45 protein-coding genes (1 of these 45 running past the window's edge) are annotated in these 57,671 nt (G+C 43.3%); 30 read left to right on the forward strand and 15 right to left on the reverse strand.

The features are described from left to right. A partial coding sequence (locus FHS24_RS12625; RefSeq protein WP_221185040.1) for an IS3 family transposase occupies positions 1-63 on the forward strand: 63 nt, incomplete at its 5' end. A 78-nt stretch (positions 64-141) separates the two neighbouring features. Here FHS24_RS12625 and FHS24_RS06895 read toward each other — a convergent pair. Beyond that, positions 142-2,841 carry a penicillin-binding protein 1A gene (locus FHS24_RS06895; RefSeq protein ID WP_183620112.1) on the reverse strand — a complete coding sequence of 900 codons (2,700 nt, stop codon included), beginning with the start codon at positions 2,839-2,841 and terminating at the stop codon, positions 142-144. A 192-nt stretch (positions 2,842-3,033) separates the two neighbouring features. Here FHS24_RS06895 and FHS24_RS06900 point away from each other — a divergent pair, with 192 nt between their 5' ends. From FHS24_RS06900 to FHS24_RS06950, 11 genes are all read left to right on the forward strand, one after another. Further along, positions 3,034-4,089: a pilus assembly protein PilM gene (locus FHS24_RS06900; RefSeq protein WP_183620113.1), complete on the forward strand. Its 1,056-nt coding sequence runs from the start codon at positions 3,034-3,036 to the stop codon at positions 4,087-4,089. Next, complete coding sequence (locus tag FHS24_RS06905) at positions 4,089-4,748, forward strand: PilN domain-containing protein (RefSeq protein ID WP_183620115.1); 660 nt, start codon at positions 4,089-4,091, stop codon at positions 4,746-4,748. The genes FHS24_RS06900 and FHS24_RS06905 overlap by 1 nt, the downstream gene beginning before the upstream one ends. Then, entirely contained in the window at positions 4,745-5,476 is a 732-nt protein-coding gene (locus FHS24_RS06910; RefSeq protein WP_183620117.1) for a type IV pilus inner membrane component PilO, read from the forward strand. Before FHS24_RS06905 ends, FHS24_RS06910 begins: the two co-directional genes overlap by 4 nt. Beyond that, positions 5,476-6,009 (forward strand): pilus assembly protein PilP, encoded by a 534-nt coding sequence (locus FHS24_RS06915; RefSeq protein WP_183620119.1) that lies wholly within the window; start codon positions 5,476-5,478, stop codon positions 6,007-6,009. The genes FHS24_RS06910 and FHS24_RS06915 overlap by 1 nt, the downstream gene beginning before the upstream one ends. A gap of 27 nt (positions 6,010-6,036) precedes the next feature. Next, on the forward strand, positions 6,037-8,397 hold the full coding sequence (gene pilQ, locus FHS24_RS06920) for a type IV pilus secretin PilQ (RefSeq protein ID WP_183620121.1): 2,361 nt from the start codon (positions 6,037-6,039) through the stop codon (positions 8,395-8,397). Between the two features lie 164 nt (positions 8,398-8,561). Beyond that, complete coding sequence (gene aroK, locus FHS24_RS06925) at positions 8,562-9,125, forward strand: shikimate kinase AroK (protein WP_183620123.1); 564 nt, start codon at positions 8,562-8,564, stop codon at positions 9,123-9,125. Between the two features lie 86 nt (positions 9,126-9,211). Further along, positions 9,212-10,354, forward strand: a complete 1,143-nt coding sequence (gene aroB / locus FHS24_RS06930) for a 3-dehydroquinate synthase (RefSeq protein ID WP_183620125.1) — start codon at positions 9,212-9,214, stop codon at positions 10,352-10,354. A gap of 171 nt (positions 10,355-10,525) precedes the next feature. Beyond that, complete coding sequence (locus FHS24_RS06935) at positions 10,526-11,638, forward strand: hypothetical protein (protein WP_183620127.1); 1,113 nt, start codon at positions 10,526-10,528, stop codon at positions 11,636-11,638. Positions 11,639-12,629: 991 nt separating this feature from the next. Beyond that, entirely contained in the window at positions 12,630-17,093 is a 4,464-nt protein-coding gene (gene gltB / locus FHS24_RS06940) for a glutamate synthase large subunit (RefSeq protein ID WP_183620129.1), read from the forward strand. Positions 17,094-17,245: 152 nt separating this feature from the next. Beyond that, positions 17,246-18,667 carry an FAD-dependent oxidoreductase gene (locus FHS24_RS06945; protein ID WP_183620131.1) on the forward strand — a complete coding sequence of 474 codons (1,422 nt, stop codon included), beginning with the start codon at positions 17,246-17,248 and terminating at the stop codon, positions 18,665-18,667. A gap of 237 nt (positions 18,668-18,904) precedes the next feature. After that, positions 18,905-20,140 carry an FUSC family protein gene (locus tag FHS24_RS06950; protein ID WP_183620133.1) on the forward strand — a complete coding sequence of 412 codons (1,236 nt, stop codon included), beginning with the start codon at positions 18,905-18,907 and terminating at the stop codon, positions 20,138-20,140. Between the two features lie 127 nt (positions 20,141-20,267). Here FHS24_RS06950 and FHS24_RS06955 read toward each other — a convergent pair whose 3' ends face one another. Continuing rightward, positions 20,268-21,401 (reverse strand): ABC transporter substrate-binding protein, encoded by a 1,134-nt coding sequence (locus FHS24_RS06955; protein WP_183620135.1) that lies wholly within the window; start codon positions 21,399-21,401, stop codon positions 20,268-20,270. A gap of 360 nt (positions 21,402-21,761) precedes the next feature. Between FHS24_RS06955 and FHS24_RS06960 the strand changes: the two genes are divergently transcribed. The 3 genes from FHS24_RS06960 (at position 21,762) to FHS24_RS06970 (ending at position 24,861) form a co-directional block, all read left to right on the forward strand. After that, a complete protein-coding gene (locus FHS24_RS06960) occupies positions 21,762-22,559 on the forward strand; it encodes a 3-oxoacyl-ACP reductase (RefSeq protein WP_183620137.1) in 798 nt (265 codons plus the stop codon). A gap of 112 nt (positions 22,560-22,671) precedes the next feature. Then, entirely contained in the window at positions 22,672-22,935 is a 264-nt protein-coding gene (locus FHS24_RS06965; protein ID WP_183620139.1) for a hypothetical protein, read from the forward strand. A gap of 306 nt (positions 22,936-23,241) precedes the next feature. Further along, positions 23,242-24,861, forward strand: coding sequence for an AbgT family transporter (locus tag FHS24_RS06970; RefSeq protein ID WP_183620141.1), 1,620 nt, complete (start codon positions 23,242-23,244; stop codon positions 24,859-24,861). Between the two features lie 147 nt (positions 24,862-25,008). Here FHS24_RS06970 and FHS24_RS06975 read toward each other — a convergent pair whose 3' ends face one another. Further along, a complete protein-coding gene (locus tag FHS24_RS06975) occupies positions 25,009-25,839 on the reverse strand; it encodes an HAD family hydrolase (RefSeq protein ID WP_227671727.1) in 831 nt (276 codons plus the stop codon). A gap of 374 nt (positions 25,840-26,213) precedes the next feature. Here FHS24_RS06975 and FHS24_RS06980 point away from each other — a divergent pair, with 374 nt between their 5' ends. Then, the gene (locus FHS24_RS06980; RefSeq protein WP_183620143.1) at positions 26,214-26,813 is read left to right on the forward strand and encodes a hemerythrin domain-containing protein; all 600 of its coding nucleotides are present in this window, start codon (positions 26,214-26,216) and stop codon (positions 26,811-26,813) included. A 114-nt stretch (positions 26,814-26,927) separates the two neighbouring features. Then, positions 26,928-28,229 carry an MATE family Na+-driven efflux transporter gene (locus FHS24_RS06985; protein WP_325065901.1) on the forward strand — a complete coding sequence of 434 codons (1,302 nt, stop codon included), beginning with the start codon at positions 26,928-26,930 and terminating at the stop codon, positions 28,227-28,229. A gap of 297 nt (positions 28,230-28,526) precedes the next feature. Here FHS24_RS06985 and FHS24_RS06990 read toward each other — a convergent pair whose 3' ends face one another. Together FHS24_RS06990 and parC are read right to left on the reverse strand one after the other, a co-directional pair. Continuing rightward, on the reverse strand, positions 28,527-29,048 hold the full coding sequence (locus tag FHS24_RS06990) for a hypothetical protein (RefSeq protein WP_183620147.1): 522 nt from the start codon (positions 29,046-29,048) through the stop codon (positions 28,527-28,529). A gap of 84 nt (positions 29,049-29,132) precedes the next feature. Continuing rightward, positions 29,133-31,454, reverse strand: a complete 2,322-nt coding sequence (gene parC / locus FHS24_RS06995; RefSeq protein ID WP_183620149.1) for a DNA topoisomerase IV subunit A — start codon at positions 31,452-31,454, stop codon at positions 29,133-29,135. A 348-nt stretch (positions 31,455-31,802) separates the two neighbouring features. On the opposite strand from parC, the gene FHS24_RS07000 reads away from it, so the two are divergent. The 6 genes from FHS24_RS07000 (at position 31,803) to FHS24_RS07025 (ending at position 40,688) form a co-directional block, all read left to right on the forward strand. Then, on the forward strand, positions 31,803-33,623 hold the full coding sequence (locus tag FHS24_RS07000) for a vWA domain-containing protein (protein ID WP_227671728.1): 1,821 nt from the start codon (positions 31,803-31,805) through the stop codon (positions 33,621-33,623). A 374-nt stretch (positions 33,624-33,997) separates the two neighbouring features. Further along, complete coding sequence (locus FHS24_RS07005) at positions 33,998-35,725, forward strand: AMP-binding protein (protein WP_183620151.1); 1,728 nt, start codon at positions 33,998-34,000, stop codon at positions 35,723-35,725. 552 nt (positions 35,726-36,277) lie between these two features. Further along, a complete protein-coding gene (locus tag FHS24_RS07010) occupies positions 36,278-38,059 on the forward strand; it encodes an AMP-binding protein (RefSeq protein ID WP_227671729.1) in 1,782 nt (593 codons plus the stop codon). 190 nt (positions 38,060-38,249) lie between these two features. Further along, entirely contained in the window at positions 38,250-38,966 is a 717-nt protein-coding gene (gene rph, locus FHS24_RS07015; RefSeq protein WP_183620154.1) for a ribonuclease PH, read from the forward strand. 72 nt (positions 38,967-39,038) lie between these two features. Continuing rightward, complete coding sequence (locus FHS24_RS07020) at positions 39,039-39,530, forward strand: hypothetical protein (RefSeq protein WP_183620156.1); 492 nt, start codon at positions 39,039-39,041, stop codon at positions 39,528-39,530. Between the two features lie 318 nt (positions 39,531-39,848). After that, a complete protein-coding gene (locus tag FHS24_RS07025; protein WP_183620158.1) occupies positions 39,849-40,688 on the forward strand; it encodes a hypothetical protein in 840 nt (279 codons plus the stop codon). A 126-nt stretch (positions 40,689-40,814) separates the two neighbouring features. Here FHS24_RS07025 and hemJ read toward each other — a convergent pair whose 3' ends face one another. The 8 genes from hemJ to FHS24_RS07060 all read right to left on the reverse strand — a co-directional run bounded on the left by hemJ (position 40,815) and on the right by FHS24_RS07060 (position 46,975). Beyond that, on the reverse strand, positions 40,815-41,249 hold the full coding sequence (gene hemJ / locus FHS24_RS07030) for a protoporphyrinogen oxidase HemJ (RefSeq protein WP_183620804.1): 435 nt from the start codon (positions 41,247-41,249) through the stop codon (positions 40,815-40,817). A 104-nt stretch (positions 41,250-41,353) separates the two neighbouring features. Further along, positions 41,354-42,517 (reverse strand): biotin synthase BioB, encoded by a 1,164-nt coding sequence (gene bioB / locus FHS24_RS07035; RefSeq protein WP_183620160.1) that lies wholly within the window; start codon positions 42,515-42,517, stop codon positions 41,354-41,356. Positions 42,518-42,748: 231 nt separating this feature from the next. Beyond that, positions 42,749-43,255, reverse strand: a complete 507-nt coding sequence (locus FHS24_RS07040; RefSeq protein WP_183620162.1) for a hypothetical protein — start codon at positions 43,253-43,255, stop codon at positions 42,749-42,751. A gap of 219 nt (positions 43,256-43,474) precedes the next feature. Beyond that, complete coding sequence (gene aciT, locus FHS24_RS12335; protein WP_227671748.1) at positions 43,475-43,852, reverse strand: AciT family ciprofloxacin tolerance protein; 378 nt, start codon at positions 43,850-43,852, stop codon at positions 43,475-43,477. Next, positions 43,830-43,883 (reverse strand): hypothetical protein, encoded by a 54-nt coding sequence (locus tag FHS24_RS12630; protein WP_367179659.1) that lies wholly within the window; start codon positions 43,881-43,883, stop codon positions 43,830-43,832. Before FHS24_RS12630 ends, aciT begins: the two co-directional genes overlap by 23 nt. Before the next feature lie 233 nt (positions 43,884-44,116). Continuing rightward, positions 44,117-45,127 (reverse strand): DUF368 domain-containing protein, encoded by a 1,011-nt coding sequence (locus FHS24_RS07050; RefSeq protein ID WP_183620164.1) that lies wholly within the window; start codon positions 45,125-45,127, stop codon positions 44,117-44,119. A gap of 136 nt (positions 45,128-45,263) precedes the next feature. Further along, entirely contained in the window at positions 45,264-46,451 is a 1,188-nt protein-coding gene (gene serB / locus FHS24_RS07055; protein WP_183620166.1) for a phosphoserine phosphatase SerB, read from the reverse strand. Positions 46,452-46,828: 377 nt separating this feature from the next. After that, entirely contained in the window at positions 46,829-46,975 is a 147-nt protein-coding gene (locus FHS24_RS07060; RefSeq protein ID WP_183620168.1) for a hypothetical protein, read from the reverse strand. 24 nt (positions 46,976-46,999) lie between these two features. On the opposite strand from FHS24_RS07060, the gene FHS24_RS07065 reads away from it, so the two are divergent. From FHS24_RS07065 to FHS24_RS07090, 6 genes are all read left to right on the forward strand, one after another. Further along, complete coding sequence (locus tag FHS24_RS07065; RefSeq protein WP_183620169.1) at positions 47,000-48,577, forward strand: hypothetical protein; 1,578 nt, start codon at positions 47,000-47,002, stop codon at positions 48,575-48,577. A gap of 188 nt (positions 48,578-48,765) precedes the next feature. After that, positions 48,766-49,002, forward strand: coding sequence for a PA3496 family putative envelope integrity protein (locus FHS24_RS07070; protein ID WP_183620170.1), 237 nt, complete (start codon positions 48,766-48,768; stop codon positions 49,000-49,002). Between the two features lie 370 nt (positions 49,003-49,372). Then, positions 49,373-49,930 (forward strand): UPF0149 family protein, encoded by a 558-nt coding sequence (locus FHS24_RS07075; RefSeq protein ID WP_183620171.1) that lies wholly within the window; start codon positions 49,373-49,375, stop codon positions 49,928-49,930. Positions 49,931-50,116: 186 nt separating this feature from the next. Beyond that, complete coding sequence (locus FHS24_RS07080; RefSeq protein ID WP_320158070.1) at positions 50,117-50,593, forward strand: YbjQ family protein; 477 nt, start codon at positions 50,117-50,119, stop codon at positions 50,591-50,593. Positions 50,594-50,641: 48 nt separating this feature from the next. Beyond that, a complete protein-coding gene (locus FHS24_RS07085) occupies positions 50,642-51,178 on the forward strand; it encodes a YbjQ family protein (protein ID WP_183620173.1) in 537 nt (178 codons plus the stop codon). A 395-nt stretch (positions 51,179-51,573) separates the two neighbouring features. Continuing rightward, positions 51,574-52,497 carry a bile acid:sodium symporter family protein gene (locus tag FHS24_RS07090; RefSeq protein ID WP_183620174.1) on the forward strand — a complete coding sequence of 308 codons (924 nt, stop codon included), beginning with the start codon at positions 51,574-51,576 and terminating at the stop codon, positions 52,495-52,497. Between the two features lie 289 nt (positions 52,498-52,786). On the opposite strand, the gene FHS24_RS07095 is transcribed toward FHS24_RS07090, so the two are convergent. Next, complete coding sequence (locus FHS24_RS07095) at positions 52,787-53,869, reverse strand: formate/nitrite transporter family protein (protein WP_183620176.1); 1,083 nt, start codon at positions 53,867-53,869, stop codon at positions 52,787-52,789. 337 nt (positions 53,870-54,206) lie between these two features. On the opposite strand from FHS24_RS07095, the gene FHS24_RS07100 reads away from it, so the two are divergent. Further along, complete coding sequence (locus tag FHS24_RS07100; protein ID WP_183620183.1) at positions 54,207-57,164, forward strand: valine--tRNA ligase; 2,958 nt, start codon at positions 54,207-54,209, stop codon at positions 57,162-57,164. 134 nt (positions 57,165-57,298) lie between these two features. Here the strand turns inward: FHS24_RS07100 and FHS24_RS07105 are convergent, their stop codons facing one another. Continuing rightward, positions 57,299-57,671 carry the final stretch of a lysozyme inhibitor LprI family protein gene (locus FHS24_RS07105; RefSeq protein ID WP_183620185.1) on the reverse strand. 593 nt of this gene lie beyond the right edge of the window, so only the last 373 of its 966 coding nucleotides appear in the window; the start codon falls outside the window, past its right edge; it ends in the stop codon at positions 57,299-57,301.

Consider the following 57,671-nt stretch of genomic DNA (forward strand, 5'->3'; position numbering starts at 1 on the left):
CGTATTCAACTTAAATTAAAAGGACTGAGTCCTGTGCAATACAGAACTCAGTCCTTGTTATAAACTAAACCGTCCAACATTTGGGGGTCAGTTCAGAGCAAGACCTTTTTTATTAAACTGCTAACCAAAATAATAGTTTATTTATTCTGGCATCGGTGGCATACGCTCAACCGGCGTTACTGATAAAGGTTTGTTTTGAGGATTGCTGTCATCAGTACGACTTGGCTTCGGTTTCTCAGGAGCTGGTCGATTTTGAATTTGCTCTTCAACTGGTTCAGGAGCAGGGGGCTTACGTTGCTGCGTTGTGGTCTTAACGGGTTTTGCTGATTTACCCTCATCGGCAGTATCGTCTTCAAGTTCAGCAGCACCTTCATCCATCATTTCTATAATGCTCTGCTTTTGCTTTTTTGATTTGGCACGGTTATTAATAGAGACCCATTGATGAGGGGTGTCTTTTAATTGGGCTTTCATAAAGTCCATCCATACCGGCAGCGCTGCTACGCCGCCATACTCGCGGCGACCCAGCGTTGATGGCTGATCAAAGCCCATCCATACAACCGTGGCATTGGTAGGATGAAACCCTGCAAACCACGCATCTTTCGCTTCATTTGTGGTTCCAGTTTTACCACCAATATCATCACGTCCTAAGGCTCTTGCCTTCACCGCCGTACCGCGCTGAACAACATCGCGCAAGATATCTGCCATCTCGAAAGCGACTCTAGGTTTTAAGATACGTGGTGCTTGTTCAGCACGTACGTACTGTACTACTGGTGCTTTTAGGCGGTCCGAATATGGGCTTGCATCATAAATATCTAGATCAAGGGCTTTGTCCTCTTTCGTTATCTTGTCATTATTTGCTGCTTTTAGCTCAGAGTCTGATTTTTTATCTGCCGCTGTGTCTTTAGCATTAACGTTCTTATTTTTATCAGCAGCTGCTTTATTCTCTGCTTCTATTTTAGCTTCATAATCTTCAATAAGCTTTTTATTGACAGCGTCAAGCTGTTCATTAAAACATAAGGCGCAAGCTTGCTGCGGATTAGCTTGAAACAGCAATTTGTTATCATAGTTATAAATTTGTTCGATAAAATAAGGCTGAATACGGTGCCCGCCATTGGCAAAGGTGGCATAGGCAGTAGCCATTTGTAATGGCGTTGCCTGACCGGCGCCCAATGCTAATGACAAAGTTGTAGGCAGCTTCTCTTTATCAAGGCCAAATTCGTCTAATAAGTTGCGCGCATCAGAGATGCCAATTGCTTGCAGCAAACGAATAGAGACTAGGTTACGGGATAAATAAAGCCCACGGCGTAAGGTGATATCGCCTAAAAAACGTTGGTCGGAATTTTTAGGTTTCCAGTCACCTACTTGAATCGGGCGATCCGAGACAATACTGTCTGGACGATAGCCTTTTTCTAAAGCAGTGGTGTAAACGAGTGGTTTAATCGTCGAGCCTGGTTGACGCCAGCCTTGCAGCGCACGGTTGAATTTACTATGGTTAAAGTCAAATCCACCCACTAATGCTCTAACGCCACCCGTTTCAGGATTTAATGAAACCAAACTGCCCTGCACCTCAGGTATTTGCCCCAATTGCCAGTTGCCATTGGTCGTAGGTATCAGGCGCACGATATCATCTTTGCTGACAATTTGACTGGCATTACTCGGAAAGTAACCAATGCGATCGGCAGAAATATATTTGCGCGCCCAGCTCATGCCAGACCAGTTAACTGTTACATTTTCACCAGAGGGCATCGTTGCTTCAAAACTGCGAGAATTGACCTTGGTCACTTTGGCTGGAGACATATTGCTATAACGACGGAATTTTTCAAGTGGTTCGCCATTTGCCTCTGCGCCGCGCCAACCATGACGGTGCTCATAAGCTACCAAACCTGTTAGTACCGCTGATTCTGCCGCTTTTTGCGCTTCACTATCAACAGTTAGACGCACGCGCCAGCCACCATGCATTACTTGCTCACCATAGCGGTTGACCAAGGCAGAACGCGTCATCTCTGCCAAATACGGCATATTGACGTCAAGTTTTTCTTGATAAAGATTGATACCAATTGGGGCATTAATGGCTTCGTCATGCTGGGCTTTGTTGATATAACCAAGCTCATGCATGCGTCCAATAATCCAATTACGGCGGGTAAGGGCACGACTTGGATTGGCCACAGGGTTATATTTAGAAGGAGCTTTTGGCAGGCCTGCCAGCATAGCCATTTCGGCAACCGTCAGGTTTTCTAAAGATTTACTATAATACTTTTTAGCCGCGGCGCGAATACCATAAGCGCCTTCGCCTAAATAAATTTTATTGACATATAAGGTAAGAATGTCATTTTTGCTTAGCTCGTCTTCGATTTTACGGGCTAAAAATAGTTCCGTCAGTTTGCGATTTAGGGTACGCTCTGAGCTTAAAAAATAGTTTTTGGCAACCTGCATGGTAATAGTGGAGCCACCCGTTTGACTTTCATCATCGGTGACCACTTCAGTCACAGCGCGACCAAGACCTTTAATACTAATACCACTATGCTGAAAAAATGAGGCATCTTCCGCCGCTAAAAAAGCATGCGTTAAGCCTTTAGGGATTTCTTCATATGTAACCGGTAGCGATAAACGATTGCCGTACTGACCGATCAGTTTGTCATCACTACTATATATCTGTAATGGCATCTCTAGATTGGCAGTTTTAATCTCTTGAATGCTAGGCAAAGTTGGCGATAAATACATCGCCATACCATAGAAGCCAATAGGAACGGCAAGTGCCAAGATTAGCGCTAACGCTAAGCAGGCAATGAAAAGCCCCACCAAAAATTGAATGAGACGAGCGGTAGCATTTTTTTTGGTCATAAGAAGACTTATCAATTAAAGTTTCAATAGATAGGGCATTATACCTTGAACAAAATAGGCAGGTAATAATAAATGTGTAAGTGTTGCTTAATAAGTAATTTAAATGCTTGAATCTATCTGTTAAGTAAAGTATTGTACTAAATTATTACAAATAACTATCAGATTGTACACTTAACATAAGGTATAGAGTTTGTGAGGCTATTTACTTCTAAAAGTCGACATTTGATTGGCGTGGATATTTGCACCACCTCAGTGAAGTTGGTTGACATACAGCGTCAACAGGGCATATTTCACCTAAAATCTTACGGCATAGAAAGGTTGCCGGAAGGCGTAGTCGTCGACAAACTCATTGTAGACACTGAAGCGGTGGGTAATACAATAGCAAGCTTGGCGCGACGTTGCCAAGCTGCTGGTAGCAGTGCTGCCACCGCAGTTTCAGGTTCAGCTGTGATTACCAAAATTATCGATATGGATATGGTGCTTAACGACGTTGAGCGTGAAGCGCAAATCCGTTTGGATGCTGATCAATACGTACCTTATCCATTAGAAGATGTTAATTTGGATTTTGAGGTTCTGGGTCCTTCTTTGGTTAATGACAATATGGTGCAGGTACTATTGGCAGCCTCACGGTCGGAAAATGTTGACCAAAGAGTGGATGCGCTGACCTTTGGTGGCTTGCAAACCAAAGTGATGGATATCGAATCGCATGCGATTGAGCGTGCCTTTGGTTTGATGGCAGATAGCCTGCCAAACGTACCAGATTTGGTGGCTGTCGTCGATATTGGCCATAATCAAACCACATTATATATTGCTAAAAACGGCGAGTTTATATATAGTCGTGAACAATTATTTGGTGGTGTTCAGCTTACTGAAGCGATACAAAACCGATACGGATTATCTGCTGAAGAAGCGACGATTAGTAAACGAGAACGTACTTTACCAGACGATTACTATCCTGATGTGTTGACCCCATTTATAGAAAATACCATTCAACAGATTACTCGATCACTGCAATTCTACTTCTCTTCTAGTCAATATACCAGTATTGATCATGTGGTGCTTGCAGGTGGTAGTAGTTCTATTGCAGGACTTGCTGGTATGGCACAACAAAGATTGGGCGTGCCCGTGAGTATGGCAAATCCGTTTATCAATATGACCATTGCTCCACATATCGATAATGAGCAATTGGCGCTTGATGCACCAAGCTTAATGGCCGCTTGCGGTCTTTCGTTAAGGAGCTTCGACTAATGGCTCGTATTAACTTATTGCCCTGGCGGCAAGAAGAGCGCGAACGCCGCAATAAAGAATTTATCACTTTGGTGGTGGCCGTTACTTTGCTTGCTCTATTAGCAGCATTCGCTTCATGGAGTTATTTTAACAATGAACTCGATGAGCAATTAGATGCCAATGCACTCATTGAACAAGAAAATGCGCGCCTAGATAAAGCTTTGGTAGAAATTGATAGCTTAGAGCAGCGCCGTGAAGACATTATCTCGCGCATGCAGGTTATCCAAGACTTGCAAGGTCGACGTCCGGTTCCTGTGCGGTTATGGGATGATCTTGCCAAGGCGATGCCGCCAGCGCTTTATTTAAATAATTTAAAACGCGAAGGTGATGTGCTTACTTTAACCGGTCTTGCTGACAATCCAAATATCGTCTCTAGCTTGATTCGTAACCTTGATAGTAGCAAATGGATGGGCAATTCAGCAGTGAGTAACATCCAGCAAAATATTACTGCTTATGAATCTGCCCCAATGCTTAATAATACGGTTACTGCTGGTGAACAGCCGCGTCCTATTTATCCTGAAGACAGTTATGTCCAGTTTGTCGTAACGACCAAAGTACAGTCAGAAATGATTGAAGCTACTGATGCGGATGGTAATGCTGTGCTTGGAGGTGAGTTATGAAACTGAGCCGTAAAAAAAGACTCATTAAAACTAAAAAGACAGCGGTTAGTACTAAAAAGCCGTTTGATTTGAATGAATTCCGCCGCAGCTTTGAGTCATTGGATGCTGAGAACTATGGCAGTTGGCCGCTCCCTGTCAAAGTCACCGTGATTGGATTTATTATTGCTTTGATCGCTGCGCTGTCATGGGCATTGCCGATTAGCAGTAAAATTGATGAGATTACTGCTGCTGAAAGTCAACAGCAAACCTTACTTGATAGCTATCGTGAAAAAGAATCACGTGCGCGTCATTTAAAAGCGTATCAAGCGCAAGTGATTCAAATGGAAACGGAGTTCAATACCTTACTTGACCAGCTACCAAAAGATACCCGCGTATCAGAATTGGTCGAAGGTATCAATATGACTGGCGTTGGCAGTAATATACGATTCCAAGATATTTCTGTAGAACCAGAGATTGAAAACGAGTTCTTTATTGAGCAGCCTATTCGTATCGCAGCGTTAGGCGAGTATCATCAGTTCGGTAGCTTCATCAGTGGACTTGCTGCTTTGCCGCGTATTATTACGATGCATGATTTTGAAGTCAGTAATCCGCAGCCAACTTTGGATGTTCTACCTGAGCTCAATCTGGTGTTACAAACTAAAACATATCGCTCAAAAGAAGCAGCTCCTGAAGGTGATGAAGCTGTCGCGCCTGATGCTGCTACCACTGATGCTGCAGGAGGCAACTAATGAGTATCCAAAAACTGCCCATGCTGCTTATTTTAAGCGCCACTGTTTTGTCAATGACGGGTTGTACTGACCGTATCGGTATGGCAGAGCAGGCGATGGCCGATATTCGTAACCAGCCAGCGCAGCCGATTGAACCGCCGCCCAAGGCTGAGCTTGTAGAAGATTTTGTCTATAGTGCCAGTGCGCAGCGTAGTCCATTTTTGCCACCAAGCTTAGTTAACGTTCAAGGCCCTGCTACCTCTATCGATGGCGTGCGCCCTGATATAACCCGAGTAAAAGAACCGCTTGAGCAATATGAGCTATCGCAACTCGTCTTTCGCGGTGTCGTTATTTCCCCTGAAGGTCAGCAGTATGCCTTAGTGCAGCGCCCTGATGGTTCAGTTGCGAGCGTTAGAGTCGGGAATTATCTTGGATTAAATGACGGACGTATTGTTGAAATCACGCCGACCCAGATTAATTTGATTGAAATTGTGCCAGACAGCCGCGCTGGGTTTGTAGAAAAACCCCAGTCGCTGGTCTCCCCTATAAGCTAAGTCGGCAGATTTTTTGAGGAATACATAATGACAGTACGCAATAACAAGGTAATGACGATGAACAACCGCGTATCTTCTACGTTTGCCATCTCTGCATTGGCAATGAGTATGGTAGCAGTTAGTAGCAGTGCGCATGCTGAGCAGCGCATCAATAACGTCTCTGTGGTACAGACCGCACCGGCCGTTACCCAAATGCGCTTGGGCTTTGCTGACAAACCAGTATTACCTGCCGCTTATCAGCTTGATAATCCGAGCCGTTTGGTATTGGATTTTGAAAAGGTGCAAAACGGGCTTGCTAGTCGTTTCAATGAATACAACGTTGGCATGATCAATGATGTTACGACGTTAAATAGCGACAATACCACCCGTCTGATTATTGGACTCAAACAAGCGGGCAGTTATACCACCGCTATTGAGGGCAATGATTTGTTGCTAACGATTAGCGACCCGAGTCGTCCCGTTATCACCAATGATCCTGTGCAAGACGTGCTTAATGGCAATGCAGGTATCACTACTACTGCCGTTGTTACACCGATAGTTGAGACCAGTAGCGTAGCAGTTGCTCCTATTCGTACCACAGCTACTAGCACTACAGTAAACAAAACCCAAGTACCTGCTGATACCATGGTGGTGCGCGTCAATCCTTTGCTAAGCCCACAGCTTGCGGCCTCACAAGTGAGTAAGCAGTATAGTTATGATGGTTTAACCGCGGTTAATTTTACCGCAGGCAATGATGGTGGCGGTAATGTCAGTATTGCGCTTGCCAACGAAGCCATTCCAGTTGACGTCCAGCGCCAAGGCAATAAGTTGGTTGTACGTTTAACCGGCAGCACCGTGCCAAGAAACTTATTACGCCGCTTGAATGTTAATAGTGGTTTGGTTGATAGTATTGATACTAAAAATCAAGGTCAAAATGGTGTGATCACCATCAATGTCAAAGAGGATTATGAGTATCAAGCTTATCAATCGGGTAATCAGTTAAATATTAGTATCCGAAAGCCTGAGCTACTCCGTGAGCCAACGCTTGAAGAGAAAGTATATAGCGGTGAAGCGCTATCTATGGAATTCCAAGACGTTGAAATCCGTAGTGTGTTAGATATTTTGGCACAGTTTACCGATATGAATATCGTGGCTAGTGATTCGGTCGCTGGTAATATCACCTTGCGCCTGATTAATGTGCCTTGGGATCAAGCACTAGATATTATTCTAAAGAGTAAAAATCTTGGTAAGCGTGAAAATGGCAACGTGATTTTGGTTGCGCCCTCGACTGAGCTTGCTGAACAAGAAGCTCGTGATCTTGAAGCGCAGCAAGCGGTTGAATCTTATGCGCCGCTACGTACTGAATACATTCGCTTAAGCTATGCTAAAGCGGCAGATGTGTTGACGCTTATCTCTCAGGGCAGTGGCTCATCTGGTGGTAGCGGTACTGGCAACACAAATTCTAGTGATAACAATACCTTGTTGTCTAACCGTGGTACGGTAACGGTTGATGAGCGTACCAATACTTTGATTATCAAAGATGTGGCTGCAAGCATTGAAAATATTCATAAGCTGATTGGTAAAATTGATATTCCAGTCCGTCAAGTAATGATTGAAGCACGTATCGTCAGCGCCACGGATAGCTTTAGTAAAGAGATTGGCGTGCGTTGGGGTATTTTGTCAAACGGCGCTGCCAATAACCGTAACTTATTAGTCGGTGGTAGTAATCAGACGTTGTGGGATTTAAAAGATTTTGACGTAGAAACGACGACAGTTAATGGTCAAACGGTTTCTTATCCTAAGTACGACATCAGCCGTCCTGATAACTTGAACGTTGACTTAGGCATTGCTAACCCAGCGGGTAGTATTGCTTTTGGTTTACTTAGCATGTCAGATGTGATGCTCGATCTTGAGCTATCAGCACTACAAGCCGATAACCGCGGTGAAGTGATTTCGACACCAAAGATTTTAACGGCTGATAAACAGACTGCAAAAGTATCTTCTGGTACGCAAATTCCTTATCAAGAAGCATCGGCCAGTGGCGCGACCACGACCAGCTTTAAAGAAGCGGCATTAAGTCTAGAAGCGACGCCAAATATTACCCCAGACGGTAAGATTGGTCTGCAACTTGTTATTACCAATGGCACGCCAACGATTATTAATAATCAGGTCGCGATTGCGGAAGATTCAATCTCGACCAATGTGATTGTTGAAGATGGTCAGACCATTGTTTTGGGCGGCGTCTTTAAAAACCGTAGCAGTAATGGTGTCGATAAGGTACCGTTCTTAGGTGACTTGCCTTATATCGGTCGAGCCTTCCGCCGTGATGTGCGCAATAACTCTAAAGAAGAGCTGCTCATATTTGTCACGCCAAAATTGATTAATGATGGCATCAGCCGTTTAAATTAATCAGCGTTTAATGACTTTATAACTAAAAAAAGCAAGCATCAGCGCTTGCTTTTTTTGTGGCCAAATTTTGCGCTTGGCTGGATTTTACTCACAATAATCAACGCGCATTACTAGCCAGAATATCAATGACGTTGTATCATACCTAATTTAGCTGAGTGTGTATTATGGTTGAGGAATTACCGTCGGTATTTTTAGTGGGGCCGATGGGAGCGGGCAAGACCACCATTGGCAGGTTACTGGCTAAGCAGTTAGGGCGCTCGTTTGTAGACAGTGATTGGTATATTGAGTCGCAAACTGGTGCAGATATTGCTTGGATATTCGCCAAAGAAGGCGAAGCGGGCTTTCGCGAACGGGAGACGCGTGCCATCGATGAGCTGACGCAGCAATCACAAATTGTCTTAGCGACTGGCGGCGGCGCAGTGATGGCGGCTGAGAACCGTGCCTTTCTTAAAGAGCGCGGCATCGTCGTCTATCTCAATGCTCCGGTGGATGTGCAAATGGCGCGTACCGCCAAAGATAAGTCGCGACCATTGTTACAACAACCGAATCCTAGAAAAATATTGCAAGATTTATACAGCGCCCGCGACCCTTTATATCGGCAGGTGGCACACATTATCATTCCGACTGGTCATACGTATCCTCGCCATATGGTCAATCAGTTATTGCAGCAGCTAGACGCATTTTGTGAATCAACTTCTATCAGCTCAGTACATCAAGAAGATGAATAATAAGATAATCAACGCTATTAGATAAATTAGAAAAGTTTTAACAAACAACGCCGCTCAATTTAATTCTCATATTTAAGGAGGTTTTCATGGCAACGCCACTGTTTCATACCAACCTAACAGTAAAAACGCAAAGTCATGATTATCCTATTGTCATTACTGAAAATAGCAATGCAAGTCGCCTTAATAATAGCTCTGGAAATAGCACTGAAAAAAGCAGCATGGCAAGCCAAATTGCTCCTTATATTATAGGTCGTCAAGTCCTTATCGTCACCAATGAAACGGTTGCGCCTTTATATTTGAATGCTTTACAAAAGGCGCTTGAATCACAGTTTACCGTCAAGGTTTGTGTGCTCCCAGATGGTGAGCAATATAAGAACCAGAGCAGTATCAATCAGATTTATGATGCGCTAATGGTGGAGCATTTTAACCGTGATGTGACCCTAATCGCACTTGGTGGCGGCGTGATCGGCGATATGACAGGCTTTGCCGCTGCAAGTTTTATGCGCGGGGTCAATTTTATTCAAATTCCAACGACCTTGTTATCACAAGTAGATTCAAGCGTTGGCGGTAAGACCGGCATCAATCACGCCCAAGGTAAAAACATGATTGGCGCATTTTGGCAGCCGCAAATGGTTTTAGCCGATATGAGTACGCTTAAAACCTTGCCTGCACGTGAACTATCAGCAGGATTAGCGGAAGTCATCAAATACGCATTGATTATGGATGCCGATTTTTTGACTTGGCTTGAAGACAATCTACCAGCGATGATGGCTTTAGACTTAGCCGTACTTGGCGAAGCGGTGAAGCGCTGCTGCCAGTACAAAGCCGATATCGTCGCACAAGACGAAAGAGAGTCCGGTGTGCGCGCCTTATTAAACTTTGGTCATACCTTTGGTCATGTGATTGAAACTCATGAAGGCTATGGCAATTGGCTACATGGCGAGGCGGTCGCTGCTGGCATGGTGCAAGCGGCTGAACTGTCACAAAAGCTTGGCTGGTTAACCAGTGAAGACGTTGTTCGTATTAAGCGCGTGTTAGTATTGGTAAATTTACCCATCACGCCGCCCGCTATTGATGTACAGACGGCATTAGGTTTGATGGGTCACGATAAAAAAGTCAAACACGGACAAATCCGCCTTATTTTGTTAAAATCATTAGGTGAGGCAGTATTGACCAATGATTTTGATGCTGAGCTGTTAACCCAAGTATTGTCACAACATCACTCATAAAGGTGGCTAAAGGTTAATAAAAGCGTCAATACTATTTATCATAACGTTAAGATTTTAATTTATAGCCTTGTCATTAAGTGACAATTTTTTAAGTGCATCTTGATAAGTATTGCGTTATAAATGGCTTTTATCAGACTATCTTTATAAGTACTTTTCCCCAAGGATATCTCCATGGCAGCATCACGCTCGACGACTCGCACAGCTGGGCAGAAATATCGCCGTCAAGCACTGATTTGGCTGATAGCGACACTGCTATTGGGCGTGTTTACCGCCTTAGTTTGGATGTTTAGTCAAACGCCAGCGATGGGGGCAAAAATTGAGAACGAGCCAATATCAGCGCCGCAAGCCTCAACCGCTGAGCTTAAGCAGCCGTTAAAGATAGAATCCTTGCACGAGCTTGATACCGATGTGCAGCCGATTAGTTTTGATGCCACGGTTCGTGATTTGCGCAGCTACCCTGATGAGTTTAAAGATAAGCGTTATCTGCTGGCCAATAAAGGAAAGTGGACAGTGCAGGTGATGAATGTCGCTGAAAACGATGTGATTGTCAGCTATTTAGAAAGCCGTGACGATCGCGAGAAGTTTGCTTATTTTCGCTACCTCGATGAAAACAATCAAGTACGCTATATGTTGACTTATGGGCTGATGAGCAGTCCACAAGAAGCGGTTGGCGCTGCTAAATTAATAGACTTTAAGCTGCCTGCTAATGTGCGTGTGTTGCCAGAAGAGATCAATCGCTACGTCAGTATTATTGATAATTATGAGCGTCCTGACCCAGTCAAGGACTTAAGCACCAAACGCACGCGCGCTGTGAATTTGCGCCCAACCAAACGCGAAGTACCAGTGCGTCAAAAAACACCGGCTAATGATAGTGCCAACGAGCAAACAGCAAGTAATGCCAATCGTGGTGCGCAAGAAGGGTCGAATAATAGCGCTGCTGAAAGTATTCGTCAGTCAGTCGATACGTCTGAAACCTTATCTGTTAATGAAGAGCGTACGGTCGGTATCGAAGAGCAGACAACGACTGCACCAATACCAAAAAATACGGATAATAGCCGCAAACCTGAAGCAAGTAACAACAATGAACCGAAAAAACCACCCGTGGTTGAAGCGCCTAAACCTCCAAGTTCGAATGCAAACGGTAACGCCGCTAATAAGAACGCCAATCCCAATGTGGCTAGTAAAAATGCCAACGCTAATGCTAATAGCAATGCCTCAAAAAATAACGCTTCGAAAAACAACAATGACAGCATAAAAGAGCTTATTGAAGAAAAAAGTAATTAATTTAAATGAGCGTTTATTAAAAAAGCCTACCAGATATCATGTTTGGTAGGCTTTTTTGCGTCTATGATTTTGATAAGTAAGATTGCATTTGAATATATGCAGTGGTCATTAGGTTTTAAGATTAAGGTTCAGCGCTATAATAAAATAGTTAAAAGTATCAGTATAAACGGCTTAAACTAGGTCTCAGTCGAGAAAGTTAGTAATAGCATCCTGATTGATAATATAATTTTTTACAAAATGTAGAACACAAAGACATAGAAAAGACTAGATTTTTTGTCAATCATTAACTAAGATAACTATGGGCGACGTTCTGTATAGTTATCGTAAATCGTTATCTAACATCGCAGCATTTAGTAAGTAGGCTTAATGAAAATACAAGCACTTACGCTCATGTTGTTGTCTCAAGCGCTGCTACTTGCCATATTTATCAAGCTTATTTCAAGTGGCACAATCTCTCGTTATTACCCTAATTGGGGTCATTAAGGCGCTTGAGTACAGAGCGTCTGATATTCAAATTTGACGGTTTAGGCTAGTAATAGTAGCTACTTTACCCATCATTTTCTTATTATTTGCTTGGCGCATTATCTATCGAAGCGGTTAACGCATATCAGCATTTACTAACGTTTATGCGGCTCATATTGAGCGTCTTAATCGCTAAAAAAAGCCCAAGCCACTCAAGACCGATAGTGAATGATATGTAGGGGCTTTAAGGATAAAAAGATAGATAGGGTGATGGAGATTTATTTAATCTCCTGAATGCAGTCCTTTTATTGATTAATCCTAAAGTAAAGATTTTAGTTACTGTATAGTAATTAGAATAGTAAAGACAATCGTGATAAGTATTTTTATCACCTTCAAAATCTTTACTCTATTTGCTCTGCCTGCGTTTTATTAATCCGCTTATGTGAATATATACCCGTTCTGCCTGCGGAGTTTGGTTTGTACATCATATGAGATGTATATGCTGTCTGCTTACTTAAAAGGACAAGCTATGTCAATGATTTCCTCCTCTACGCATTTGGCGACGCCAGATGACTTCTCTGATAATTGCGGCTTTGGTTTAATTGCTCATATTGAGGGCCAAGCCAGCCATGATTTGGTAAAAACAGCCATTCACAGCTTAAGCTGTATGACCCATCGCGGCGGTGTCGCGGCGGATGGTAAGACAGGTGATGGTTGCGGTTTATTATTGGCGATGCCAAGAGTGTTTTTTAGCAATATTGCGGCTGAGCAAGGATTTACGCTGACGGCCAATTTTGCGGTAGGTATGGTCTTTGTTAATTTAGATGAGACAAAAGCGCAGTATAGCCGACAGGTACTCAATGAAGAGCTTAGCGCCCAAGGCCTAGAAGTAGCTGGTTGGCGCGATGTGCCACTTGATTTAAGTATCGTTGGTGAGATTGGTCGTGAGACCTTACCCGGTTTTCAGCAAGTATTTGTCAATGCAGAAGATGAGCTAGCCGCCGATGATTTTAACCGTAAGTTATTTGTCGCGCGTAAAAAAGCTGAACAGCGTCTGGTAAATGATGAGCTATTTTATGTATGTTCATTAAACTGTCAAACAATTATTTATAAAGGTCTGGTCATGCCATCAGACCTGCCTGCATTCTTTTTAGACCTGCAAGATACGCGTTTGGCCTCGCATATTGTGGTGTTCCATCAGCGTTTTTCGACCAATACATTGCCGCGTTGGCCACTGGCGCAGCCGTTTCGCTATTTGGCGCATAATGGTGAGCTTAATACCATCACTGGCAACCGTAGCTGGTCTGAGGCTCGTACGCCAAAATTAAAATCTGATAAATTGCCCAATTTAAATGAATTGACGCCTTTAGTAAATAGCACGGGCTCAGATTCATCAAGCTTAGACAATATGCTAGAAGTACTCATGTCAGGTGGTATGAGTTTATTCCATTCGATGTCGATACTGGTGCCGCCAGCTTGGCAAAATGTCGATAGCATGGATATGGATCTGCGCGCGTTTTATGAGTTTTACTCACAGCATATGGAAGCATGGGATGGCCCAGCAGGTTTAGTCATTCAGGATGGTCGCTATGCTGTCTGTATGCTTGACCGTAATGGTCTACGTCCGTCACGTTGGGTGACGACCAAGAACGGCTATATCACTGTAGCGTCTGAGGTTGGCGTTTGGGATTATGAGCCAAAAGACGTGCTTGCTAAAGGTCGGGTCGGTCCCGGTCAGATGCTGGTAATCGATACCATGACCGGTCAAATCATGGATACCAAAGCCATTGCGACCTTGCTCAAAAAAGCCCATCCATATCGTAAATGGTTACGTGAAGAAGCGACCCGTATCCGTGATGATGAGCGCTTAGAAGAAGAGTTAGCCGCACAAGCTTGCCGAGGTGAGCCGCTAAAAGCATTGCAAAAAATGTATCACATTACCAATGAAGAGCGGACTGAAATTATCCGTCCTAATGCTGAAAATGGTCAAGAACCAGTCGGCTCGATGGGCGATGATACGCCTATGGCGGTGCTATCGCAGCAAATTCGCCATGTCGGCGACTTTTTCCGCCAGCAGTTTGCACAGGTGACCAATCCGCCGATTGATCCATTGCGTGAGTCAATCGTGATGTCGTTACAGACTTGCTTGGGAGCTGAGACCAATGTGTTTGCACCATCAGCACGCGACGCGCACCGTATTATTTTATCGTCGCCAGTTTTATCAGCCAGTAAAATGCAGCAGCTCGAAACCTTGGATGATCCAGCCTTTCAGCTTGCACGTATCGATTTAAACTACGATGCCAATCTTGAGTTGTCAGTAGCCATCAAAGCTATCTGTGAGCAGGCGGCAAACAGCGTTCGTGCTGGTCATACATTGATTGTCTTGTCTGATAAAAATATTACTGCCGATAAAGTACCAGCCAATGCCATTATGGTCACCGGTGCGGTGCATCATTACTTAATCGCCCAAGGTATTCGCACCGATGCCAATTTAATCATCGAGACAGGCTTGGCGCGCGATTCGCATCAAGTGGCGGTATTAATTGGCTTTGGCGCGACCTGTGTTTATCCCTACTTAGCTTATGATGTCATCGATGACTTGGTCGGCACTGGCGAGCTGCTTGGCGATCCGATTCAAGCGCGGGTAAATTTCCGTAAAGGCTTGGATAAAGGGTTGCTAAAAATCTTATCAAAAATGGGCATCTCGACCATCGTTTCTTATCGCGGCGCGCAATTATTTGAAGCGGTTGGCCTCTCTGAGGAAGTGGTAAGCTTATGCTTTAAAGGTGTGCAAAGCCGTATCAAGGGTGCAACCTTTGCCGATTTGGCTGCTGACCAAGCACAATTGGCTGCCAATGCCTTTAAACGCCGTGCGCCACTCGATCAAGGTGGCTTGCTGAAGTTTGTCTTTAATAAAGAATATCATGCCTTTAACCCTGATGTGATTAACAGTCTACACACGGCAGTACGTACGGGTGATTACGATAATTATCGTGATTATGCCGATTTGGTTAACAGTCGTCCCGTTGCGACCTTACGTGATTTGCTGCAATTAAAAACGGATAACTCTATCGATGTGAATGAGGTCGAAGATATTTCAGAGATTTTGACGCGCTTTGATTCAGCAGGTATGTCATTAGGGGCTTTATCACCTGAAGCCCACGAAGCGATTGCCATGGCGATGAATACCATTGGTGGGCGCTCAAACTCTGGTGAAGGCGGCGAAGATCCTGTACGTTATGGTACTTTACGCAACTCAAAAATTAAGCAAATTGCCTCTGGTCGATTTGGCGTCACACCGGCATATCTGCGTTCAGCAGAAGTGATGCAGATTAAGGTTGCACAGGGTGCCAAGCCGGGTGAAGGTGGTCAGCTGCCAGGTGGTAAGGTCAATGCGCTAATCGCCCGTCTGCGTTATTCGGTACCTGGGGTGACACTCATATCACCGCCGCCGCATCATGATATTTATTCTATCGAAGATTTGGCGCAGCTAATTTTTGATTTAAAACAAGTCAATCCAGATGCTTTGGTATCGGTTAAACTGGTTTCACGTCCGGGGGTTGGCACCATTGCAACGGGCGTGGCAAAAGCCTATGCCGATTTGATTACCATCTCAGGCTATGATGGCGGCACCGCAGCATCGCCACTATCCTCTATCCATCATGCTGGCTCGCCTTGGGAGCTAGGCCTTGCTGAAACGCATCAGTCGCTACGCGTTAATGGCTTGCGTGATAAAGTCCGTATCCAAACCGATGGTGGTTTAAAAACCGGTCTTGATGTGGTCAAAGCCGCTATTCTCGGTGCTGAAAGCTTTGGTTTTGGTACCACGCCGATGATTGCGGTTGGTTGTAAATATCTGCGTATCTGCCATCTTAATAACTGTCCGACCGGCGTTGCCACCCAAAAAGCCCAGCTACGTGATGAGCACTTCATTGGTGAAGCTGAGATGCTGATTAACTTCTTTAAATTTGTCGCGACTGAAACGCGTGAATGGCTTGCAGCATTGGGCGTGCGCAGTATGGAGGAGCTGGTCGGACGTACCGATTTGCTTGAAGTGTTAGAAGGCAATACCGATAAACAGCGTCATTTAGATTTATCGCCATTATTATTTAGTCATCCAGCCAGTAGCGGCAAAGCGCAAACCTGTCAGGTGGCGCGTAATGAGCCGTTTGATAAAGGTTTGCTTGCTGAGCAGATGATTAGCGATATGTTGCTCAATATTCGTCAAGGTAATGGCGGCGATTATAGCTATGCCGTCGGCAACTGCGATCGCTCTATCGGTGCGCGTATCTCAGGTGAGATTGCGCAGGTATGGGGCAATATTGGCATGAGTGATATGCCCATTAAGCTACACTTAAACGGTACTGCAGGGCAAAGCTTGGGTGTTTGGAATGCGGGCGGCTTACATATTGAGCTTGAAGGCGATGCCAATGACTATGTCGGTAAAGGCATGGCGGGCGGTGAGATTGTTATTTATCCGCCGAAAGACTCAAGCTTTAATGCGCAAGAAACTGCTATCATCGGTAATACCTGTCTCTATGGTGCAACGGGCGGTAAGCTATATGCGGCTGGCACTGCAGGCGAGCGTTTTGGCGTACGTAACTCTGGCGCGCATGCGGTCATCGAAGGCACGGGTGACCATTGCTGTGAGTATATGACCGGCGGTATCATTACTATCCTTGGTCGTACGGGTCTGAATTTTGGCGCGGGTATGACGGGTGGTTTTGCTTATGTACTTGATATGGATGGTGACTTTTTTGACCGCTGTAATCATGAGCTGATTGACTTAAACCGTATCTCAAGTGAGCAAACGGAAGGTCATCGTATTTATTTACAACAAGTGATTGAAACCCATGTCGATAAAACCGGCAGTGCGTGGGGGCAGACTATTTTAGCGGACTTTGAGCATTATGCGCGTAAGTTCTATTTGGTGAAACCTAAAGCGGCAAATGTTGCGACCTTGCTTAAGACCACGACGGCTGATCCACAATAAAAGGGATGAGCCAGCAATAGGTTTACGAGCATTTTAACTCATAGCTTTAACGCAAAGTTTTAAGCAGGTAAATGACAGCCTGTATCCGTAAATTTGCCTCATTGAGGCTGCAGATATTAGCTGTCGTCACCCACTAAAAAAGAGACAATACCATGGCAAAACGCTTAGAAAATAGTTTTCAATTTTTAGATGTACCACGCCTTGAGCCCGCTAAAAAAGACATTGCTACCCGTTCGACCGAGTTCGTCGAAATTTATCATCCATTTGAAAGTGAGTCAGTGGCGCAGCAATCACATCGCTGCCTTGAATGCGGTAACCCGTACTGTGAGTGGAAATGTCCGGTACACAACTACATTCCCAATTGGCTTAAATTGGCTAGTGAAGGTCAAATATTTCAGGCAGCAGAATTGTGCCACCGTACCAATACCTTACCTGAGGTTTGTGGACGTGTCTGTCCACAAGACCGCTTATGTGAAGGCGCTTGTACGCTAAACGACGGTTTTGGGGCAGTGACTATTGGTAATGTCGAAAAGTATATTAATGACACCGCTTTTGCCCTTGGTTGGCGTCCTGATATGTCCGATGTGATTTGGACGGACAAAAAAGTCGCTATTATCGGGGCAGGACCCGCAGGTTTGGGTTGCGCAGATATTTTAGTTAGAAATGGTGTGACGCCTGTTATTTTTGATAAGCGCCCAGAAATTGGCGGCTTATTAACCTTTGGTATTCCAGAATTTAAAATGGAAAAAGACGTCATGCGTAATCGCCGTGTCATTTTTGAAGGCATGGGCATGGAGTTTCGTTTAGATACAGAAATTGGTACGGATGTCAGTATTGATGAGCTGTTAAGCGAATATGATGCGGTGTTTATGGGCATGGGTACTTACACTTATATGCGCGGCGGCTTTGCAGGCGAGGAATTAGAAGGTGTCTATGATGCGCTAGATTATCTGATTGCTAACGTCAATCGCTGTAACGATTGGGAAAAAAATCCAGAAGAATATATCGATTTAAAAGGTAAAAAAGTAGTGGTGCTAGGCGGCGGTGATACGGCGATGGACTGTAACCGTACCAGTATTCGTCAAGGAGCGCAGCAAGTGGTTTGTGCTTATCGCCGCGATGAAGAAAATATGCCCGGCTCACGCCGTGAAGTGGTCAATGCGCGCGAAGAGGGCGTTGAGTTTTTATTCAACCGTCAACCGACTGAAATCATTGGTTTAAATGGTAAAGTGAACGCGGTCAAAGTTATTACCACGCAACTGGGTGCGCCTGACAATCGTGGTCGCCAGCGCCCCGAGCCTATTCCCAATTCCGAAGAAATTATCCCATGTGATGCGGTTATTTTGGCCTTTGGTTTCCGTCCTAGCCCTGCTGATTGGTTTGCAGGTCAGCAAATCTCGATGGACAGCTCAGGTCGGGTCGTAGCCGCCGAAAAACAAACCTTTAAATTCCAAACCAGTAACCCTAAAATCTTTGCTGGTGGCGATATGGTACGCGGCTCTGATTTAGTTGTGACAGCGATTTGGGAAGGTCGTGAAGCGGCGGAAGGTATTCTAGACTTTTTAGAGGTATAGCATATAGCTACTATCCATAGCTGAATGCTATTAGCCAAACGCTCTCAGCTAAACACTATCTTGGCGTGCTTTTTTGTTGTTATGTGCTAGCATGTTTTGACCTTTAACGTCTTTTATCTTTTAATAGATGAAAGACGTTATTTTTTGACCATTGCTTTATTATCGCTTTATCAATAGTTAAGCTTGTAGCTATTATTTAACCATATTTTTATTCATTTATTATAAGAGAAAGCCTGCGTGAAACCGACTTTTTGGCAACGATTTACCGCACCGTTTGTGGAGCCATATGCCCGCTATCAGCATGCGGATATTTTGCATGCCATACGTTTGGGTGTGGCCGTGCTAATTGCCCTGTTGTTAAATGAGTTCACGCACTTGCCGCATGGCGAATGGACGACCATTACCGTGTTTGTGATATTGGGCTTATTGCAATATCAAGGGGCGATTTATACTAAGGCCAAAGAGCGGATATTGGGTACATTGCTTGGGGTAGTGGTCGGCCTTAGTTTCTTATGGCTGATTCAAGATACGGGTCATTGGCTATGGTTATATTATGGGCTGATTGGCATTATCAGTGGCATCATTGGTTATGTGGCGGTCAAGCAGCTGGGTTATATTGGTCTGTTGACAGGGATTACTATGTTGATGATTGTTTCAAGCCCTGACCATAGTAATATTGCCCAAGATGGTTTATATCGCGCGTTTAATATCTTACTTGGCGCAGGGGTAGCAGTCGCAGCAACCCTAATTTTGCCGCTTAAATCGACGTTAATGTGGCGGTTTTTATTGGCGAGTAATCTTGAAACCTGCAGCAATTTGTATGCTGGGGTTGGCAATCATATTGATGCCGAAGTTTTGGTGCCTAAGCCATTTAAGTATAGTAAGGCGACCAGTTCAGCCAGTATTATTTATCCAAAGAGCAGCTCTGTACCAGATACACCTGTTAATAAATCTTTGGTCAAAGCCCTACAAAAAATCAATAAGCGCCTGCTTGCTGTGCGCCCGCATATCGCCGCAACAGCAAGTGAATCTGGCATTGAAAAAGAAACGCTAGAGACGATTCAGCGTACGCATCGTAATATCATTGGTACCATTGATTTGCTGTTAAGTGCCGCGCCGCGCTTGGCCAATATTGAAATTGATGATGAAAACCATATTTTGCTCATTCATTATCAGCATGAATTGACGCAAGCGATGCAGCATATGGCCGCGGTATTACGTAGCCCAAATGATGAGGTCTTTCAACCGATTACGCGCATCGCGGTATCAGAGTATCCAAGTGTGGAGAATTTGGGCTTTGAGTGGCAAGGCTATTTTTGGTTGACTCAAACTCTGCAATTACAGTTACAGCGGCTCAGTGATTTGTTACAAACAACCAAACCGCAATGGTTTGCCGCCTCTGGTCTGCGCTATCAGCGCCGTGAGCAGCGCCGTATTGAGCATAAAGGCAGCGAAACTGATTTGCATTTATAAATAGACAAATAAATAAAAGACAAATAAAAAAAGCTGACTTGATAAAGTCAGCTTTTTTTATAGCAATATTTATTGAAAATAGAGGTTAACCATCAGCTATTAATAATCATATTTTAACAAACAATGATTAACGACCGGTTTTTAGTTTATCCCAATATTGCTGATACACTTGCAAGGCTTCATCGCCGACATCTTCTTGGAATTCAGCTTTTGCTAGCACTTCTTTACTTGGATAGATGGTTGGATTGTTTCTAACCTCTTCTGGCATCATTTCACGGGCAGCGATATTAGGCGAGGCATAGCCAATCTCTTCGCTGACAATTTTAGAGTTCTCAGGACGCAGTAAGTAGTCGATAAACTTGTGCGCTGCATCGACTTGTTTGGCATTTTTGGGAATCACAAAGTTATCCATCCATAAGATAGCGCCCTCAGTTGGATACTTATATACCAAGCTGGTCAAGCCTTCGTTATTGGCAATGATTGCTTCGCCATTCCAGCTCATACCAACCGTGGTTTCACCTTCCATATATGGCATACGTGAGGCATCCGAATTAAAGGTTTTTACATTTGGCATCAAGGTCGTCAGCTTCTCATAAGCGGCTTTAATCTCGTCAGGGTTTTTACTATTACCTGAATAACCAAGGGTCAATAGCGCCATGCCAAACACTTCGCGCATATCGTTCATCAGCATCACTTGACCTTTATACTCAGGACGCCATAAGTCATTCCAGCTATTTACGGTCGCAGGATCGACCACTTCGCCATTGATGGCAAGACCGGTGCTGCCCCACATATAAGGAATCGAATATTTGTTTTCTGGGTCAACTTTGGTATTGGTAAATGAGGTATCAAGATTCTTAAAGTTACTTAATTTGGACTTATCCAGCTCTTGTAGCAGCCCTTCTTTAGCCATTTTTTCGACATAATAGGTCGATGGAATCGCTAAGTCATATTGGCTAGAATCATCGAGTAACTTGAGCTTGGCGTACATGGCTTCGTTAGAGTCAAAGGTAGTGTAATTGACCCGAATGCCTGTTTCTTCGGTAAAGCCATCGAGAATTTCCTGCGGCATATACTCAGACCAGTTATACAAATTAAGCGTTTCTGTACTGGCAGTTGTGCCGTCAGTTGCCGCATTGTCAGAGTTGCTACAGCTGGCAAGTGCAAGTCCGACTGTCACCGCTAATAGTGCTTTTGGTAGTATACGAGCGCTACGAGCAACGCTGTGAGCGGCAGGGTTGGACGATAATAAATGGGTCAAAATATCTCTCCTAAAGTAAAAATGATGCAAATGAGTAAAAGTTAGATGATAGATAGTTAATGCTAAATGCTAAATATAAGTTAACGAGCCAAAGGTGAAACTATTATGGCTATGATTGTGAATAATTTAAAGGGCAAGGATGCAACCGATATTCATACCACTATTAAAGCTCATGCTAAGAACTGGCTAGGAATTATTTGTAAGTAATAGTATGAGGTTTGTCACTAAACTTTTGTAAGATAATGAGCGTAAACAATCATGCTATGATGGGCGCTGGTTTATTTTCAGCCGCTACTCAACGACATGGTTTATATAAAATAAATAGATTAACCATAACACAATAATAAAGGATGCAACATCATGACTCAGAGTAACCCACGGATTCCAGCGCTGCTCACGGATAAAGTCGCTATCGTTACTGGCGCTAGTCGCGGGCTTGGTGCCCAGATTGCTGGGCAAATGGCAGCAGCAGGCGCGCGCGTTTGCGTCAATTATCTTAATAGTAAAGAGGCTGCTGACCAAGTGGTTGCTGGTATCATTGCTGCAGGTGGTCAAGCATTTGCTTATCAAGCTGATGTTAGCGATTTAGCACAAATGCAAGCGCTGGCAGCTGAAGTGGTTACGCGTTACGGCCGCATTGATATATTGGTCAATAACGCTTTGCCAAGCTATCAGTTTAATCCCAGTGCTGACTATACCAGTATCGAAACCGTCAAATGGGCGCATTTTTCGCAGCAGCTTGACGGTATTGTGAAAGGTGCGGTCAATACCGTGCAAGCGGTACTACCACAAATGAAAGCGCAAAAAATGGGCAAGATTATCAATATCTCAACCAATCTTGTTTATAATCCGGTGGTCACTTATTACGACTATACCACTGCCAAATCTGCATTGATTGGGCTGACGCGTAACTTGGCTGCTGAGCTTGGACAATATGGAATTCGCGTTAATCTGCTGGCAGGCGGACTGCTACAAACCACGGACGCAAGCCGTTTGACAACTGAAGAAGTCTTTGATTATATCGCCACCACTACGCCATTACGTAAAGCAACCTCGGTGGCTGACTTTGCCAATTCGGTGCTACTAATGGCGTCTGATTTGAGCTTGGCCATCACTGGACAGTCTATCGCTGTCGATGGTGGTTTGACGATGCCTTAAAGCCTTAAGACCATGAGGCTTTGATTTCCATACGTTGGTAAAATAGAAAAATAAAATAAAAAGCCAAGCAAAGTTCTAACCACATTGATTAAATAAGAAATAGAGGAATAAAATGAATAACCGCAAACGAGCTGGAATCATCGCAGCAGTAATTGGGATAGTCGCTTTTATGATGATGTTTCATGCTGGCTCACCGACGCCTATCCTAAACTGGCCGGTAGAAACGTATATGGGCTTGGCATTTACCATCGGTTGGTTGAGTAGTGTGCCCACTTGGCTGTCTTATGTGCTAGCAGCGTTGGTGCTTGTACTTATGATTATAGGTTTTTATAAAATTGGTGGCTGGGTTTATAGTCTGATGACAAGGAGGCGTTAGATAGCAGCATAATACTGTTTTTAACGTACCTCCTTTATTTTCAACTGAGTAGACTTATTTAGTCCTCACCTATTATTCACTGGCGATAGATTGGAATACTCCAATCTATCGCTTTTTTATTTTTGACGCTTAATGTCTGAGATGTGTGTGATTTATGTATTGCTGAATATTGCAAACAATTTGTTTTATAAGCCAAAATTATTTGTTTCTGCTTCTCAACTATGTTTCAATCGCAATCTTTTATCAATGTTTTCATATACTTTAAACATTTCAACAGTACTTAACTTTTGAATGGAGAAATGGGCTATGCAAGGAAGTAATTCGCCAAATGGCAGTCCGCCACATGATAATTTTGATGCGGCAGAGCAAGACTCTCGCATGCAGAGGTTTCTGAAAGGGGTCGAATGGCTCGGTAATTTGCTACCCCATCCTGTGATTCTATTCGTATGGATGTCGGTATTTTTGCTGGTTCTTTCAGCAGTATTGTCTTACTTTGGGGTATCGGTGATTGACCCACGACCAGAAGGTGCAAGTGGACGTAGCGCCGATGGGATGATCGAAGTTGTCAACTTATTAAACGGCGAGGGCTTAGCGCGCATTGTTGAAAACTTAGTGACCAACTTTACTGGCTTTGTGCCACTTGGTACAGTGTTAGTAGCCTTGCTAGGTGTCGGTATCGCTGAGCGTTCTGGAATGATATCAGCTGCTCTGCGCGGACTGGTGTTAAACGCGCCAAAAAAGATGGTGACATTTACCATTGTGTTCGCAGGCATCATGTCAAACACGGCCGCTGAGCTTGGCTATGTAGTGCTAATTCCGCTTGCCGCCGTCATATTCCATTCACTTGGTCGACATCCATTAGCTGGTATCGCTGCGGCATTTGCTGGCGTGTCAGGTGGCTATAGTGCCAATTTATTACTCGGCACGGTCGACCCTTTGTTATCAGGGATTACCCAAGAAGCGGCTCGCATTATCGATCCAGCTTATACCGTTGGGGCAGAAGCCAACTGGTACTTTATGATGGTTAGTACATTTCTCATTAGTGGTTTAGGTTATTTTGTGACTGAGAAAATAGTCGAGCCAAGCCTTGGTGAGTACAATCCTAGTGATGCTGATGATCCCTCGGTGTTAGATACCAAAGCTGAGCAGGTCTCTGCCATTGAGAAAAAAGGCCTCATTTGGGCTGGTATCAGCATGCTAGTGTTTTGCCTATTGCTAGCTTGGACAGTGGTACCTGCTGACGGTATATTCCGTAATGCCGAGACTGGCTTGGTATCAGGGTCGCCATTTTTAAAAGGTATTGTTGTCTTCATATTTGTGTTCTTTGCGATACCAGGTTACATATATGGCAAGATTACTGGCAGCATGAAAAACAACCAAGATGTGGTTGATGCTATGAGTCATGCGATGAGCTCGCTAAGTATTTATATCGTCTTGGTATTTTTTGCCGCACAGTTCACAGCCTTCTTTAACTGGTCAAATCTTGGCTCAGTGATGGCGGTATCTGGCGCAACTTTCTTAAATGATATCGGTCTAACAGGACCATTCTTATTGATTGGTTTTATCTTAATATGTGCGGTTGTTAACTTAATGCTCGGTTCGGCATCTGCACAGTGGGCGGTGACAGCACCGATATTTGTTCCTATGCTGATGCTGACAGGTTATGCGCCTGAGATGATACAGGCAGCCTACCGCATTGGTGATTCGACGACCAATATCATTACCCCTATGATGAGCTATTTTGGTCTGATTATGGCCGTTGCCATTCGCTATAAGAAAAATACGGGTGTGGGAACACTCATGGCAATGATGTTGCCTTATTCCATTGCGTTCTTAGTTGGTTGGATTATTCTATTCTGCCTTTGGGTGTTTGTCTTTGGTTTACCCGTAGGCCCTGGATCGGAAACGTTTTATCCTGCTCGGTAGGTGTTAATCGAATAAATAGCTTTTAAGATTAAACCATGAAAATTAGCAATTACTAGCCAAACAAAAACCCTTGTCGGTGTCTGGCAAGGGTTTTTTATTGGCTTTAAAAAAGAGCTGTTTTAATAGTTTCTCTCAAAACGGTTGTGCTTATGACGCTATCTTAAATTGTTCAAGCACTGCTTGTATTCCGTACTCTTCAATCGTACCAGTGACGAAATCTGCACGCTCGATTAGGGCGGGTTGCGCATCGCCCATCGCCACTGCATAGCCGACCAAATCAAACATTTCTAAATCATTCATACCATCACCGAACGCCATACATTCACGTGCATCTACGCCATAATACTGACAGACATCTTTGATACCGCGTGCTTTAGAGGCGTTTGCTGGCAGGATGTCTGCACCGATGTGATGCCAATGTACCAGCTTTAAATCGTCCTCTGCAAAGTCGATATCTTGCATCTTCTCTTCTGGATTGTTAAAAAAGACCGAGCATTGATAGACCGTATTTGCCTTATGATAATCTGGGTCAAGAATAGAGTTTGGCGTTATGGCGTTGTATTCACGCAAACGTGCATTTTCACCTGACCATGCGATATGCATCGCCGAGTCGAACTTATGAATCAGCTCGCTTGTTTCACATAACTGGACGATTTTGTCCGTCTGCTCAGCAGATAAAGGGTAATGACTAATGACACCCTTATTATCAAAGCTATATTGCCCATTCATACAAATAATTGCATCTAAAACATCAGCTTCAAACAAAGCTAAAATATCCGCTGGCAATATTGCTTTAGAGCGTCCCGTCGAAATCACCAATTTAATATCAGTTTTGGCAAGCGCTTCAAGGGTCGCTTGGTTGTGCGCTGCGATAACACCGTTACGGCTTAAGGTATCATCGATGTCAAAAAATATGACTTTTGGCACAGGCAATGTATGATTCATACTAGCTGTCGCCGCCTTATCTACAATAAACATGAGTATCCTTTATATTTGAAAAACGACTATTTAGGTATTTAAAGCAGGTGTTCAGAGTCGTTGAGATTTGCTTAATATGTTTTAATCGTTACTGCTAATATCACAGTTTAGAGTTATTAGTAAGTATGCATCTTATATGGCTAAGCATACAATAATAGAGGTGTTTGGCTATCTTATGTATGGTGTTTACCATTGATATTCAAATCAAACCATCGGCTAGGTAGTTGGTTTTTTGTCTTTTGAATTTATATAAAGTCTAAATATTATCTATATTAAGTTTAGTATTGTTAATAATTTTATAAAATACAAAATTATTAAGTAGCCGTTTCGACGTAAAAACTATCGGACAACATTTGTTATCTAAGGACACCATCATGAGCTTATCTACCGAAAATAATGTAAGCCAAAAAGCCTTAGACGATGATTTATTTACTTTGTCGCCGCGTCATCCTGATAGTCGGCTTGAAGCGGATTGGTTGTTCTTATTCAACAAACTACCGCCAGATCAATGGTTTAGCGCAGATTATGCTTACAAAACATCGGGCTGGCTAAAAGTACATACTAACATACGCAAGCGTCAACGTATCTTGACACAGATTAGTGAAGGTTATCAATCTGGCGATTACGACTGGTCAGCGTATCGCTCGCAGATGCTCAAGCGTATCAATATGCACGTGCTCAAACTGCATCAACATCATGGCGTTGAGGATGAGGGATTTTTTCCTGAGTTTATTAGGATGTATCCGCAGCTACAGGCAGGGTTTGAGATATTGGGTCGCGACCATTTACGCTTGGATGCGCTACTCGATAAGTTACAAGTGCAAAACGATATGCTGGCAAGAAGTGAGGTTGAGGATAAAGGACTTTCCGAGCAATTGCATCAAACCTTGATGGACGGAACCGACTTACTTTCGCAACATTTGACCGATGAGGAAGACTTGGTGATTCCGATTTTAGGGTTAAGGCAGGGTTAGGGGATGGATTTACCACTTGTAGAGTGCTTTCTATGCACTTTTTTTTAAAATTATTGTTGTTAGAGGTATTTATAACGTACTCTACTTCAAATGTCTTATTTCTGATAAAACCTCATGTTCAAAAACATTAACATTAGACTGTTAATCGCTCTTATCTCAATGATGGTACTACCTTCATTCTATCAAACAATTAGAGTGAATTTTCTCGGTGATTTGCCTAGTGACTCAGGAATAAATATTGCGAGTCAAATACTGTGGCTGAGTTTGATTTATGAGATAGCGCAAGAAGCCTTAATTTTGCCTTTATTCTATCTTTTCGGAAAATCTTTGTCTAATACAGAAGAATTTGAAAATAAAATTCAAACTGGGTTTATCGTTATCTTTGGTATCATGGCTTTTCTGTCTGCAATTTTATTCATTTATTCACAAAATATTGTGATTTTTATGGAGCAGTCCAAGCAAATTATTGGACAAACGACGCAATATATTCGCCTGGAAACCATAGCAATTATGTTTGCTACGCTAGTTAAGTATATGATGGTCGTTATCATTAGTTTAAATAAAGATAAGTATATCTATGGCTTGCTAGCAGTGCAGATGACTCTGTCTATATTATTAGATAGTGTGTTTTTCGGACCTTTTGAGTTTAGTTTGGATATGGGTGTTATCGGTATTGCTTGGACGAATATTATTGTCAATATAGCTATTTTACTAGCCACCTATATCCCTATACGACAACATGGATTGAAGCTTTTATCAATCAATCAAATGTCATTTACATGGATGAAAGAGTGGTGGACGACAGGTGTATTTTCAGGATTAGAATCGCTAGTCAGAAATATTGCTTTTATAGTCATGATTATAAAAATGATTAACATGGTTGAAGAGCAAGGCAATTACTGGGTAGCTAATAGCTTTATTTGGGGCTGGTTGTTATTACCTGCCTTAGCATTGTCCGAGTTGGTAAAAAGAGACGTTGGTGAAGACGTAAAGAATATTGCCAAAAATACTAAAGGATATTTTTCACTAGGACTAATATTTGTCGCCATATGGTGTATTACCATTCCATTTTGGCATAGCTTTTTTGCGAACGTTATGAATGTTCAGGACATAAAAACGGTTATGTATATTGTTGGAGTACAGACAGTATTTTATTTTGTATTTATATTTAATAATAGTATTTTAGACGCCACTTTATACGGTTTGGGTAAAACGAAATATATGTTCATTCAGTCTCTTTGGGTCAACGTTGGCTACTATGGCACAATGTTTATTTTATATAAAGTAAGTGTATTTACACCGACACTGTTAAATATATGCTTTATGTTCGGATTTGGTATATTGATAGACCTAATTCCAACTGTTATCTTGTATAAGAAAGCGTTGCGCGAACAAAATATCAAAGTAATATGGTAGCTTGAGACAGCTATCAAAGTCGTATAGATTATATTCATTACAACGCGGTTAAACATGGTTATGTCGCGCGTCCTATTGATTGGCCTTATTCAACGTTTCAAAATATGTGGAAGATGAGGTTTATATTTCTGATTGGGGTGGGGTAGGTATTGATGGGATTGAGATTGATTTTTAGTTCAAGAGTTATTTTTTTATCATAGTTTTCTGTGCTAAAAGCCCAGCCTACGCTTGGAGCCTTTCCTAAAAAGTGTGTAACTGCTCATAATTTTCCAATTCGGAACTTTACCATAGGTTTGATTACTTAATCTTCTTGTATTTATGTACTTTTTCGCTGCACGTTTCATATAAATAAATAGAACCAAAGACTTTCTGTTCTTGCATCTGAATTTCAAAACCTGTAGAAAAATGGTTTTCTATAACATTTATGTCAAAGAATGGACCAAATAAGCCAACAAGAAGTATGCCACTTCCATGTAAATTAGCTAGCTCGATCATTGTACTTTTAGTTAACTTTTTTTTGATAACTGACTCAACTCGTTCAGAAGTGATTGCATCAGGATCTATAAATAGACCACTTTCAGACGGTTGATGTGTTTTATCATGAGCAGCATAAGAAGTAATACTTTTAGCAACACTATCACTGAAAAAAGCGTCTGTAATCTCTATCCAAGTTTTATTATTATCAATTTCAACAAAAGCATCTGGTGGATCAGGCCTATTCTCAACTTTTAAAATTGAACCTTTTTCTTTTATGTAATCCTTAAAAGTGCTTAGAACACTATTTTCGTGAGCATCTTTCAGATCTTTTCGTAATACCATTTCTAATACCTATGACAAACTGAGTAGCAAACGTAGGCTGGGCTTTTAGCCCAGCTTTCCTAAAATCTAAGAACCGAAACTAAATCACCCAACCTCAACACTCGTCACATTCTGAAAGCCTCTTGGTAACTGCCCACCACGATTACCACGTGTGCCAGTATAATTTGCTAAATCATTAGGCTTTAGCGTCACATGGCGTTTGCCAGCGGTAATGATTAAGCTGTCTTGCTGACTGAGTGGCGTGATAGCAAGCACCTCTTCACCGTCTTTTAATTTAATCAGCTTATTACCTTTACCACGAGCCTGTTCAGGCAAATCATCAAGAGCAAATATCAATAGATATCCCGCATTGGTCACGACAGCAACATGGTCAGGCATCGCGCTTGCGCTGCTATTTTCCCCTTCGGCATTTTCGTTATTAGCATTGGCAGTCATATCCGCTGGCGCATCGATACGCGCAACAGGTAGCAAGCGACTATCAGCTGCTAGATTGATGATGTTTTTACCTGCTTTTTGATTGCTATCAAGATTGCCAATCGTATTGATAAAACCATAACCTGTTGAGCTGGCGAGGATGATGCGTTTATCGTCTGTACCCGTTAATAGCTGCTCAAAGCTGGCACCTGCTGGCGGCTTTAACACACTGGTTAGTGGATCGCCTTGACCACGAGCGGAGGCGAGGCTATGGGCGTCGATACTATAGCTGCGTCCAGTGCTATCGAGCACGTAGATTCTCTCGTTAGATTTAGCGCGGACGTGGGCTTGGTAGCTATCACCTGAGCGATAGGTCATGCCAGCGGCATCGACGTCATGGCCTTTGGCAGCGCGAATCCAGCCCGCTTTCGATAGGATAGCGGTCACAGGCTCGCTTGGTACGAGGTCAGACTCTTTGAGTGCTTGCGCTTCCTCACGTTCTGCTAATTGTGATACCCGCTCATTGCCGTGTTCCTTCATATCGGTATTGAGCTCATCAATCATTAGATTGGTCAAGCTGTCAGGGTTATCCAAGTATTCTTGAATGATAGCGCGTTCGGCAGCAAGCTCATCTTGCTCACGGCGTAGCTCAATCTCTTCTAGCTTTGCCAATTGGCGCAGACGAATATCCAAGATAGCATTGGCTTGTATCTCAGTCAGGTCATAATCTTGCATTAACGACAGTTTTGGATCGTCTTCTTCACGAATGATACGAATGACTTCATCGATATTCAGATAAGCAATCAGCAAACCTGCAAGAATATGCAAGCGCTTATCGATTTTATCGAGGCGATATTGCAAGCGTCGCGTGACTACTGAGCGGCGACAGACGAGCCATTCTTCGAGGATTTCTTTGAGGTTTTTGACCTGCGGTTTACCATTAAGGCCAATCATGTTCATATTGACGCGGTAATTGCTTTCAAGATCCGTACTGGCAAACAGATGACTCATTACTCGCTGAACATCGACGCGGGTAGATTTTAGCTCTAAGACGATACGGCAAGCATTTTCATGATCTGATTCATCATGAATATCAACAATCCACGGCAGCTTTTTATCAATCATCAGCTTAGCGATTTGTTCTTGAATCTTATTGCCTGAGACTTGATAAGGAAGCGCGTCGATGATGACGAGATTTTTCTCTTTTGGGTCAATGTGGAAAGTTGCGCGCATTTTATAGCTGCCACGTCCGCTTTCGTACATCGCCTGCAAGTCTTTTTTACTGGTGATGATTTCAGCTGGAGTTGGCAAGTCAGGCGCTGGTATCGATTGGGTTAATTGTTTAACCGATAACTCAGGATTTTTTAGCAAACGAATAGCCGCACGTACCACTTCATTAAGGTTATGCGGCGGGATATCGGTTGCCATACCAACGGCGATACCTGTTGTACCATTTAATAAAATATTTGGCAGGCGGGCTGGCAGGGTAGTTGGCTCCTGCATGGTGCCATCGAAATTATCTTGCCAATCGACTGTGCCTTGTCCGAGTTCTGCAAGCAAGGTATTGGCGTAAGCAGACATTTTGGCTTCGGTATAACGCATCGCCGCGAACGACTTGGGATCATCAGGGCTACCCCAGTTACCTTGACCAGTAATCAGCGGATAGCGATAACTAAACGGCTGCGCCATCAGTACCATCGCCTCATAACAGGCACTATCACCATGTGGATGGTATTTGCCCAGCACATCACCGACCGTACGCGCAGACTTTTTCGCTTTCGCCGTCGATTTTAGTCCCAGCTCACTCATGGCATAGACGATACGGCGCTGGACAGGTTTTAGACCGTCAGCGATATTAGGCAACGCCCGATCCATGATGACGTACATGGCGTAGTTGAGATAAGCTTGTTCAGTGAATTCCGCCACGGAGCGGGTATCCATCGGTTCATTTGGGATAATGGGCGTAATGGTATTATCAATAACATCGGACATAAAATAGGTTTCACTTATCAGTTTTAATAGGTATAAATAATTGGTGCAAGCATGCAAATAGGATAGTGCTATCGTAAAGGATATTGGCAAAATTAAAAAGGTATAAGTCAGAATAGACGACAGGTCGTGACGTGCTAGATATAGGTGACGATTGCGCCTTGGCTAATAGCTTTTACAAAATAAGATAAGTATAGTGAGTTAGACGCATATTGTTTGCTTTTTTACTAAGCGCCTGTTTTATAGGCTTCTATTCAATAGTGCTCAGCAATAATTATTATAAAGGCTTTAACACGGAACCGTTATCATCGAAATGTCTATCCAAGCCGTCTATCATATGGAGTAGCTATTATGTCATCGTCATCTATATCACCTGCCTATCTATCACAAACGCATGCTCACTCTTTAACCAAAAATGTCCTATTGGTCAGTGTTGTCGCCAGCATGATGGGACTGACGGCATGTAGCTCATCGCAAGTGCATCAGCCGATGGCTGAGACAACTCATAGTACGGTCAGTCAAGATACCGTAAAGCAATCAGATAATCAAAAATCTATGTCGCCTATTGTAGCAGTCGCTGAATCGAAGATGGCAATGCCAAGTGTTGTCTTAGCTGACAGTGCTATGAGCGCTACCAATAGCATCATGACACGTTCTGCGCCGCAATGGAGTGTGCGTCCGTTATCTGGCATAACTGTACAGCCGGCAGTACGTGATAATTATCAAAAAAACGATGCCAATCCGGTACACCGCACCACTGAGATGGCGGTTGCCACTCTGTCCATCGATACCGATACTGGCAGCTATGCCAATGTGCGCCGCTATCTTAATGAGGGGCAGCTGCCACCTGTCGATGCCGTGCGCGTAGAGGAGTTGATTAACTATTTTAATTATCAATTTGACGATGGCAAACGTATCGCCAACGCACCGTTTGTGGTCGCAACGGAGGTGGTTGATTCGCCGTGGGATAAAGCCGATCAAGATAATAAAATCGTCAAAGTTGGGATTAAGGCCGTTGAGAATAGCTGGTCTAATAAAACTGCCAATCAAGCCATGCCACCCGCCAACTTGGTGTTTTTGGTCGATGTGTCAGGCTCTATGTCATCACGCGATAAGTTACCACTGGCGCAATCGTCATTGAAGTTACTCACCGAGCAAATGCGTGCCCAAGACAGTATTAGTATTGTTACTTATTCGGGCACTACCAGTGTGGCGTTGCCTGCGACCAATGGTGACCAAAAAGCAAAAATACTGGCTGCGATAGAAAGCTTGAATGCCGCTGGGTCGACCAATGGCGAAGATGCCTTAAAGCTGGCTTATAGACAAGCAGAACAAGGCATGAAAAAGAACGGCATCAATCGCATTATGATGCTGACCGATGGCGATTTTAATGTCGGTATCAGTGATGTTGATGACATGCTAGAGTTGGTCAAAGCCAATCGTGATCGCGGTATTTCCTTGTCGACCGTCGGTTTTGGTCGTGGTAATCTCAACGACCATATGATGGAGCAGATGGCAGACAACGGCAATGGTAACTATAGCTATATCGACAGTTTGACTGAGGCCAAAAAAGTCTTTAGCGATGAGCTAGCGGCGACCTTTAATACCGTGGCCAAAGACGTCAAGGTACAGGTGGAATTTAATCCAAATGTGATCAGCGAATGGCGTTTGATTGGCTATGAAAACCGCGTCCTTAATGAGCAAGATTTTAATAATGATAAAATCGATGCCGGCGAGCTGGGGGCAGGTAAGGCAGTCATCGCGCTGTTTGAAGTAACTCCAACTGGCAAAAAAGGGTTATATAGCGACCGCCGTTATAATGATAATGAGCCAAAGAAGACTGCTAGTGGTAAAAAAGCCAACGAGCTAGGCTATCTAAATATTCGCTATAAAGCGCCTACGGGCGGTAGCTCTAAATTGATTAAGCAACCGATTAACAATGTTAGTCGACCTTTAGACAAAGCCAGTATCGATACCCAATTTGCCATCGCCGTCGCAGGGTTTGGTCAACGTTTAAGCCAAAGCGATTATATTAATGACTGGCAATATAGCCATAGCACCAAACTTGCGACCAGTACTCTGGCTCAAAAACCAGATAGCGATAAGGATGGTATGCGCCGTAACTTTGTGACCCTAACGGAGCTTGCTGCTGCTCTTGACAGTAAACGTTAAGAAAAGGGTAAGGTAAGGTTGTTTTTATTAACAATAAAACATTGTTCGGTAATAAATAATTAGTAACAATCCGTGATATGGTCGGTCAGTAATATTTAAGTATTTGATAATAATATAATTAATGGTCGTCAAGTAAGTTTAAGAACTCAGGTAGCAATCTTTTATATTGAGTAGTTTGTATAAAGTGTGTATGTTAATCAACAAAGGGCTATTTATCGCTATATTGTTGACTCATTGCCAGACCTTTATATCGTCAGCCGCCAGCCATCATGGTTATGTGGATGGTTAGCTTGAACGATGAGGTTTGGTATGTTTATCACTCTGTGGTAGAGATGGGTTAATAGCAGCACACTATTACTAGGAGCAGTAAGATTATGGAAAATCAAGGTAACTTAATTCGTCGTAATGACAAAGCGTGGCTCAAAACTTACGAAAAGCTTGGCATACAGTATGAGATTGATATGCCTCCCGCCAATACCTCTTTAATCGATATATTTGAACAGAATTTTGTTAAACATGCTGGTCGTACCGCCTTTGTGTGCATGGATGTAAAACTTTCGTATGAAGAATTAGACCTTTATAGCAAACAGATTGCCGCGTATTTACAGTCGCTCGGACTGAAAAAAGGCGATAAAGTAGGGGTGATGATGCCCAATATCTTGCAGCTACCGGTTGCCGTATTAGGTGTCCTACGTGCTGGCATGACCTTGGTTAACGTCAATCCACTTTATACTACCAAAGAGCTTCAGCACCAGTTGGAAGATTCTGAGACCAAAGTGCTGTTTATCTTAGAGAACTTTGCCAAAACTTATGAAGATATTGGTAAAGATTTGGTTGATCATGTGGTGGTGACGTCGATGGGTGATTTAATGAGCCCATTAAAAGGTTTTATCGTCAATGCTGTCGTGCGTCATGTTAAAAAACTGGTGCCTCATTACACACTTAAAAAGAGCGTCAACTTTAAAAAAGCACTCAATAAATTATCGGCTAAAAAGTATAAACGTCCAACCAATATCGGACTTGAGGATGTGGCAGTACTACAGTATACCGGTGGTACCACAGGTGTGGCCAAGGGCGCGATGCTCACACACGGTAACTTGGTCGCGAACTTAATTCAGTGTGATACGTATCTTGGCGATGCTTTTGATAAGTTTGAAGGTCAGGCTGAGCAAGCAGTTATCATGACCGCCTTGCCGCTATATCATATCTTCTCATTCACGGTTTGTGGTATGTTCGGCTTGTATCGCGGCTGTATCGGACTATTGGTGCCAAACCCACGTGATGGCGCAAGCTTAATCAAAGCTTATAAAGATTATCCACCGGCGTTTTTCCCAGCAGTAAACACGCTATTTAATGCGCTCGCTAATAGTGAGGCATTTAAAGCGTTAGACCATAGTAAGCTTGAGATGTCTATGGGCGGTGGTATGGCAGTATTAAAAGATACGGCGACTAAGTGGGAAAAAATAACCGGCAACATCATTGTGCAAGGTTATGGTTTGTCAGAAACCTCTCCCGTTGCTTCAGCAAACCCGCAAGGTACTGGTGAGTTCTCAGGTAATATCGGTCTACCGATGCCTGGCACGGACATGGCTATCTTGGATGAAGAGGGTAATGAAGTCGCTCTTGGCGAGCGCGGTGAAATCTGTGTACGTGGTCCGCAGGTAATGAAAGGCTATTGGAAGCGCGAAGATGCGACATCTGAAGTCATGACGTCTGACGGTTATTTCCGTACCGGTGATATCGGCGTGATGGATGAAGAAGGCTACTTTAAGATCGTTGATCGTAAAAAGAATATGATTCTGGTATCAGGATTTAACGTTTATCCAAATGAAGTGGAAGATGTTATGTCAGCTCATCCAAAGATTTTGGAATGCGGTGTCATCGGTGTCGATGATGAAAAGAGCGGGGAAGTACCGAAGATTTATGTCGTGCGCAGTGATGACAGCTTGACTAAGGAAGAAGTGCTTGCTTATAGCAAAGAACATCTTACTGGCTATAAGCGTCCTCGCTATGTTGAATTCATCGATGAGTTACCAAAATCTAACGTCGGTAAGATTTTACACAAGGACTTACGCACTTTAGAAGAGAAGAATCACGGATAAAGGGTTTCTTACCGAGGATCCTGTTTTCTAGTCACATTTATTACGCTTAATGCATGATAAATAGGGTTGAAAACACCCAGATATTCGATGATTTAATAGTGAAAGATGATAAGGTCGTTTGTATAAGACCTTATCATTTTTTTTATTTTTCTATGATGATTTGGCAGTACTCATAGAGAATGGCGAGCAAAACTGCTATAGTTCCTGCCGATTATATTTTTGTATTTCACGATAAAAGTGCATGCTTAAGTGCTTAACACTGTTATAAAAGCATCGACAATGCTGGCTATTTTGATAATAGTTTTTTGCGTTAATGCGTTTACAACTGGTGATACAATAGCTTTTATGCATTTGCATTATAGTGAGAGTAAACTTAGGCATCAGCTTAAAGATTTTGATGTAAAAAAGTTTGTGAATAGCAATTGCGCTCAGAGCTTAGGTCATGAGCAGTTATTTATTCACAAGTTTTTGATTTTATCAATACGTGGTTGGCGACCACGGTAAGGGCAGCACATATACTCTATATTTTAACAGCAACACTTAGGGACGATTATGACGGACAGTATCAATAAAGAAACCACCAACCATAACGCTACGGGTAACGCTCAATCAATGATTGAAAATGCATTTCCTACCATGCCGATGATAGATAGCGACAGTCCGTGGCTGAGCTCTTATGAGCGCTATGGCATCGCGCCGTCCATCGATATGCCAGATGACAGTACGTCTTTACTTGAAGTGTTCGAGCGTAACTTTAGTCGTTATGGGCAAAAACCTGCGTATATTTGCATGGGCTCCTCTATTACCTATAAGCAATTAGACTTATACAGTCGTCAAATTGCCAGCTACTTACAATCGTTAGGATTGGTAAAGGGTGATAAAATTGGGGTAATGATGCCCAATATCTTGCAGTATCCAGTGGTGGCGTTAGGTATCATACGCGCCGGTATGGTACTGGTTAATGTTAACCCTTTATATACCAGTCGTGAGTTATCGCATCAGCTACATGATAGTGGTACGAAAGCCTTATTTATCGTTGAGAATTTTGCGAAAACTTATCAAGATGCGGAAGATAAGGGTCAGGTTAAGCATGTCGTCGTTTGTAAAGTTGGCGACATGCTAGGCACGCTCAAAGGGCCGGTAGTCAACCTGGTCGCGCGCCATATCAAAAAGATGATTCCAGCTTATCGTCTGCCAGAAAGCACCAGCTTTAAGCATGCGTTAAATGCGGTTTCAGCCAGCAAATATAAGCGTCCAGATTTAAATTTAAGCGATGTGGCATTGTTGCAATATACTGGCGGTACCACTGGTGTTGCCAAAGGCGCAATGCTCTCGCATGGTAACTTAGTTGCCAATATGCTACAGATTAGTGCGCTCATGGATAGCGCTTTCGAAGATGATATCGACGCTACGGATGTTCTTTTGACCGCACTACCGCTATACCATGTGTTCTCGTTTATGGTTTGTGGGATGTATAGCATGTACCAAGGTTGTGCAGGCTTGCTCATCCCGAACCCACGTGATTTGGATGGTCTTATTAAAGAGATGGGCAAATATAAACCTGCCTACATCCCTGCGGTAAATACCTTGTTTAACGGTTTGGTGCATAAAGAAGGCTTTGCTGACCTAGATTTTTCTAACCTAAAAGCATCTATTGGCGGCGGTATGTCAGTTTTGCCAAGCGTGGCAAAAGAGTGGCATAAAATCACTGGTCTGCCTATCGTTGAAGGCTATGGTTTGTCTGAGACCTCGCCAGTGGTTGCCTTTAACCCGATGACCATCGCTGAATTTACCGGTAAAATTGGTATTCCTGCCTCTAGCACTGACGTAATTTTGATTGATGAAGAGGATAATGAAGTCGCACTAGGCGATCGCGGTGAAATTTGTGTCAAAGGTCCGCAAGTGATGATTGGTTATCAAAATCGCCCTGAAGAAACTGCTGAAGCCTTTACGGCCAGTGGTCACCTCAAAACAGGTGACATCGGTATTATGGACGAGAAAGGTTTTATCAAAATTGTCGATCGCAAAAAAGATATGATTTTGGTTTCTGGTTTTAACGTGTATCCAAATGAAATCGAAGAAGCCATGAGCGAACATCCTGCTGTGTTAGAATGCGGCGCTATTGGCATTCCGAATGACCAGCGCGGTGAAGATCCAAAGCTGTTTGTGGTCAAAAAGGGTGATGTGACCGAGCAAGAGCTGCTTGATTTTGGCAGAAAGCAATTGACTGGCTATAAACGTCCTCGTCATATCCAGTTCGTTGATGAATTACCAAAATCAAACGTCGGTAAAATCCTACGTAAAGAATTGCGTAAGATGGAAGGTTTAGAATAAAGTTAACGCTAAATCTTACTAAAGTAGCGGCGTAATAGCTTGAGCGAATCTTGCTATTGCGCCGCTGTCACGTTAGGATATTGTCATATTGATGTCTGCTAGCATATCCGTTGACGTAACGACTAATCTCTTATTTTATAACTCTATATAAAGATAACTCCGCTTTTACAACACCGTACTAGGAAAATTTATGCGTATTGACAACCGTGAGCTTAACCAACTTCGCTCAATCAGCTTTGAGCGCCATTACACTAAGCATGCCGAAGGGTCAGTATTGGTCAGTTTTGGCGATACCAAAGTATTATGTACCGCGAGCGTTGAGTCAGGCGTACCGCGCTGGCTCAAAGGTAAAGGTAAAGGCTGGATTACAGCGGAATACGGTATGTTGCCACGCGCGACCAATACCCGTAATCAACGTGAAGCGGCACGCGGCAAACAGTCGGGTCGTACGCAAGAAATTCAGCGCTTAATTGGTCGTAGTTTACGGGCGATGATTGATTTAAGTAAGCTTGGTGAAAACACTATTTATCTAGATTGCGATGTATTGCAAGCAGATGGCGGCACGCGTACTGCTAGTGTGACGGGTGCCGCTATTGCGCTTATCGATGCGTTAGAAAGCCTACAAAAAACCAAAAAACTGAAAGCTGATCCATTAATTGGTTTGGTAGCTGCAGTGTCTGTTGGTATGAAAGATGGCGAAGCGTATCTCGATTTGAACTACGAAGAAGACGCCAGCTGTGATACAGATTTAAATGTGGTCATGACTCAAAAAGGCGAATTTATCGAGCTGCAAGGTACGGCAGAAGAGAAGCCATTTACCCGTGCCCAGGCAGACGATATGCTGATTCTTGCTGAAAAAGGCATCGCTGAGCTGATTGCTATGCAAAAAACAGCCCTAGGCTGGTAAATCTCTAAACGTTCTTTTATGACTTTTTATTTAAACTTTTAACCATTCACTGCTTTTGAACAGGTAACATGCATGCTAAAGCTGACTGATGACGGCGCCAAAATCACCTTACAAGGTCAGTCGCCAGCGGCTGACAATGGGCTATTTTGGTTTGGCTCCGCATTACTGGTTGGGGCAGTGGCGGTTGCTTTGGCAATGAGTCTGCTGCCGGAGCGCTTGGCTATTGGTGCTTTGGCACTGCTTATTGTTGGTAGTTTTATTTTTAATCGGCAACGTCTGAAACACAAACAAGCCATGAGCGGTATTATTAGTAGCGGCGTATTGTGGGTACGTGATGGTGAGCTGGTGCATGATAATCAAGGCAAACGTGAGCATATTCATTTGACCGATGGCGATAAAATTACCCTGATTGGTGAACAGCTACAGATTGTCGATTGTGATGATATTCGTAAATACCTAATTGGCGGTTTTGATAATATCCAAGAAGCAAACGCGGCCAAAGCCATTCTACAAGGGCAACCGCTGACCAAACGCCATGCCAATATCAAAATGAGCAACGATTAAATTGTTGCTTGGTTTTAATGTTTGAATGTTATTTCTATAAATAACATTCAAATTTATCGCTGATTATCCTTCCTATATCCTCGTATCCATTTCTAAAACTCTTATCTCGTTTTACCGTTTATCCTTAATATCATACCTTTTATCGCTTATTTTAAAGCAATAAGACTTGCAGATTCCTGTGCAAATGGTTTATAAGTAGGATTGAAAAATCTTATCTTACTTATCGTTAATACGCTTATTGATACTGAGCATTGATAGCAGTTTATGAATATTAAATTGAATCGGCTATATCAATAATATGTTGACAAGGAGTTAGTCATGTCGCGTTTGTCCCTTTGGTCAATCACAACGTCGTGCAGTGCCTTATTATTTACTTTTGCTGCGGCCGGTCAGGTTCATGCCGATAGTATGAGCGCCTTGATTGCGCAAAAGTCTGTCCAACCTGATTATAGCGCCCGTTATACTCCCTCGTATTCGGCGGTTCCTTCTGCCAAAATCAGCACCCGCTCTACCATTCAACGAGCTGGCAATGCCACTAGCTATCGCTCGAATTCGAGCAACGCGCAACCAAGCTACTCTAGTAACAGCTCTTTTAATAACAGCTACTCTAATAACGCCTATTCTAACCAAAATGCTTACATCGGTAATGCCCAAAATAATTACCGTTATCCAGAAGTACAACGCCAAACACCATCAGTTCTGCCCGCATTTTTATCTGGCAATTATGATAACGTCGATAGCGAGTATTTGCCGCTGCTGAGCAATGCCGAAACCCAAAGCAGTCGGGCGGCGCGGGAAGTGATTAGCACCGCGCGCAAGATGGCGTTGAATGAGCGTGCGATTATTAAAGGTGGCTGCTGGGACTATCTCAATGCGGTGTTTAATCGAGCAGGGGTGAGCCGCGATACCATCCATAAGGGCACTTATGGTCAAGGTCCTTATGCCAGTAGCAAGGATATTGAAGTCGGTGATTGGCTCTACTATATTAACCACGGCTACAATGGCGTCGAGCATAGCGGACTGTTTGTTGGCTGGGTCGATGAGCGTGCCAAGCAAGCCTTGATACTCAGCTATGCGGGCGAAAATCGCCGTGAGCCTGCGCGCTACCGTGTTTACGATTTGAGCAATGTTTATCAAATCATGCGACCAAACGTTTAAAAGCATTTAATCAGCTTATTGAGACCTAAAAAAGCGTCCATCACTTATTACAGTAATGGACGCTTTTTTGTAGATGTTTAAAATAAAAATACTTCTAAGATAAATAAGCTTTACTGTTAGGTGTTTTTAAAAGGGTTTTACCACCACCAAAATCACAATAAAGATTAATGCAAATACGGGTACTTCGTTAAACCAACGCCAAAATTTATGTGATTTATAATGCGGGTTATCAATGAGCTTTTTACGATAAAATCCGCAGGCGCCATGATAGCCAGAAAGTAGCACCACCAATAATAGCTTGACGTGTAGCCAGCCCTGAGTTTTATAAACATCCCAGCCCATTCCCAACATCCATAAACCAAACAACCAAGTGGCTATCATCGACGGCGTCATGATGCCGCGATAGAGCTTGCGCTCCATAATGGCAAAGCGCTCGTGGCTGATGCTATCGTCACTCATCGCATGATAAACGAATAGGCGTGGCAAATAGAATATTGCCGCAAACCAGCACACCATAGAGATAATGTGTGCCGCTTTAATCCAATTAAAATAATCTGCCATCATACTCTCTCTTACGATTTGATATTTTATGCGCAATTTATTGATTAATAACGTCGGCAAGCTTAGCGCAGATTACGCGATTATGGTAGCAGCACGCATGGCATCTATTCTGCTAAGACAACTTGCGACTGATGACCACTCATGGCGTCGAGCACCGGTACTTGCTTCGGTGCTCGTGGCGCGGCAAACTGCTTGGTTAAACCAAGCTCGCGCATCAGTCTATCGTCACCTGATTGACTGGCATTGCCTGTGGTCAATAACTTATCACCATAAAAGAATGAATTTGCTCCTGCCATAAATGCTAATGCTTGCTCAGAGTCAGACAAACTTTCGCGCCCAGCAGATAGACGTACATAGCTACTTGGGCAGCAAATACGTGTCACAGCAATAGTCCGTATCCATTCAAGGACTGGCAGCTGACCTTCTGCTAAGACCTTGTCGCCAATCGGTGTACCTTGAATAGGAACCAATAGATTAACAGGAATAGACTCAGGCGCTTTGGGCATTTTAAGCAGCTCATGTACCCAGTCAATGCGATCATCACGGCTTTCTCCCATGCCAACGATATTACCGCTACAAACGTTAATACCTGAGTTGCGTACGTTTGCAATGGTATCTAGACGTTCATCATAGCTGCGTGTACTGACGACTTGCTCGTAATAACTTCTTGAGGTATCCAGATTATGATTATAATAGTCTAGTCCAGCATCTGCCAACTGTGCCGCTTGGTCTGTATCTAGCATCCCAAGGGTCATACAGGTTTCAAGCCCCAATGCTTTGACTTCTTTGACCAGCTCGACCACATAAGGCATGTCTTTGGCACTTGGGTGCTTCCACGCTGCACCCATACAAAAACGCGATGAGCCTGTAGCCTTGGCACGTTTAGCAGCAGCAATGACCTTATCGACCTCTATGCGTTTTTCCGCCTGTAGTTTAGTGGTATCGCGGTGGTGACCGGATTGTGAACAATAACCGCAATCTTCTGGACAGTTACCAGTCTTGATAGACAGTAAGGTACTAATCTGCACTTCATTGGCGGTAAAGTGTTGGCGGTGTATCGTCTGCGCTTGGAGTAATAAATCCATCAAAGGCAAATCAAACAACTGAGCAATCTGCTCACGGCTGTGCTTACTTGCTGTTTGTTGCTTGGTATTAGTTGCGTCTGTTGCGAATGTCGCTAAAGAATCATAAGACACGTTTTTATTATTAAGTATAGTATTAGTATGGTTATTGGCATTCGGTTCTGAGATATTAAGCAATCCTGCCATGAGATAAATCCTTTTATAACGGTATTTAGAAGTGTTAGATAATTTAATAGCTATTATTTAAATTAAGAACAATTAAGTAACCTTGGGGTTTTGCCTTTTTATGAAGTTAAGACGATAAAATCTAGGCAATAAAAAAGGTTGCCGTATAGTATACCGCAACCTTTTTAGAAAATCAGAATAGTGCTAAGTAGCTTGTTAGAGGTTAGTCAGCGACTTAACTAGGTGACTCAATTATTTACCCAACTTGTGCTTAGCAACACCGACCCAATGGTTGGCAAATTTTTGTGCTTTATAAGCATAAGGCTTGGCTTTTTGGATATAAGGTTTACATTCTTCTGGAACAGCTGGCACGATGTGCTTAGCAAGTTTATTGAACCACATCATTAGGCTGTAATCGCCTTCGATGCTTAAATTGCCTTCTTGCACGGCAGTCATAAAGGCAGGCAAGCTGCCTTTAGTCAAAAGCTTAACGCCTGTTATAGAGTCTTTAAAGTTGATAGTCAAATCAGCTTCTTTAGCATGGCCACTATGTTGGCTGAATGTACCATTATCAAAACTATAATAACGCGCAACATCAGCTTCAGTACTGGCAAGCTCGATGGTTACTTTACGATCAGCAAACAGCGCTTTGACGTCTTCGTTATCGCTATCAGCCAACATCGATAAACGGTAACCAATCACCGCCAATAAAACATCTAATGGATCAGACTTAATATCTAATACAGGAACAGTAAACATAATCGAACTCCTAAAGAACCTAAAGAATGAGAAATGAGACGCAAAATAATGCGTACTTTATAACAATTCTTGTGACAAATATATAATTAGATTATAAACGATTGAACGTATGATAGGTTTCAATTCTTTAGGAGTTACGTAGACAGCCTTAAGTATCTTGTAACATTCGATGACGGCAGTATTATTGGGGCAAACTTAGTGAATGACTGAATGACCGCATTACTGGAAGCGCGGCTGATAGTCATCATCATAGACGGGCGTATGTTCAATATAGCGGGCGGCTTGCAGCTCACGTTGCTCATGCACAGTGCGACTGACGTCTTCGTAACGCAGCGCGCGATAGAGTACCCAAGCGGCTAAAGGCAGCCAGCTAATACCCATAGCGACCACATAATTGTGCCATTCTGACAAGACTAACCAATAGCTTAATAAACTATGAATGGCTTCAACCGCCAACCAATAGGCCATACCGCCAAACAGATACCATAGCAACCAACGCTGCGACGATAAGGCAAGTGCCAGTAGCAAGCCTAGCAGCAAACCAGTACCCAGTATGGTGCCAGCGCCCCATGTCTCACTCGCAAAAGTAGAAAATATTGTTAATAACATTGTTCATCTCGCTCTTCATCAGGTGAATTCCAACACAGTCATTATGGAAGTTTGCGACCTAAAGCTAAAGAGGGTAGCGACGACTTTGCGACAACAGCTGACGTTTGATTTTTTTAAACGATATTAAGAAAATACTGTGCAAATTCTGCCATTATCACCAACAAAAAAAGCGCCACAATCATGGGCGCTTTTTTGGAATTAAAGTGTTTTTTAAAGTCGGTTTAGCTTTAAAGTTTTTAGATTGAATGACTTTTAAGAACGAACGCCGTGGCGTCCCCACCATGATAGAGCAGTTACTAAAACGGCTCCTAACAGCATCAAGCCTAAAGTAGTTAACCAATGAGCACCAGTAGGATACTGCCATGGCATGACATTATTGATGGCATCACTACTTAATGTACCTAGCGCATCGGTTTTCCATGGCCATACTTTCACCAGCGAACCAGCGATAAAACCTGTTAGCAAGGCAAGGGTTGCTTGATAGTAGCGTGATAGCAGCCATTTGAGCATACGGGTAAACAGCAGTAATCCCGTTGCCATACCGGCAATAACGGTAAAGATAATGCTAAAGTTTAGCATATGCACCGCTTCGAGTACCGAATCATAAGCGCCCATTAATAATAGAATAAATGACCCTGAGATACCGGGTAATATCATTGCACAAATGGCAATCGCGCCCGCAAGAAATAAATAGGGTAAGCTTGGCGCCGTGGTCAATAAAGGCAAGCTACTAATGACGACGGCGCTACCGGCCCCCAGCAAAAATAATGCCACCCGTCCTATATTCCAGCGCGTAATCTCAGTTAATAAGATAAACACAGTGGCTACCACTAAACCAAAAAAGAATGACCAAATCAGTAAAGGCTGATTGTCCAATAAATGCTTGATAAGTCCAGCTAAAGTAGCAAAACTGGTGGCGATACCGAGTAATAAGCACACTAAAAAAGTAGCATCGACCTGTCGCCAGACCGCAATTAAGCCTTTAAGCCCGCCTTCTTGACGAAATGTCTGCCAAAGATTGGGACCTACGCTACTTAAGGCATTAATCAAGCGTTCGTAAATCCCCGCAATCAAGGCAATGGTACCACCCGAAACACCGGGCACGATGTCCGCAGCACCCATTGCAATACCTTTGACATAAACACCCAATAGCTGTTTTGGATTGTCGTGATAAATCGGGCTGCTCTCTTCAGCTATAGGCTGGCTGGCTGCATGAGTGGAAGATGACGGCGCATCTGGCCGTGGTGATTGTGATGCCGTCATGGACGTTCCTTTCTTATTTAACAAGTTGAAAGTAAGATGAGTAGGGTAAAAGAGATATAGAGATAAAAAGCTTCAACCATAAAAGCTAGGCTAAAGATAAAACTTTAACCTAGCTTGTTTTTTAAAATATTAAGCGTTATTTAGTGCGGGCAAAAGCTGGATAGCCAAGCGCATAAAGCACACCTTCAAGCCCTGTGATATTGACCGCGGCGTCTGCACGCGCTTGGACGATGGGCTTGGCATTAAACGCCACACCCAAATCAGCCAGAGCCATCATCGGTAAATCATTGGCACCATCACCAACGCAGACGACCTGCGACATATCAATGCCTAAGCGCTCGGCGGTATGCTCAGCAATCGCCGCTTTTTTCGCGCCATTAATAATAGGCAGTTGCACATGACCGGTGACTTCGCCTTCGTCGATATCCAGTGCATTGGCATGTACTTCATCGATGCCTAACTGCTCAGCGATATAACGAGCAAAATAGGTAAAGCCGCCTGAAACCAAGATCGTATGATAACCCAAGGCTTTAAGCGCACTGATAGTCGTGTGCGCACCTGTTGATAAGGTTAAACGGCTGCAAATATCATCCAAAACGCTTGTTGGAATGCCTTTTAATAATGCCACGCGCTGAGCAAAGGATTCGTCAAACTCTATCTCACCGCGCATCGCCGCTTCGGTAATGGCTTCGACTTGCTCGCCAATCCCTGCGGTTTTTGCCAGCTCAACGATGACTTCTTGCTCAATCAAGGTAGAGTCCATATCAAAACAGGCTAGCTTATGGGTACGTAACATATGACCGAGCGATAAGATATGACAATCGACAACATCTAAATGGTCGCCCGCGATTGCGCTTTGCGAGTTTTTATAGTTTTCAGCTAAGTCATGACGTAGACGCGTGGTCAATTGGTCATCAATAATGTGTGCTGCTGCTGTCTTTTTAGCAGGGTGCATCAGAGTATCTGTGACCGGCACCAGCAAGTAGCGGAACACTTGCACATCAACAAACGAGCGCTTAGCAAATGGCTGCGTAGTATCTATATCAGCAATCTCAATATCGACAAAATTGGCATCAGCATCTTCTGCTACGGTGACCAAATGCCAGTTTGGCTGCTCATCTACCCATGATTGTACGTATTGATGGATATCGAGCGAGGATACATGCGTAGGCAATACCACAATTAACGCAAAAATAGGCAAAGATTGCAGCGCATCAAAATCTTGCAGATTAGTACCCGCAGGCAATAATGACGCTACAGAATCGACGGCTTGTTGCCATGCTTTGCTGTCTTTTGGTAACGAGTAGGATGTATTTTTTTGCATCGCTCAATTGTCCCTTGTATGCTGATATAAGATTAGGAATAATAACAGTTTTACTGGGCAGCGCCTATAGATGAGGTACAAAGTCTCACAGTCCGATAAAAATGCTTAGCATGAGCAAAAAGCGCTATCGAATAAAAGAAAATTCTTATAATAAATTTATGATATTAGCTGACGCCATAACCCTTAGTATGGTGATATAGTAGAGAAAATAAACGGCGATTTGTCGATGTGCGCGTGCGCCAAACATACTTGCACAACAAATCTCATGTACGATAGTCAGGTCTAATAGCTGGCTTTTTATTCTAAGGCTAATTGACTATTATTGAATGGTATTTCATTGACTAAGTTTTCGTTAAATAGCTTTTATGAAGTGGCCGTTATTTAGAGGCGGCACGGTTAGACAGAGCCAAAATAGCTTTAGCAAGAATAGATTGAGTAAAAGCAAATTGAGCCAAGGCAAATGTAAAAAAGATAGCTGTATACTCTTCCAGAAAATGAGCCATAGCCTCGTTTTTTAATTCCATTTATCCAAAAAAGTTTAACATATCATGACGTATTTAGCGCCGCGGCAAGGGTTGTTTGCCATTATTCTTCTGGTTAGTTTTTGTTTGCAGACCCTATTATTGGTCATCAGTACCGATCAGCAGCTGACCAATAGCCGTGCCCAAAAAGGCGAGCAAATGGTCGCCCAGCTTATCGATGAATCACGCTTGTCTTTAGAAAACAAAGACCGCGTCAGCCTCAGCGTCATTGCCAATCGCTATACCAGCGAGCAAGACGTGACCCGCATACTGATTAAAGACAATAATGGCGATGTATTAGTGCCGGTCGGTAATGCGCCGATGCAGCAGGGTGATACTATTAGCCAAATCGCCACCAAAGGTGATGCAGTCATCGGTAGCGTGGCGTTGACGCTAAAAGACATTAGTAAGGGTGAGATTATCGCCATGCAATGGCCGTTTGTCATTGGCTCGATGTTATTGCATTTATTGCTATGGCTGATTTATGGCTATATTGCACGTCCAAGCAGAGAGCAAATCAATGCGCTAAGCCGTGATATTCAAGACTTGCATCGTGAGCAGTATAGACAACTCGATCAACGTGAATTTGATCGTGGTTATGAGCGAAACCTTAATCGCGAAAGCGACTTTGATACTGCTAATAATGAAACGGATCATGGTCAAAGTAGCTCTATAACTGATGCTCTTAACTCAACTCGTAGCAATGCTAACGCTCAAACCGCACACGATACCAGCAGCAAAAAACCGCATACTCGAAAATTAAATATCCATAGTGCGGTAAATCAGTATGTCAGAAGGCAACAGGGTCAGGATACCGCGTTGAACGCTGATGGCAATAATAATGGTAATGATGGCAATGAAGCTGAAAATCATGGTAATAGTCATACGCTAGATAGTGCGGTCAGTAATAACACGGACAGCATGCAAGACGAAATGACGGCTAGTCATGAGAATGGTAGCAGCCATAAATCTACTAGTGCAGCTCGCTTGTCGGCCACACGCCCGTTCGATAGTGTTAGCGTCCAGATTGTCTTCCACGATGAGTTCAACATGCTTGAGCGCTTAGCGCCATCGCAGCGTCTACCTTATTTGGCGTTATGTACCCAGCTACTAAACCAAGCGGTGAATGAGCTACTGAAGCAGCCATTGTTGGTTGGGGTCAGCGCGCTCAATGAGCCACATTTTGATGAAAGCGGCGCTTATGTGATGCTAAAAGCAGATAATAGTCATGCAAAAGTCGCGTTGGCAGGTGTCATGCTTGGCAAACTGTATTTGATGCTGAATAAAATCATTCACGATAAGCATATTGAACTATCACGCTTTGCTTTACCCGCAAAAGCTGGTGTGAGCGATAATGCGCAAGTCGAGGCGATGAGCCATTTATTAGACAGCGTAGGTAAAAAAGAGCAAATGCTTATTTTGCTACCCAACGCCGGTCTTAAACAAATTAGCCATCACGTACAAGTACAAAGCATCATGCGTCCAACCACCGTTTATGAGCGCGAATGTGCGATATTCGATGGCGGCAATGATGCCATGATTCAGCGTTTGGCCGATGTGCGCAATGCAGTATTAATGATTGAAGAGACAGAAGAGCAAGAATAAATCGTAGCGTTAGATACAGGTGAGCCTCTACAATTGCCTGTGCGATAAGCGCTAGCGCAGGCTTTATTTTTGTACGTGATACTCGGATAGTGATAAAAAGGATTGACAACACTCAATAGAGACTTTATAAGGCATATATATATTCATGTATTTTTAATACCCTTGCCGAAAAATGATAGGAGTTTGTCATGAGTGACGCTGATATTGATGACGATTTTGATGATGATTTTGATGATGATGATGATGCAAAGATGGTGGAAGAGGCCGAAACAAGTGTGCGTACACGCTTAAGTAGCCTAGAGAAACGCCGTTTAATTGATAATTTGCTAGAAGAAAAACGTTTGGCCAAAGAGCTAAAAGACGATCTTGATGACATCGATAATTTTGATGAAGATGGTGATGACTGGGATGATGACGATATTTAAAGCGTCATTACCATTATAAGGTTGCAGCTGCCTTTTAATGAATAAAGAAGATGGCTTGGCTCAGTGGTTTTTAGCCGAAAGTTGTTAACTGATTAAACCGATTTACAAGCTTAAAATCCTGCTGTCTAATGCATTGTGCTAAGCTGGTTGTTAGGTGTTCTTAATATTATTGGGTTATTAAAAATAACGCGGCAATCAGCGCTCTTTAATAGACATATTTTATAAAAGTGCTTTGGACAGGTTTTATGCGTTCAGACAGTTTTTGTTGTTGTCTACCTTGCTTTTTAGCTTTCCTGCCTTTTATATTTCTTGTATTTCATAACTTATTTATTGCGCCTGACGTAATCTATCCTCCAAGGACTATCACACTATGAATAACCCACTCAGTTTCGATGAATTATTAGACTATTTGGACAATGAAGAAAGCGCTTTTGTGCTCGATAGTGTTGCCACCCATGGTTTTTTGACCGCGACTGTCATTGGCCGTCCGTTGCCAAATTGGATAGAAGCATTGTTTGAAGGTCATGTCAGTGAAATTCCTGCAAATGTGCTTGACGGTATCCAGCGCTGGCGCGAATCGATTATGGCGGAACTGAAAAACGAGACGCCAATTGAACTACCATTTGGTGAAGATGCCGGTAACGAAGAAGTGGCGGTCGACTTTTCAGACGAGTCAGATATCGTTGCTTGGTCGATTGGTTTTGTTGATGCGATGTATGGTGATGAAGCCAGTGATTGGTTTGAAGATGAAGAGACCGCAGAAGATGTGGCGGTCTTAACCTTGCCGATGATTGTACTCAGTGGTATTGATGATGAAGACCCTGAGCTTGCGCAAATGCGTGCCGATGAAGATAAAATGGCGCAAATGGCCAATAGTATCGAAGGCAATTTGACTGAGCTGTTTTTATTGTTTCATACCAACGACTAGAACTGTTTGTATATAAACAGACGGACGAATATATAGCTAAATAGACGGCATGTATTGGATATCTTTATCCCAGTAGATGTTGTCTAAAAATCAATGCTGTCAATAAGCATTCTTCATTGCTATTTGCTTACTACCTAAATATCCATTGAACCCCCGATAAGTCACCGATAAGGCTGTACTATGACTGTGCAACTCTCCAATCTTGAGCACTTACCCAACTATCAGATTACCGAGCGCTTAGATGTCGTATATGGCAGTACCGTGCGCTCAAAGCATGTTGGTAAGGATTTGTTTGCTGGGCTTAAAAACATCGTCGGCGGTGAGCTGACCGCATATACCGAGCTGTTAGAAGAATCGCGCCAAGAAGCGATCGACCGCATGGTGGTTAAGGCAGAAGCATTAGGCGCTGATGCGGTTGTGGGTCTTCGGTTTTCGACCTCTAGCATTGCTCAAGGTGCATCAGAGCTGTTTGTTTATGGTACAGCGGTCAAAGCCGTCCCGATGCCGCAGCAACCGCTTTCGACTCATGGGCCTCAGTCGCATCAGCCACCGAGCAATCACTCTGGTCATACGGATTTTAACAATCAAGATAATAGTCAAGCAGCACCTCAATCGCCAAGCACTTCTGCTGATGATTTGCCACGTTTCAACCCTTTTGGTTAATAAACCATAAAGAAAGCGGCAACGCTTTTTGATGACACGAGACGTCCCATGAATAACTCTCTCACCCAAATGCTGATGAACTATGCGCCGCTTATCGTCCTGTTTGTGCTGGGCTGGTTTTTTGGGGCGCGGCATGAGCGTCAGCATTTGGCACGATTAAGAGTCGCAGAGCAAGAACTCAGTCATATTATCGTCTCAAGTGAGCGCTTTTATGTGCCAAAACTTGCTGCAGATACTAAGGGTCAGCTGGTACTTGGCAGTGTGGTGATTGCGCAAGATTATTTTAAAATGGTCATAGCGCGCATTTTAAGTATCTTTGGCAAAAATCTGACCACTTATGAAACCTTGCTTGACCGCGCGCGCCGTGAAGCATTGGTACGTATGCGCACTGAAGCACAGGCACAAGGCTATAACCATATCTATGGTTTACGTCTTGAAGTGAGTAATATTAATCAATTGGGCAGCATGGTCGAAGCCATTGCCTATGGTACAGCAGTGCTTAGTACTGAAAATTCTACTAAAGCGTCTACTGACGCTTCCATCACTATGCCTACCAAAACCTCCATCAATACTTCCAAAATATAACTTCTTATACTGCAATGACTATTTAATCATCATTATTTAACCGTCAATTATCCAAAACTGCACGTTGAGTCGCTTTGTTTAGTCCTCCGTCATTTCTGCTCAGTCAGGATATGCTGCATTTGACTGGTGAGTCGTTGAATAAAACAGCTAAACTTGACTTATGCCCTATATACTTCCTGTGTTAATTCTTAATTATTGTCGATAGTTAGAGATAGCGTGCTACGAAGGATGCTATAAAACATCGTTTAAAATAAGTATTGTTTAAAACGGGTGATGTCCGTTATCTATAAGCATTAGCACGTAGTGACAAGCGTATTAGCAAGGATTGCTAATCAGGCATCATTTAATCATTATAAATTGACCTAGCAATAGGTCTTATCTACAGGGATGTAGTTATGGAAAGTCTGGCTCTAGTCACCTTAGTAAATACCGTTATTATTCCCCTTTGCTTGTTTTTAATCATGATGGGTATGGGTTTAACCCTTATTACCAATGATTTTAAACGGGTATTAAAATACCCAAAAGCTGTCGGTATTGGCTTGACCAATCAGCTGATACTGCTGCCTATCATTGGCTTTGCTTTAGCCAATATCATGCCATTACGTCCAGAATACGCCGTCGGAGTTATGCTCCTCGTGCTGTGTCCGGGTGGCACCACCTCAAACTTATTTACCTATTTGGCTAAAGGTGATGTGGCGCTGTCGGTGACAATGACGGCGATTGCCAGCGTTATTACCGTATTTACCATTCCTATTGTGCTGAGCTTTTCATTGATTTATTTTATGGGCAGCGGTAGTGAGTTTGAATTGCCGGTAGTAAAAACCGTGCTTACCTTGGTGGTGCTGACAATTGTACCTATTAGTATCGGGATGCTAATTAAACGCTACGCCCCAAAAGTTGCCGATCGCTCACAAGTCTACGTATCTCGATTTGGGGTGATATTTCTAATGTTTTTGGTGCTGTTCTTGGGTTATGTGCAACGCGATATCATTGTCGATGCCTTTATCGCCACCGGCCCTGTATCAGTATTGTTGAACCTATCGACCATGGCGCTCGGTTATTACAGTAGCAAATGGTTCGGTCTTAACCCAGCGCAAAGAACCTCAGTGACGCTAGAAGTTGGGCTGCAAAACAGTACCTTGTCGATATTTATGGCATTGACGCTATTATCTAACTATGACATGTCGATGATGCCAGCCATTTATACCTTAGTAATGTTCCTAACGGCAGGCATTTTGGTGCGTATATTTAGCGCTCGGTACAATAAGCTGAGAAAGTCTGAGATAGAAAGTAGTGTGTTGGCAGCGCGTATGCTGTAAGTAGGGATGAGTTATTTATATAATTATTCAGGCATAGTTGCTCGATTATAATTTCTTAGTTATAAAGCTGCACAACCGCTTTAGATATAGTCAGTGCTGAATAAAATAACGACAAAATTTTATAACGGGCTACTGTGGTAAATTTTCCTTGCTTGCTGTGTGCTTTGCACGCCAGAGGCTGCGTAAAATTTATCCCAGCAGCCCTTTACGTTTTTAAATGGAATTGACTTCAGTTAAAGTCAGTTATGCAGTCTTAGTATTAGATTTAAAAATACCATGCTAATTACCTCTAGTGTCCACGGATATTGTTTTTTGCCTCTAGTTTATCCTTAGCCGTTTCTTCTTTTACTTTGGCTAATTCAAATAGGAAGGTACGGTTTTTAAGTATCGCGACAAATACCACGCCGCCCACGGTATTGCCTACCAACACCACGGCTAAAAATAGCAAATAACGCCCTAAGCTGACGGTATTGCCATAGAGCAGGGCTGAAAATATTTCGATATTACCCACGATACTATGATGCAAACCTAAAAAGCCGATACTGCCAGTAATAAGCGTCACCAAGACGATGCGGCTAAGAGTATCGCGTGCTGAGGTCACAAGCCACGCGGTGACGCCCATCATCCAACCTGCCAAGATGGCACTGCCAAATATTACCCACCATCTAAAACCTAAGATATGCTCGGCATAAGTATCAATGTCGCTGACACTAAATAGCTGCATATTTAAACCTAAACCTATCATCAATGCGGCAAATAAACAGCCACCAACAACGTTACCAGCGATGACGATGCCCCAAAGGCGTAGCAGCTTATTGAGCGGTTCGATTTTATTAAGGACAGGTAGGCTTAACAGAGAGGTTTGTTCGGTAAATAAGAGCGACTGACCAATGACGACGATGATAAAACCAATCGGGTAAAGTAGGGAGGCGAGTACCACAGCATAATGGCTAGGTAACACGCCACTCAAAAGCGCAAAAGCCGATAAAATCATAAAGAAGCTGATGCCAATCTCAAGCCCAGCGGTAAAAGCACTGGTAAATAGCGAGCCAAGCGAGCGCTCAAAGGTTTCTCTGGCATCCATTACCTGCTCAACCAAAATACTGGCATAGCTTTTTGCCTGACTTAAATTGTCATCATTAGCGACTTTTTTGATGGTTTCTTTGTCTGCCTCGCTAATATCCTCAGAAAAATCCTCGTCTTCTAAACTTTCTGTTGCATCGGTGTCATCAGGCATATCAGTCTTGCTAACGTCTTTGTCTTTAGCACTAGATTGTTGATTAGCGCTCTTATTAATTAGGCGCTTATCTTCTATATTTTCAGCTTCAGAGTGGCTGCTATTGTTATCGGTGTGCTCAGTATCTTGGGACACGGTCGGCTCGCTATTTATCAGATAATGATTTTAGGATAAAGACGCCATCTATATGCTATGCGATGACTAAATGACTAGATAGGTTATCGCATGACTTATATTTTATAACACGACTAGGATTTATTTTGTGGAAAGTTCAGTCGATTGGGGTTGTTTATTGGTATTTGCTGCTATTTGCCAGTGTTAGTGGCGCAATGGCGCGCTGTAAGACCGATAAATTACCTTAGCATCTAACAAAATCTGCCCATCTGCGTTAAAATCACTCTATTAATTATTTTCCCTATTTTTCGATATATTTGTTTGACCACATTCATTTTTAATAAAAGACCATTCTATTATGAGTACTCCTAATACCCCTGAAAATACCAAGAGCAACCTGACCGAATCTATTCAAGCCGCTTTAAGCCAATTAGAGAACGCCTACAATCCAAGCGATGTTGAAGCGGGCATGTATCAAGGCTGGGAAGACAGTGGTTATTTTAAGCCAAGCTTTGATAAAGACGAGTCGTTTTCTATCGCCTTGCCGCCACCGAACGTCACCGGTTCACTACATATGGGTCATGGCTTTAATAATGCCATTATGGATGCGCTGACCCGTTATCACCGCATGGACGGTGACAATACGCTGTGGCAACCGGGTACTGACCATGCAGGTATTGCCACGCAAATGGTCGTTGAGCGTCGCCTAGAAGCACAAGGTATTAAGCGTCGTGATATGACGCGCGAAGATTTCATCGATAAAGTGTGGGAATGGAAAGAAGAGTCGGGCGATAATATTACTCGCCAAATTCGCCGTCTAGGTAGCTCAGTCGATTGGACACGTGAGCGCTTTACTATGGATGATGGCTTATCTAATGCGGTCAAAGAAGTGTTTGTGCGTCTATTCGATGATGGCTTGATTTATCGCGGTAAGCGCCTAGTAAACTGGGATCCAAAGTTCCAAACCGCGCTGTCAGATTTAGAAGTCGAAAACCATGACGAAAAGGGCAGCTTGTGGCATTTCCGCTATCATTTCACTGATAAAGAGATGACTACGCAAGAGGGCAAAAACTATCTCGTAGTAGCGACGACGCGTCCAGAAACCTTACTGGGTGATACTGCTGTCGCAGTCAATCCTAATGATGAGCGTTACGCACACCTGATTGGCAAAACGATTACTTTGCCGATTACTAATCGCGTTGTGCCTATCGTTGCTGATGACTATGTTGATATTGAGTTTGGCACAGGCTGTGTAAAAATCACCCCAGCCCATGACTTTAATGACTATGACTTAGGCCGTCGTCATGAGTTGCCTCTGATTAATATTCTTGATGAGCGCGCCAATATCTTGGCAGCGATGGAAGTTTATCCTAACCTGCAAACCCGTGAGCCGGAGTTAGAGACTACACCAAGCGAGTATGCTGGGCTTGAGCGTTTTGCGGCGCGTAAATTTTTAGTGGCGCAAGCAGGCGAGCAGGGCTGGTTAGAAGACATCGAAGACTATGCGCTAAAAGCGCCGCGTGCTGAGCGTGGCGGTACGATCGTTGAGCCGTGGTTGACCGATCAATGGTACGTGGCGGTGAGTAAGCTGGCTGGCCCTGCGATTGATGCCGTAGAAAATGGCAGTATCGAGTTCGTCCCCGCGCAATATAAAAACATGTATATGTCATGGATGACCGACTTGCAGGATTGGTGCATCAGCCGTCAGCTGTGGTGGGGACATCGTATCCCAGCATGGTATGACGACGCGACTGGTGAGATTTATGTCGCCCGTGATGAGGCCGAAGTGCGTAGCAAATATAATCTAAGCGATGAGGTGCAACTGCGCCAAGATGATGACGTACTCGATACGTGGTTTAGCTCTGGTCTATGGACGTTTAGTACTCTTGATTGGGCTGATATCAATGCCGATCCGCGCGTGATGGAGACCTTTCACCCGACTAGCGTATTGGTCACTGGCTTTGACATCATTTTCTTCTGGGTCGCGCGCATGATCATGATGACTCTGCATTTTGTCAAAAATGAAGATGGCACTCCGCAAGTTCCGTTTAAGACGGTTTATGTTCATGGCCTCGTGCGTGATGGCAATGGCCAGAAGATGTCCAAATCTAAGGGTAACGTCCTAGATCCTATCGACATTATCGATGGTATCGATCTTGAAGCGCTGGTTGAAAAACGCACTAGCAATATGATGAACCCAAAAGACGCGGCGAAGATTGAGAAGCAAACGCGTAAAGAGTTCCCTGAAGGTATCGCAGCTTTTGGTACTGATGCACTACGCTTTACTTTCACCTCACTTGCTAGTACCGGTCGCGATATCAACTTTGATCTCAAACGTGTTGAGGGCTATCGCAACTTCTGTAATAAAATCTGGAATGCCAGTCGCTTTGTACTGATGAACTGTGTTGATAGTGAAGGTACTGCGAAGCCTATCGATCAAACGGCTAACATGGAAGTTTGGGAATTACCAGAAAAGTGGATCATGAGCCGTCTGAACTCGACGATTACCAATATCCATCAGCATTTTGCTCAGTACCGTTTGGATATGGTCAGCCATGATATCTATGAGTTTATCTGGAATGAATACTGTGATTGGTATGTTGAGCTTGCCAAAGCTAGCCTTAATGACGACTCAGTGTCAGATGAGCGCAAAGCACAAATTCGCTATGTGCTCTTGCATGTACTGGAGACCGCACTACGCTTTACTCATCCGATTATGCCGTATCTGACAGAACAAATTTGGCAGACTATCGCGCCACTATTAGATCGTAAAGATACTGCTAGCATCGTTATCGCCGCTTTCCCTAAAACCGACACGACGCAAATCAGTGAGCAAACCGAAGCTGATATGGCATGGCTACAACAGCTCATCGCGAGCGTACGTAATATCCGTGGTGAGATGAAGCTTGGCAACGCGGTACGTCTGCCAGTACTATTACAAAATATCTCGCAAGCGGAAGATGAGCGTCTAGCTCGTATCGCTAACCAGTTCAAAGCCTTGGCAAAAGTAGAGAGCTTAACTATCCTAAAAGCAGGCGATGACGTGCCTTTGTCATCATCAAGTATGGTTGGGCAGCTGCGCGTGCTTGTCCCAATGAAAGGACTGATTGACCCAACCGCTGAGCTAGCTCGCTTAGGTAAGTCCTATGACAAGCTAAAAGGTCAAGCTGAAGGTATCGCGCGTAAGCTCGGTAATGAAGGCTTTGTCAGTAAAGCGCCAAGTGAGGTGGTCGATGCCGAAAAAGCTAAGTTGGCTGAGCTAGAAGGGCAGTTGACGGCGATGACGGCGCAGATAGAGCAGTTGAAAGCGTTGTAAAGGAGCTTATATTTATTCTTTCATTATTTAATTGAAGTAATAATTTTCAGATATTAAAGTTAGCTTTTATTAGTTTATGACTCTTTAAATAAAACCGCTCTATATTGTGATTAGAGCGGTTTTATTACAGCGACCTAAACTTGGTCATACGTATCAATGTATTCTTTCAACTGATAATATCGTTCACTTATTATTTCAGTAACACATTCCATACGGACTATTTCCTGACGTGCAGCTTCCGCCTCTCTTGCACTAGCAATGCATAACTCGTCTCTTTCCTTAACCCATTCTTTTTGGCTTGCTGCTAAAGATTCTTTAATCTCAGCTGATGCTGTGTTCCAAAGCGTATTGAGTTCATTACGTTTATAATCCATTGTGGCTTTAGATTTGGCTTGCTCAGCAGAGATTGTAGCAAGCTCATTAGCTGACTCAAGGCTGGCAATTGCTTCAGCTTGTGCGACTAAATATTCTTCTTCTTCTAGAGCTGCTTTCTCAGCAATCGCATTT

Source organism: Psychrobacter luti (assembly GCF_014192115.1).
Lineage (GTDB): Bacteria > Pseudomonadota > Gammaproteobacteria > Pseudomonadales > Moraxellaceae > Psychrobacter > Psychrobacter luti.

Coding starts and splice junctions, on each gene's coding strand:
- FHS24_RS06895 (WP_183620112.1), bottom strand. CDS start 2,841: ATGACCAAAAAAAATGCTACCGCTCGTCTCATTCAATTTTTGGTGGGG.
- FHS24_RS06905 (WP_183620115.1), top strand. CDS start 4,089: ATGGCTCGTATTAACTTATTGCCCTGGCGGCAAGAAGAGCGCGAACGC.
- FHS24_RS06910 (WP_183620117.1), top strand. CDS start 4,745: ATGAAACTGAGCCGTAAAAAAAGACTCATTAAAACTAAAAAGACAGCG.
- FHS24_RS06915 (WP_183620119.1), top strand. CDS start 5,476: ATGAGTATCCAAAAACTGCCCATGCTGCTTATTTTAAGCGCCACTGTT.
- pilQ (WP_183620121.1), top strand. CDS start 6,037: ATGACAGTACGCAATAACAAGGTAATGACGATGAACAACCGCGTATCT.
- aroK (WP_183620123.1), top strand. CDS start 8,562: ATGGTTGAGGAATTACCGTCGGTATTTTTAGTGGGGCCGATGGGAGCG.
- aroB (WP_183620125.1), top strand. CDS start 9,212: ATGGCAACGCCACTGTTTCATACCAACCTAACAGTAAAAACGCAAAGT.
- FHS24_RS06935 (WP_183620127.1), top strand. CDS start 10,526: ATGGCAGCATCACGCTCGACGACTCGCACAGCTGGGCAGAAATATCGC.
- gltB (WP_183620129.1), top strand. CDS start 12,630: ATGTCAATGATTTCCTCCTCTACGCATTTGGCGACGCCAGATGACTTC.
- FHS24_RS06945 (WP_183620131.1), top strand. CDS start 17,246: ATGGCAAAACGCTTAGAAAATAGTTTTCAATTTTTAGATGTACCACGC.
- FHS24_RS06960 (WP_183620137.1), top strand. CDS start 21,762: ATGACTCAGAGTAACCCACGGATTCCAGCGCTGCTCACGGATAAAGTC.
- FHS24_RS06965 (WP_183620139.1), top strand. CDS start 22,672: ATGAATAACCGCAAACGAGCTGGAATCATCGCAGCAGTAATTGGGATA.
- FHS24_RS06970 (WP_183620141.1), top strand. CDS start 23,242: ATGCAAGGAAGTAATTCGCCAAATGGCAGTCCGCCACATGATAATTTT.
- FHS24_RS06975 (WP_227671727.1), bottom strand. CDS start 25,839: ATGTTTATTGTAGATAAGGCGGCGACAGCTAGTATGAATCATACATTG.
- FHS24_RS06980 (WP_183620143.1), top strand. CDS start 26,214: ATGAGCTTATCTACCGAAAATAATGTAAGCCAAAAAGCCTTAGACGAT.
- FHS24_RS06985 (WP_325065901.1), top strand. CDS start 26,928: ATGTTCAAAAACATTAACATTAGACTGTTAATCGCTCTTATCTCAATG.
- FHS24_RS06990 (WP_183620147.1), bottom strand. CDS start 29,048: ATGGTATTACGAAAAGATCTGAAAGATGCTCACGAAAATAGTGTTCTA.
- parC (WP_183620149.1), bottom strand. CDS start 31,454: ATGTCCGATGTTATTGATAATACCATTACGCCCATTATCCCAAATGAA.
- FHS24_RS07000 (WP_227671728.1), top strand. CDS start 31,803: ATGTCATCGTCATCTATATCACCTGCCTATCTATCACAAACGCATGCT.
- FHS24_RS07005 (WP_183620151.1), top strand. CDS start 33,998: ATGGAAAATCAAGGTAACTTAATTCGTCGTAATGACAAAGCGTGGCTC.
- FHS24_RS07010 (WP_227671729.1), top strand. CDS start 36,278: ATGACGGACAGTATCAATAAAGAAACCACCAACCATAACGCTACGGGT.
- rph (WP_183620154.1), top strand. CDS start 38,250: ATGCGTATTGACAACCGTGAGCTTAACCAACTTCGCTCAATCAGCTTT.
- FHS24_RS07020 (WP_183620156.1), top strand. CDS start 39,039: ATGCTAAAGCTGACTGATGACGGCGCCAAAATCACCTTACAAGGTCAG.
- FHS24_RS07025 (WP_183620158.1), top strand. CDS start 39,849: ATGTCGCGTTTGTCCCTTTGGTCAATCACAACGTCGTGCAGTGCCTTA.
- hemJ (WP_183620804.1), bottom strand. CDS start 41,249: ATGGCAGATTATTTTAATTGGATTAAAGCGGCACACATTATCTCTATG.
- bioB (WP_183620160.1), bottom strand. CDS start 42,517: ATGGCAGGATTGCTTAATATCTCAGAACCGAATGCCAATAACCATACT.
- FHS24_RS07040 (WP_183620162.1), bottom strand. CDS start 43,255: ATGTTTACTGTTCCTGTATTAGATATTAAGTCTGATCCATTAGATGTT.
- FHS24_RS07050 (WP_183620164.1), bottom strand. CDS start 45,127: ATGACGGCATCACAATCACCACGGCCAGATGCGCCGTCATCTTCCACT.
- serB (WP_183620166.1), bottom strand. CDS start 46,451: ATGCAAAAAAATACATCCTACTCGTTACCAAAAGACAGCAAAGCATGG.
- FHS24_RS07060 (WP_183620168.1), bottom strand. CDS start 46,975: ATGGAATTAAAAAACGAGGCTATGGCTCATTTTCTGGAAGAGTATACA.
- FHS24_RS07065 (WP_183620169.1), top strand. CDS start 47,000: ATGACGTATTTAGCGCCGCGGCAAGGGTTGTTTGCCATTATTCTTCTG.
- FHS24_RS07070 (WP_183620170.1), top strand. CDS start 48,766: ATGAGTGACGCTGATATTGATGACGATTTTGATGATGATTTTGATGAT.
- FHS24_RS07075 (WP_183620171.1), top strand. CDS start 49,373: ATGAATAACCCACTCAGTTTCGATGAATTATTAGACTATTTGGACAAT.
- FHS24_RS07085 (WP_183620173.1), top strand. CDS start 50,642: ATGAATAACTCTCTCACCCAAATGCTGATGAACTATGCGCCGCTTATC.
- FHS24_RS07090 (WP_183620174.1), top strand. CDS start 51,574: ATGGAAAGTCTGGCTCTAGTCACCTTAGTAAATACCGTTATTATTCCC.
- FHS24_RS07100 (WP_183620183.1), top strand. CDS start 54,207: ATGAGTACTCCTAATACCCCTGAAAATACCAAGAGCAACCTGACCGAA.